At 50.4% G+C, this 57,671-nt stretch carries 48 protein-coding genes (2 of these 48 cut by a window edge); 34 read left to right on the top strand and 14 right to left on the bottom strand.

Annotated features, from left to right (window positions below; all coding sequences use genetic code 11):
- From KOO62_02735 to KOO62_02645, 19 genes are all read left to right on the top strand, one after another.
- Positions 1–633, top strand: the 3' portion of a protein-coding gene (locus tag KOO62_02735) for a DUF116 domain-containing protein (GenBank protein ID MBU8932902.1). 48 nt of this gene lie to the left of the window's left edge; the window shows 633 of its 681 coding nt (coding positions 49–681); its start codon lies off the left edge, out of view; the stop codon is at positions 631–633.
- Positions 614–1,048: a GNAT family N-acetyltransferase gene (locus KOO62_02730; protein ID MBU8932901.1), complete on the top strand. Its 435-nt coding sequence runs from the start codon at positions 614–616 to the stop codon at positions 1,046–1,048. Before KOO62_02735 ends, KOO62_02730 begins: the two co-directional genes overlap by 20 nt.
- Before the next feature lie 128 nt (positions 1,049–1,176).
- A complete protein-coding gene (locus KOO62_02725; GenBank protein MBU8932900.1) occupies positions 1,177–3,114 on the top strand; it encodes an ankyrin repeat domain-containing protein in 1,938 nt (645 codons plus the stop codon).
- A 241-nt stretch (positions 3,115–3,355) separates the two neighbouring features.
- Positions 3,356–4,696, top strand: a complete 1,341-nt coding sequence (locus tag KOO62_02720) for a fibronectin type III domain-containing protein (protein MBU8932899.1) — start codon at positions 3,356–3,358, stop codon at positions 4,694–4,696.
- A 2-nt stretch (positions 4,697–4,698) separates the two neighbouring features.
- Positions 4,699–5,349, top strand: a complete 651-nt coding sequence (locus KOO62_02715) for a hypothetical protein (protein MBU8932898.1) — start codon at positions 4,699–4,701, stop codon at positions 5,347–5,349.
- Between the two features lie 3 nt (positions 5,350–5,352).
- Positions 5,353–6,357, top strand: a complete 1,005-nt coding sequence (locus KOO62_02710; GenBank protein ID MBU8932897.1) for a hypothetical protein — start codon at positions 5,353–5,355, stop codon at positions 6,355–6,357.
- Positions 6,358–6,383: 26 nt separating this feature from the next.
- A complete protein-coding gene (locus KOO62_02705; GenBank protein ID MBU8932896.1) occupies positions 6,384–7,055 on the top strand; it encodes a hypothetical protein in 672 nt (223 codons plus the stop codon).
- Positions 7,055–8,314 (top strand): hypothetical protein, encoded by a 1,260-nt coding sequence (locus KOO62_02700; GenBank protein MBU8932895.1) that lies wholly within the window; start codon positions 7,055–7,057, stop codon positions 8,312–8,314. Before KOO62_02705 ends, KOO62_02700 begins: the two co-directional genes overlap by 1 nt.
- Positions 8,315–8,320: 6 nt before the next feature.
- Complete coding sequence (locus KOO62_02695) at positions 8,321–8,995, top strand: hypothetical protein (protein ID MBU8932894.1); 675 nt, start codon at positions 8,321–8,323, stop codon at positions 8,993–8,995.
- Positions 8,995–9,948, top strand: coding sequence for a hypothetical protein (locus tag KOO62_02690; GenBank protein MBU8932893.1), 954 nt, complete (start codon positions 8,995–8,997; stop codon positions 9,946–9,948). The genes KOO62_02695 and KOO62_02690 overlap by 1 nt, the downstream gene beginning before the upstream one ends.
- On the top strand, positions 9,945–10,757 hold the full coding sequence (locus KOO62_02685) for a hypothetical protein (protein MBU8932892.1): 813 nt from the start codon (positions 9,945–9,947) through the stop codon (positions 10,755–10,757). The genes KOO62_02690 and KOO62_02685 overlap by 4 nt, the downstream gene beginning before the upstream one ends.
- A 28-nt stretch (positions 10,758–10,785) precedes the next feature.
- Positions 10,786–12,189, top strand: coding sequence for a hypothetical protein (locus tag KOO62_02680; GenBank protein ID MBU8932891.1), 1,404 nt, complete (start codon positions 10,786–10,788; stop codon positions 12,187–12,189).
- 12 nt (positions 12,190–12,201) lie between these two features.
- Complete coding sequence (locus tag KOO62_02675) at positions 12,202–13,023, top strand: hypothetical protein (protein ID MBU8932890.1); 822 nt, start codon at positions 12,202–12,204, stop codon at positions 13,021–13,023.
- 12 nt (positions 13,024–13,035) lie between these two features.
- The gene (locus KOO62_02670; protein MBU8932889.1) at positions 13,036–13,914 is read left to right on the top strand and encodes a hypothetical protein; all 879 of its coding nucleotides are present in this window, start codon (positions 13,036–13,038) and stop codon (positions 13,912–13,914) included.
- Positions 13,914–14,753, top strand: a complete 840-nt coding sequence (locus KOO62_02665) for a hypothetical protein (protein ID MBU8932888.1) — start codon at positions 13,914–13,916, stop codon at positions 14,751–14,753. Before KOO62_02670 ends, KOO62_02665 begins: the two co-directional genes overlap by 1 nt.
- A 512-nt stretch (positions 14,754–15,265) precedes the next feature.
- Positions 15,266–15,613: a hypothetical protein gene (locus KOO62_02660; GenBank protein ID MBU8932887.1), complete on the top strand. Its 348-nt coding sequence runs from the start codon at positions 15,266–15,268 to the stop codon at positions 15,611–15,613.
- A gap of 248 nt (positions 15,614–15,861) precedes the next feature.
- Positions 15,862–18,645: a pyruvate, phosphate dikinase gene (ppdK, locus tag KOO62_02655; protein ID MBU8932886.1), complete on the top strand. Its 2,784-nt coding sequence runs from the start codon at positions 15,862–15,864 to the stop codon at positions 18,643–18,645.
- Positions 18,646–18,828: 183 nt separating this feature from the next.
- Positions 18,829–20,937: an acetate--CoA ligase family protein gene (locus tag KOO62_02650; protein ID MBU8932885.1), complete on the top strand. Its 2,109-nt coding sequence runs from the start codon at positions 18,829–18,831 to the stop codon at positions 20,935–20,937.
- Between the two features lie 190 nt (positions 20,938–21,127).
- On the top strand, positions 21,128–21,829 hold the full coding sequence (locus KOO62_02645; protein ID MBU8932884.1) for a serine protease: 702 nt from the start codon (positions 21,128–21,130) through the stop codon (positions 21,827–21,829).
- Between the two features lie 350 nt (positions 21,830–22,179).
- Here the strand turns inward: KOO62_02645 and pyrE are convergent, their stop codons facing one another.
- The 8 genes from pyrE to KOO62_02605 all read right to left on the bottom strand — a co-directional run bounded on the left by pyrE (position 22,180) and on the right by KOO62_02605 (position 30,796).
- Complete coding sequence (gene pyrE / locus KOO62_02640) at positions 22,180–22,752, bottom strand: orotate phosphoribosyltransferase (protein ID MBU8932883.1); 573 nt, start codon at positions 22,750–22,752, stop codon at positions 22,180–22,182.
- On the bottom strand, positions 22,749–23,123 hold the full coding sequence (gene acpS / locus KOO62_02635; GenBank protein MBU8932882.1) for a holo-ACP synthase: 375 nt from the start codon (positions 23,121–23,123) through the stop codon (positions 22,749–22,751). Before acpS ends, pyrE begins: the two co-directional genes overlap by 4 nt.
- Positions 23,124–23,499: 376 nt before the next feature.
- The gene (locus KOO62_02630; GenBank protein ID MBU8932881.1) at positions 23,500–24,234 is read right to left on the bottom strand and encodes a hypothetical protein; all 735 of its coding nucleotides are present in this window, start codon (positions 24,232–24,234) and stop codon (positions 23,500–23,502) included.
- Positions 24,235–24,451: 217 nt separating this feature from the next.
- Entirely contained in the window at positions 24,452–26,692 is a 2,241-nt protein-coding gene (locus KOO62_02625; GenBank protein ID MBU8932880.1) for a vitamin B12-dependent ribonucleotide reductase, read from the bottom strand.
- A 135-nt stretch (positions 26,693–26,827) separates the two neighbouring features.
- Positions 26,828–27,571, bottom strand: coding sequence for a prepilin-type N-terminal cleavage/methylation domain-containing protein (locus KOO62_02620; protein MBU8932879.1), 744 nt, complete (start codon positions 27,569–27,571; stop codon positions 26,828–26,830).
- The gene (locus tag KOO62_02615; GenBank protein MBU8932878.1) at positions 27,562–28,716 is read right to left on the bottom strand and encodes a type II secretion system protein GspG; all 1,155 of its coding nucleotides are present in this window, start codon (positions 28,714–28,716) and stop codon (positions 27,562–27,564) included. Before KOO62_02615 ends, KOO62_02620 begins: the two co-directional genes overlap by 10 nt.
- 24 nt (positions 28,717–28,740) lie before the next feature.
- Positions 28,741–30,000 carry a prepilin-type N-terminal cleavage/methylation domain-containing protein gene (locus KOO62_02610; protein MBU8932877.1) on the bottom strand — a complete coding sequence of 420 codons (1,260 nt, stop codon included), beginning with the start codon at positions 29,998–30,000 and terminating at the stop codon, positions 28,741–28,743.
- On the bottom strand, positions 29,981–30,796 hold the full coding sequence (locus KOO62_02605; GenBank protein MBU8932876.1) for a prepilin-type N-terminal cleavage/methylation domain-containing protein: 816 nt from the start codon (positions 30,794–30,796) through the stop codon (positions 29,981–29,983). Before KOO62_02605 ends, KOO62_02610 begins: the two co-directional genes overlap by 20 nt.
- A gap of 200 nt (positions 30,797–30,996) precedes the next feature.
- On the opposite strand from KOO62_02605, the gene KOO62_02600 reads away from it, so the two are divergent.
- The 8 genes from KOO62_02600 (at position 30,997) to KOO62_02565 (ending at position 38,158) form a co-directional block, all read left to right on the top strand.
- The gene (locus KOO62_02600) at positions 30,997–31,407 is read left to right on the top strand and encodes an Rrf2 family transcriptional regulator (protein ID MBU8932875.1); all 411 of its coding nucleotides are present in this window, start codon (positions 30,997–30,999) and stop codon (positions 31,405–31,407) included.
- A gap of 224 nt (positions 31,408–31,631) precedes the next feature.
- Entirely contained in the window at positions 31,632–32,516 is an 885-nt protein-coding gene (pdxS, locus tag KOO62_02595; GenBank protein MBU8932874.1) for a pyridoxal 5'-phosphate synthase lyase subunit PdxS, read from the top strand.
- A 253-nt stretch (positions 32,517–32,769) separates the two neighbouring features.
- Positions 32,770–33,519, top strand: a complete 750-nt coding sequence (locus tag KOO62_02590) for a phage Gp37/Gp68 family protein (protein ID MBU8932873.1) — start codon at positions 32,770–32,772, stop codon at positions 33,517–33,519.
- A gap of 117 nt (positions 33,520–33,636) precedes the next feature.
- Positions 33,637–34,221 (top strand): pyridoxal 5'-phosphate synthase glutaminase subunit PdxT, encoded by a 585-nt coding sequence (gene pdxT / locus KOO62_02585; protein ID MBU8932872.1) that lies wholly within the window; start codon positions 33,637–33,639, stop codon positions 34,219–34,221.
- 42 nt (positions 34,222–34,263) lie between these two features.
- Positions 34,264–35,160: a 4-hydroxy-3-methylbut-2-enyl diphosphate reductase gene (gene ispH, locus KOO62_02580; GenBank protein MBU8932871.1), complete on the top strand. Its 897-nt coding sequence runs from the start codon at positions 34,264–34,266 to the stop codon at positions 35,158–35,160.
- A gap of 529 nt (positions 35,161–35,689) precedes the next feature.
- Positions 35,690–36,145, top strand: coding sequence for a hypothetical protein (locus tag KOO62_02575; GenBank protein ID MBU8932870.1), 456 nt, complete (start codon positions 35,690–35,692; stop codon positions 36,143–36,145).
- Between the two features lie 63 nt (positions 36,146–36,208).
- The gene (locus tag KOO62_02570) at positions 36,209–37,885 is read left to right on the top strand and encodes an electron transfer flavoprotein-ubiquinone oxidoreductase (GenBank protein ID MBU8932869.1); all 1,677 of its coding nucleotides are present in this window, start codon (positions 36,209–36,211) and stop codon (positions 37,883–37,885) included.
- Positions 37,886–37,924: 39 nt separating this feature from the next.
- Positions 37,925–38,158, top strand: a complete 234-nt coding sequence (locus tag KOO62_02565) for a hypothetical protein (GenBank protein MBU8932868.1) — start codon at positions 37,925–37,927, stop codon at positions 38,156–38,158.
- Between the two features lie 53 nt (positions 38,159–38,211).
- On the opposite strand, the gene KOO62_02560 is transcribed toward KOO62_02565, so the two are convergent.
- Complete coding sequence (locus KOO62_02560) at positions 38,212–40,065, bottom strand: peptidylprolyl isomerase (protein ID MBU8932867.1); 1,854 nt, start codon at positions 40,063–40,065, stop codon at positions 38,212–38,214.
- A 209-nt stretch (positions 40,066–40,274) separates the two neighbouring features.
- Here KOO62_02560 and KOO62_02555 point away from each other — a divergent pair, with 209 nt between their 5' ends.
- Genes KOO62_02555 through KOO62_02545 form a run of 3 tightly spaced genes read left to right on the top strand, consistent with a single transcriptional unit; the run spans position 40,275 to position 44,764 of the window.
- Positions 40,275–42,569: a M23 family metallopeptidase gene (locus tag KOO62_02555; GenBank protein ID MBU8932866.1), complete on the top strand. Its 2,295-nt coding sequence runs from the start codon at positions 40,275–40,277 to the stop codon at positions 42,567–42,569.
- Between the two features lie 9 nt (positions 42,570–42,578).
- Positions 42,579–43,298 carry a rhomboid family intramembrane serine protease gene (locus tag KOO62_02550; protein ID MBU8932865.1) on the top strand — a complete coding sequence of 240 codons (720 nt, stop codon included), beginning with the start codon at positions 42,579–42,581 and terminating at the stop codon, positions 43,296–43,298.
- A 47-nt stretch (positions 43,299–43,345) separates the two neighbouring features.
- Positions 43,346–44,764 (top strand): sodium:solute symporter family protein, encoded by a 1,419-nt coding sequence (locus KOO62_02545; protein MBU8932864.1) that lies wholly within the window; start codon positions 43,346–43,348, stop codon positions 44,762–44,764.
- A 14-nt stretch (positions 44,765–44,778) separates the two neighbouring features.
- On the opposite strand, the gene KOO62_02540 is transcribed toward KOO62_02545, so the two are convergent.
- Positions 44,779–46,620, bottom strand: coding sequence for a TonB-dependent receptor (locus tag KOO62_02540; GenBank protein MBU8932863.1), 1,842 nt, complete (start codon positions 46,618–46,620; stop codon positions 44,779–44,781).
- A 250-nt stretch (positions 46,621–46,870) separates the two neighbouring features.
- Here KOO62_02540 and pta point away from each other — a divergent pair, with 250 nt between their 5' ends.
- Both pta and KOO62_02530 read left to right on the top strand, forming a co-directional pair.
- Positions 46,871–49,114: a phosphate acetyltransferase gene (gene pta, locus KOO62_02535; protein MBU8932862.1), complete on the top strand. Its 2,244-nt coding sequence runs from the start codon at positions 46,871–46,873 to the stop codon at positions 49,112–49,114.
- A 253-nt stretch (positions 49,115–49,367) separates the two neighbouring features.
- The gene (locus tag KOO62_02530; GenBank protein MBU8932861.1) at positions 49,368–49,913 is read left to right on the top strand and encodes an HNH endonuclease; all 546 of its coding nucleotides are present in this window, start codon (positions 49,368–49,370) and stop codon (positions 49,911–49,913) included.
- A 115-nt stretch (positions 49,914–50,028) separates the two neighbouring features.
- On the opposite strand, the gene KOO62_02525 is transcribed toward KOO62_02530, so the two are convergent.
- Positions 50,029–53,526 (bottom strand): S8 family serine peptidase, encoded by a 3,498-nt coding sequence (locus KOO62_02525; GenBank protein MBU8932860.1) that lies wholly within the window; start codon positions 53,524–53,526, stop codon positions 50,029–50,031.
- Between the two features lie 297 nt (positions 53,527–53,823).
- Here KOO62_02525 and KOO62_02520 point away from each other — a divergent pair, with 297 nt between their 5' ends.
- Positions 53,824–54,129 (top strand): metalloregulator ArsR/SmtB family transcription factor, encoded by a 306-nt coding sequence (locus KOO62_02520; protein ID MBU8932859.1) that lies wholly within the window; start codon positions 53,824–53,826, stop codon positions 54,127–54,129.
- 79 nt (positions 54,130–54,208) lie between these two features.
- Positions 54,209–54,379: a hypothetical protein gene (locus tag KOO62_02515; protein ID MBU8932858.1), complete on the top strand. Its 171-nt coding sequence runs from the start codon at positions 54,209–54,211 to the stop codon at positions 54,377–54,379.
- A 236-nt stretch (positions 54,380–54,615) separates the two neighbouring features.
- Here KOO62_02515 and KOO62_02510 read toward each other — a convergent pair whose 3' ends face one another.
- The 3 genes in view from KOO62_02510 to KOO62_02500 are tightly spaced (at most 41 nt apart) and all read right to left on the bottom strand, a layout consistent with a single transcriptional unit that may run on beyond the window.
- On the bottom strand, positions 54,616–55,404 hold the full coding sequence (locus KOO62_02510; GenBank protein ID MBU8932857.1) for a response regulator: 789 nt from the start codon (positions 55,402–55,404) through the stop codon (positions 54,616–54,618).
- A gap of 39 nt (positions 55,405–55,443) precedes the next feature.
- Positions 55,444–57,261 carry a PAS domain-containing protein gene (locus tag KOO62_02505; protein MBU8932856.1) on the bottom strand — a complete coding sequence of 606 codons (1,818 nt, stop codon included), beginning with the start codon at positions 57,259–57,261 and terminating at the stop codon, positions 55,444–55,446.
- Between the two features lie 41 nt (positions 57,262–57,302).
- Positions 57,303–57,671, bottom strand: the end of a protein-coding gene (locus tag KOO62_02500) for a hypothetical protein (GenBank protein ID MBU8932855.1). 600 nt of this gene lie beyond the right edge of the window; 369 of the gene's 969 nt are visible here — the last part of the coding sequence; its start codon lies beyond the right edge, outside the window; its stop codon occupies positions 57,303–57,305.

The following is a 57,671-nucleotide window of genomic DNA, read 5'->3' as shown; positions in this document are numbered from 1 at the left end:
AAACTCAAGAATTTCACAGAGTCATTTGTTAAGAAGGGATTCAGTGAGTTCATCGACGAATTTGCAAATGTCGACGAGTTCATTGAGCGGGCTGCCCGAGATGATCATTCTTCCGGCGAGAAAAACCTGCGCTGCACACCCAAAGAGAAATATCTGCTGGAGGCAGTGGCGTTCAAGATTTATGACGAACTGAACCGGGAAGCATTCAACCGCACTAAGGAAACATTGATCGTTTTGCCGGATTGTCTGTCGGGGCATGACCCGGATTGTGAAAAAGAAGACCTACCTTACGGCGACGAATGTCGCTTGTGCTCCGAGAGTTGTCAGGTGAATCACATTATGAAGCTCTGCGAATCGTTCGGAGCGAAAGTTGTATTCTCGAAACGTAAATTAGCCGAACAGATTGAGCATTACTCGGAGACGATGGGTGACGTTGGGGTTATCGGTATCGCTTGTTTACTCATGCTGGCCTCGGGAATGAGGGCGGCTGATGATGCCGGGGTGCCGACCCGTGGAGTGCTCCTGAGTTTTACCGGTTGTGATCATTGGAACGACGAGTCCTTTGCATCCCGTTTCCCTACGAGCCGGTTACGAGCAATACTTGAGGAAAAGTATGGTTCATCTCATTCGTGAGCTTACGATTGATGATTATGATGACCTCATCCGTGTCTGGGGGGATGCCGGGTTGCCGTTCCGTCCGTTTGGGCGTGATTCCCGCGAACGGATTGAGATCGAAATGGCGCGGAAGGACACGACGTTTATCGGGTTATTCGAGGATGATAGATTGATAGCGCTCGGATTGGCAACCTTTGATGGCCGCAAGGGATGGATTAATCGGGTTGCGGTTGATCCCGATCATCGGCATCGGGGTCTGGCGTCAAAGATCATCACTGAATGCGAAGATTTTCTGGAGGGGCTTGGGGTGGAGATCATGGCCTGCCTGATCGAGGAATACAACACTCCTTCAATGGCACTCTTCCGGAAACATGGCTACCTCTATGGCGAGGATATTCACTATTTCTCGAAACGGAAATCCGAAGATACATAGACTGATCTCTGATCTACTAGCCCTGTGTCAATATCCCAGGTCATAACCAAACAATTTGTCTAAATCTACGTCCTAATTACGAGAAGGCTTGCGTTAGATCTGAGGAAACAATGTAGAAAGGACAAATCATGAACAAAGCGATGAGACCAATGGTAATTCTACTCATAACGGGTGTGTTGCTTTCACTCCCCCTTATCTCTGGCGCCGACCCGCTGCACGAAGCCATTCAGAACAACGACACAACTATGGTCCAGAGTCTTATCTTGGAAGCTCCGGATCAGCTTGAGAGCAGGGACAGTAACAATAACACACCTTTGCATGTAGCTGTTCTTGAAAACAACACTGCGATTGCCAAGATGCTTCTTACTGCTGGAGCCGAGGTTGATGCCGGCGACAACGAGGGCAGTCCCGCTCTCATTACGGCTGCTATGCGGGGTTATTTGGATATGGCTCGTTTGCTGATTAGCAAAGGCGCCGATGTCGGGTATCAAGATAATTTCGGAAATACCGCAATTACCTTTGCGGCCATAGGTGGTAGCACGGAAATGATCGAGCTACTAATCGAGGAAGGTGCCGATATTCATGTTATAAATGGCGAGGGGGCTACACCGTTGACTTTCGCGGCAGGTCGAGGGCGTACCGACGCTGTCCGTCTCTTGCTAGCCAAAGGAGCAGATGCCACCATCCGCAATAATCAGGGACAAACGATTGCTTTTGGTGTTGCCGCGCGTGGTCATACTGATATGCTCCGCCTGCTCGTGGACAACGGAGCAGATCTTCTCGTTAGCGATAGTTCTGGAGGAACGATTCTTCATGAAGCTGCCATTAGCGGTAGTGTCGTGACAGTCGACTATCTTCTTGACGCCGGTGCTGATCCTGACCTGACCAACGATTTTGGAGCCACGCCACTGATCTTCTCATCGTGGAGAAGTCATGTCGATGTCGCCCGCACACTACTTGAGAAGGGTGCTAATCCGGACATAATAAACACCAACGGAATGACGGCTCTGCACAACTCTGTCAAAGAAGGCTCGGTAGAGATGTGTCAGGTGCTGCTGACCAATGGGGCAAACGCAAGTCTTCCCAATCTGAAAACAGGTGGCACACCACTGCATTATGCCTGCACCAAGGGATACTTAAATATCGTTGAACTGCTAGTGTCCTCAGGAGCTGACCTGACCGTCAAAGACAACAAAGGTCTCACTCCATTGCACTATGCCGGCAAATATGGTCATCGTACTGTAGCTGACCTTCTGTTGGCCAAAGGCGTAACCGCACCTGATATGGAGAAGAACTTTGGACGTTGCCCATTGTTGGAAAAATCGTTAAGCGACGGCGAGGGAATCGTCTGGTACATTGGTCATTCAGGTTGGGCGATCAAGACGCAGAATAACCTGTTAGTCTTTGACTACTGGGAGCGGAACCAGCCGCCTACTGAAGCCCTCATCTCCAATGGTCACATTTCTGCGGAGGAAGTCAAGAACCTCAATGTCACCGTTTTCGTCAGTCATGAACACGGCGACCATTTTGATACGAATATCTTCAAATGGCGTGAGACAATCCCCAACATCACCTATATAATGGGTTTTGAGAATGACGGTGTCAGTGGCTATCGGTTTATCGGGCCGAGACAGACTGAAACTGTGGGTAACATGGAAGTATCAACGATCACCTCCAACGATAGCGGCGTTGGATTCCTCATCAAAGTGGACGGTCTGACAATCTTTCAGGCGGCCGATCATGCCAACCGACTACGTGATTTTTCCGGTCCGTACACAGCGGAAATTGACTATCTGGCCGACATGAACCTCGATATTGATATTGCCTTTATGCCGATTTCCGGTTGTGGTTTTGGTGACCTTGAGGCAGTCAAACTGGGCGTTTACTATGCTCTGGATAAACTGAAGCCAAAGGTTTTCTTCCCAGAGCACGCTCTGGACAACGAATATCGGTATCAGGAATTTGCAGATAGAGCTGTGGCCGATGGGCACACTGACTGTGAGTATATGTGCGCCTTCAATAAGGGTGACCGCTTCTTCTATCGAAACGGCAAGATCGTATTCTAAAACATTGCATGGGCCGGGGAAATATCCCCGGCCCATGAAATTGAGGGACTGATATTCGTTGGTCAGCAGGCGCTGCCTACAGTGGTGGGGGAATAACAGAAGGGCGGAGCCCTTCATAGCCGTTCCTCCGCCCTCCCATCCTTTTTTCTCTTGACTTGAAATCAGCACCGGTCTACATTGTCGCTTGTTCCGGGAGTTGATGCTCACGTTGTATCAGGCTGTCGGAACTAAGTCGATTTAAGTGGACAAGTTAGCTGGTCGGTTCGTCTATTATGATTACGATAGCGAACGTTCTGTAACTGACTCCTGCACGAGGAAGATTAGTTTGAAGTTGCACCCGGTCTTTCGAAGTCGTCGCACTTTTGGTAGCTTCGCGCATACTTGTCTGCTGTTTTTTCTTTTGATTTTCTGTGCCTCTCTGATTTTTGCTCAGGATGAATCGGTGTCGACTCCCGTTGTCGATTCTAACCCGCTCAAGCCCCCCACTGACATCTCAGTGAAAGATACGCCCAACGATGCTGGCGGTTCTATTACTATCCGTTGGACCGAGCCCACTCCGCCCGAAGGGATTGCTATCAAGCTATATCGTGTCTTACGAGCTGAAGCGATCAATGGCGAGCCGGGACAATATGAACCGGTCGGCGGAAACACTGCGGGTAGCACCGAGTTCCTGGATGGTCACGTTGCTGATTCCCTGGATTATTTCTACCGAGTTGCCGTGATCTATAGCGCGATCGGCGTAGATGGTATCGAAATAGAGTCGCTTACCGAATCAGGCTCCAGCGGTCCGGTGGGTTCGTCGGCGCAGTGGTTTGACTGGCGACGGATCAACGTCTTTGTAGGCGTGATCGTGCTCTGTGGCTTTATCCTCTTCTATATTTCGCAGGCCAAGAAGGGTAAGAAGCTGTTTATTCGCAAGATAGCCGGTCTCGAAGCGGTTGATGAAGCGGTTGGCCGCGCAACCGAGATGGGTAAAAAGATATATTTCATCCCCGGCACACAGGACATGGATAATGTCCAGACAATTGCCGGGGTTACGATTTTGGGTCGAGTGGCCGAAGTGGCTGCTACCTATGATACTTATCTGGAAGTCCCGGTGTCGCGTTCACTGGTGCTGGTGACGGCTAAGGAGATCGTCAAAGAGGCATACTCCAAGGTTGGCAGGCCTGATGCTTATAATGAAGACCAGGTTCACTACCTGACCGATGACCAGTTTGGCTATGCGGCCGGTATTGATGGCATGGTGGTGCGCGAGAAACCGGCTACGATTTTCTTCATGGGAGCCTTCTACGCCGAGTCATTGATTCTGGCCGAAACTGGTAACTCAATTGGTGCCATTCAAATAGCTGGCACGGCGATGCCTTCACAATTGCCGTTTTTTATTGCCTCGTGTGATTTCACACTGATTGGTGAAGAGCTGTTTGCGGCGTCGGCCTACCTTGCTAAAGAACCCAAGTTGCTTGGCAGTCTCAAGGGTCAGGATGTCGGCAAAGCGATCATTTTGGTCGCAATTGTGCTTGGTGTTTTACTCGAGACGTTCAACATTTGGTCGGTCTCAACCTTGTTCGGAGTGATTGATTAGGTATGCGTAGAGAAATACCTCTGATGATTACCGGTATTGTGGGCGTGGCTTTCGTCCTGCAGTACTTTATCCCGCACTGGCCGTTCAGCCAGATGAACAGCTGGTTCTCCGACTGGTTTTCCATCGTTCAAGCTTTTGCGATTTGGCTCGGTGCTCTTAATCTTCTGAAAATATCCGGTCAGAAGGTGATCGGCAAAAAATCCGACTGGGGTTTTGCGGTTGTGATCATCTTGTCATTTCTACTCATGGTAGGTATCGGCTTTTTTGAAGGAGAAGGGTTCCGCGAGCCAGGCACCGGATTCTCGTGGTTGTACGACTACGTCTATTCGCCGTTGTCGGCTACGATGTTTGCCATCCTGGCTTTCTTTGTCGCCTCGGCCTCATATCGCGCCTTCCGCGCTCGAAATCTCGAAGCAACCTTACTCCTCGCGGCTGGATTTCTGGTTATGATTGGCCGCGTACCGGTGGGTGATAACCTCACTTTTTTCCTGCCTGAGAACTATCAGCTTTCCCAGGTAGCCAGTTGGATTATGACCTGGGCGAACACCGCCGGTCAACGCGCAATCATGATTGGCATTGCCCTTGGCCTTGTTTCGACCTCACTGCGCATTATTCTCGGTATCGAGCGAGCGCATCTGGGAGGGGGAGACTAAGATATGTCTACTCGCACCAAGGAACTTCTGACTATCGGGATCGTGCTGCTGTTCAGCGTTGTCGTTTATCTGGGCAAAGTATTCGGATGGATTGATGCCGTGCGGTTTTCACCGACTGTGTCTATGATCGTGGTTGGTATTATAGTTCTGTTCCTGGGCTACGTCCTGGTACGGACGGTGAAAGGTCACCTGATTGACCGGCGGACGGTCTTTCTGTTTGTGGGTATAGCGGTGGTGGCGCCGTTCTTTATGACGATGTCACAGAAAATTCGCATCTCCGATGAAGTTCAGCAGCTCTATAATGCTGTTTCCGAGCTTCCAGCCGGATCGAAGGTGCTCATATCATTTGATTATGATCCACCCTCTGCACCCGAATTGCAGCCGATGGCTCATACCTTCCTTAGATATTGTCTCCTAAATGACCTCAAGGTTATCATCATCGGCCTCTGGCCACAGGGTCCCCAGCAGGCTAATCTGGCGCTCGAGGAACTTCTGGTTTCAGAGGAAATCGCAGCGAAAAACCTGCAGTATGGCATCGATTACGTTAACCTTGGCTATCAGGCCGGGAATGAATTTGTTGTACAGCGCATGGGCTCTGATTTTAGTTCGATGTTCCGGACCGACTATTCGGGTAGGCCATACGAGGAACTTGAGCTTGTAAAGAATGTCAAGAATTTTTCAAATATCGATTATTCATTAAATCTTTCGGCCGGTTACCCCGGCACCCAGGAATGGGTACAGGTTGCCGTTGATCGTTATGGCCTGAGGATGGGAGCTGGCAACACCGCGGTGCAGGCGCCAATGATGTACACCTATCTAAATGCTGGTCAATTGATTGGATTGCTGGGTGGAATGAACGGCGCGGCCGAGTTTGAAAAACTGACTGAGTACACCGGCAATGCGACCAAGTTCATGTTGTCGCAGTCGTTTGCTCATATGATAGTGATCGCCTTTATCATCATCGGTAATGTCGCCTTCTTTGTAGGTGGCCGGAAAAAGAAACTCTAACGGATACGAACGAGAAGCGTTAGAAAATGGAACATATAGCAGTCTGGGTAGCCGCTTTTCTTACTCTGGGCATAATCTCCTTTCTATATAAGGACAATGCCTGGTACAAGCTGTGCGAAGCGATCTTTGTCGGTATCTCGGCGGGCTACTGGTTTGTGGTTCTGTTCTGGGATAACATCTACGGCAAATTCTGGATTGGCGTGTTTCCACGTGAGGAACTCAATGAAGCCGGAGAGGTTATCGGAGGCGCCAAGCCGGACTACTGGCTAATCGTTGGAGCGGTTCTGGGTATCTTGATGCTGATGCGGCTTGTTCCGAAAATCGGCTGGATTTCGCGCTGGCCGCTGGCATTTATCGTCGGTTGCACATCGGGTCTGTATCTCATTAACTATTTTTCGTCCAACTTGATGCGCCAGGTGCAGGGAACCATCATGCCACTCTTTGGCGCAAACTACGATCTGTCGGCCTACTATATAATTGGCAATCTGGTTATCGTCGTTGGTACCTTCACTGGTCTGGTTTATTTCTTCTTCTCTAAAGAGCACAAAGGTGTTTTTGGTGGGGCGGCCAAGATCGGTATTTGGACTATTATGGTCACCTTCGGCGCTTCGTTCGGCTACACCGTTATGAGCCGTATGTCACTCTTGATCGGCCGCGTTGATTTCTTGTTTGGCGACTGGCTGGGGTTGATTAACTAGTGCGAATTTATGTGCCGCCATCTCTGCGTTTATTGCTTCCGGTCCTGATCTGTGTTTTCCTTTTGATATCACTGGCAACTGCTCAGGAGAGTGACTCTACGCTTGTTTCTGAGGATTCGATAGCCATCGTGCCGGACTCCGAACTGGTAGTAGTGGCCCCGATTACCTCTTTACTCGTCGAAGATTACAAATACGACAATGGTCATAAGCTCCTGCTTTCCTGGGTGCCGTCCATTGACGATCAACTTGTTGACAGCAAGGTACTGGGCTATCGACTCTATCGCATCGTAAACGATAATACTCCTGAACTGGCCGCCAAGCTTCTACCGCAAGCGAACTCATATGCGGACGAAAATCTTGAGCGCGAGCAATCGTACTGCTATTTCGTAGAGGCGTTTTCTGAGAACTATATAGCTAAGTCTATCTCAAGTGCGCCTGTGTCGCCGGAACAAGAGTGGATAGATTTCGACCGTGGGTACCTTTTCCTGATGGCGCTCATCATTGCCGGAGCGGTCTTCTTCTTTATTGAGTCGGCCCGTCGCGGCAAAAAACTGTTTGTGCGTAAAATCGCCGGACTGGAGGCGGTTGACGAAGCCATTGGTCGGGCGACCGAGATGGGACGGCCGATCCTGTTTATTCCGGGCATTCTCGATATGGATGATGTCCAGACTCTGGCGGCAATTACAATCCTGGGGCGGGTTTCCCAGCAGATTGCCGACTATGATACGAAAATACGGATGCCGGTATCGCGGTCGCTGGTTATGACCGCCGCCCGCGAAACAATCAAGACCGCCTATCAGGCGGCTGGCCGACCGGATAAATACAATGACGACATGGTTAACTATGTTACCGATGAGCAGTTTGGCTATGTGGCCGCTGTTGACGGTATTATGGTGCGTGAGAAACCGGCGACAGTGTTCCTCCTTGGTGCATTCTTTGCCGAGTCTTTGATTCTAGCCGAGACCGGCAATTCGGTGGGGGCGATTCAGATTGCAGGCACAGCCCGTCCGGCCCAGCTGCCGTTCTTTATCGCTGCCTGTGATTTTACTTTGATTGGCGAAGAGCTTTTTGCGGCTTCCGCTTATTTGTCCGGTGAACCAAAACAGTTGGGATCACTCAAAGGGCAGGATGTGGGCAAGGCGATTGCCATGACCGCTATTATTGTCGGAGTGGTGGCCGTGACTATTGGCACCGCCTGGGATGTGAAAATTTGTAACGACGTCGTGCGCTGGCTGACAGTGCTGTTTACGGCGCAGTAAGAGTTTATGAAGAGAGAAATACCACTCCTTATCACGTTTGGAATCGGCACCCTGCTGATTCTGTCGGTGTTTATTCCACCGATGGAAACGTTGGGTGAGGATTTCACGGTCTTCTTTGACATCATTGCCGTGTTCGCTTTTTTCCTCGGTGGCGGTAATCTCCTGAGAGTCCACGTCAACAAGCTTCAGAACCGCAAGACCGATTGGCCATTCTCCATTGTCACATTGGTGGGGTTCGTGGTTGTGCTGGCTATAGGGATGTTCAAGCTTGGTAATCCCGGCGGTATCGCCGCTCAGCCTACCGCAGCGGGATCGCTTTTCCAGGAAATTTTTGATTATGTTCTTGTACCGCTGGGGGCGACGATGTATTCGTTGCTGGCCTTCTTTGTGGCCTCTGCTTCGTATCGTGCTTTCCGGGCCAAGAATCGCGAGGCTACGATCCTCCTGATTTCCGCGTTTATAATCCTGCTGGGGCGCACGCCGTTTGGAATGATGGCCACCGGGTGGATACCGGAGTCTTTTGACATTTTACAGGTTCCCAATATGGCAGTCTGGATCATGAACTCACCCAATCTTGCCGGACAACGTGCGATCCTGATCGGTATCGGACTGGGCGTGGTTTCGATGTCGCTGCGTATTATTCTCGGCATCGAACGCACGTATCTCGGGGGGGACGATTGATGCCTGATCTGTGGTTGTCGATTCCGCTCGTTGCTTTGGTTGATGTCGGCCGAACGATCTCGCTGATATTCATCGGCGGTGGCCTGGTGTGGTTGCTTATCAGTGCGCTCAAGGGCAGAGAGGTCGATCGTCGGATCATCTTCCTGTTCATTGCCCTGTCTGTCGCAGCGCCGATCCTGTTCCCAATGACATTCTCCGAGAAAGCCACTGCGGTGGTTAAGGCGGTCTACGACAAAGTTGAATCACTGCCCGAAGGCTCTAGCGTATTGATCTCGTTTGATTTTGATCCGGCTATGGCGCCGGAAGTACAGCCGATGGCCAATGCCATCACCCGTCATGCGTTGTCTCGTGGCCACAAAGTTGTTTTCATGTCTCTCTTTGCCACCGGCCAGGCATTGTTGACGCAGAGTCTTCAGGAAGTGGTTGTTGAAGGCTTCCCGGAGCTTGTAGAGGGCCAGGACTATGTTAACCTGGGCTACAAGGCCGGCAATGAAGGCGTGCTCAACGTCATTATTACTAATTTCAAAAAGATGTTCCCGACCGATGTCAACAACATCCCCTACGACAGCATTGAAGCTCTCCGTGGCATTAGGTCCTGCAAAGACCTCGACTTGGTCGTGTCTATCGGTGGCGGTAAGCCCGGAGTTAAGGAATGGGTGTTGTTTGTAGGCGACCCGGGTCAGGTGCCGATTGCCGCCGGTGTGGCCGCCGTAGTTGCCCCGCAGATGTATCCCTATTACCCCAAACAGATATTGGGGATTCTCGGCGGGATCAAAGGGGCGGCCGAGTATGAATCCGAACTGATCAAGCACTATCCTCGCTTCGCTGATATGGATACTCCCGGTCTCCGTATGATGGGACCGCAGACTCTGGCTCATATGGTTATCATGATCTTCATCGTGATTGGTAATCTATCCTTCTTTGTGGCCAAACGCAGAAGGAGGCGTGAATGAGACGCGGTCCGATCATTGTTGCGACGGTCGTAGGCGCACTTTTTGTGCTGAGTTGGATTTTGAAATCCGGTTCTCTGGCGGATGATGGTGGACACTATATCATCGACGGTTTCAAGTATACCTTTGCCGCCTTTCTGACTCTGGCCATTTTCTCGTTCATGTACAAGGACAACCCGTTCTATAAGTTCGCCGAGCATCTTTTCGTCGGCGTATCGGCTGCTTTCTGGATGTGCATGGGTTTCTGGACGACTATTGTGGGCAATCTCGTACCACGAATCTCTGAATCACTCTCAGGTTTCTTCGAGGTTCCGTATGAGGCGGACAACCAGAACCTGTTCTACTTTATCCCGGTTGTCCTTGGCATTCTGTTGTTGATGCGTCTGTCGAGCAAGTACGGATGGATTTCTCGCTGGCCGCTGGCGTTCATTGTCGGAACCACGGCCGGGTTCAATTTTGTGCGCTACCTGCGCTCCGATTTCATCAATCAGGTGTCGTCTACGTTTGTGCCACTGTTGGTTGAATGGCAGGGTATAGGCCATTTCTTCTCGAATCTCTCGCTGAACGCATCAGGGCAGTTGGTAACAATGTTGGCCAACTGGGTTATTTTCCTTGGGGTTTTCTGTGGTCTGATTTATTTCTACTTTTCCAAAGAACACAAAGGCGCTTTCGGTGGAGCCTCGAAAATGGGCATCTGGATTCTAATGATCACTTTTGGCGCTTCGTTCGGATACACGGTCATGGGGCGTATCTCGCTCCTGGTCGGCCGTCTCACATTCCTTTTTAGGGATTGGCTAGAGCTAATAAGTTAACGGTTCTCTGACAAAATGGGAGAACAGTATGAAGCATAAAGTACTACTGATTCTGTGTCTGTTAATCACGTTGGCAGGGGTTACCGCTCTGGCTCAGGAGGTCGAACCGCCTGATACTGCTGCGGTGACTGATTCGCTGGCTATGCCGCCACCGGCGCCGCCGTCGATGGTTGAGGGCTGTGATGTACCGAACGATCATGGTCATGCGATTGATCTCACTTGGGAAATTTCGGCCGATGATGGCGACGGGCAGAACTCAGTATTGAGTTATGAAATTTTCAGGTGGATTCCATCGTTGGTTGACACGTTGAGGATGATGAGGCAGCAGATTGACAGTCTGATTGAAGCTGCTGAAATCGTAGATGATCCAAATGTCGATTATAAGGAGCTCATCAAAGAATTAAGATCTGGATATGCTGGTATTGCTGACCGTCTTCCGGAGGCCCATACCCAATATCCCAATGGTGGTGATTGGGTTTCAATTAAAGATGTCCCAATGGGTACTTCATCTTACACAAATGCCGGCACCAAGGATAAGATGTCACAGGATTATATCCCTGATTATTCTGATTTATATTATCGGATAGATGCTGTAACCATTTATCCGGAAATCAGGTCAAGTTCAGAAGTCATTGGGCCGGTTCAATGTTATGGACAATGGTTTAACACTGGCCGGATTCCTGTTTTTGTGGCCGTGCTTTTCTTCTGTTCTTTGACAATCTTCTTCGTCCAAAGAGCAAGAAAAGGAGCCGATCTGTATGTTCGTCCCATTAGTGGAATCGAGGCAGTAGATGATGCTATTGGCCGCGCCACAGAAATGGGTCGTCCGATTCTTTATGTACTCGGATTGGGAACGGCAGCCGATGTAGCTACAATTGCATCGTTTACAATTCTCAGCCGCGTTGCCAAAAGAGTGGCTGAATACCAGACCGAACTGATCGTCCCGACTTATGATCCTATTGTTATGTCGGTGGCACAGGAAGTTGTCAAGTCAGCTTATCTGGATGCCGGAAGAGCTGACAACTACAATGAAGATATTGTATTCTTTGTGACGCAGTCACAGTTTGCGTATGTGGCGGCCGTCAATGGGATCATGCTTCGCCAGTATCCAGCTACTAATGTATATATGGGGATGTTCCACGCTGAATCCTTATTGTTAGCTGAGACCGGAACTGAAGCCGGGTCGATTCAGATTGCGGGAACCGACCAGATTGCGCAATTGCCGTTCTTCATTGTTGCCTGTGACTATACGTTGATTGGTGAAGAGCTTTATGCGGCATCGGCCTATCTGGGGAAAGAACCTGTCCTGCTAGGTTCCCTCAAGGCTCAGGATTATGCTAAGGCAGCGGTTCTAGTAATTGCCTGTCTCGGTTTGCTTGCCGGCAATTTTGGCTTTGATGCTTTCATTGAACTTTTTCATGTGACGGATTAGGAGGAGTTGAATATGAAAAGACAAATTCCATTTGCTTTGGTTTTCATGTTTGGACTCTTTATGGTTCTGCAGTATTTTGTTCCGCATGAAAAATCAGAGTGGATATACGAGTTTCTTCTGGACTGGATCTATATTATCGGGATATTCGCCCTGGCGCTTGGTATATGGTCATTGTTCAGAGTCTCAGTAAACAAGATTAGTTCCAGAAAAGAAGGCTGGCAGTACTCTTATGTTACACTGGCCGGTCTCTTTTTGATGGTTGCTTTCGGTTTTACGCAAAGGACAGGTGACTCCTGGGGGATGTACTTTGTCTGGCTGCTTCTTTCTTTGATGTGTCTCGGCTCAATCATGCAGGCAAGAGTCGCGGCATCTTCTGGTCAGAAGAAACTGTTTTCTATAGCGGCACTTGTCACCTTGGTTATAGCAATATTGGTGGCGGTGTTTGATAATGCCTGGAACTTCTATTTCTATACAGCCGAAGGGCTTGAGAACAGCATGTTCAGGACGTTTTTTGATCATGTCCTGATGCCTATTCTGGCCAGTATGTTCTCTCTGTTGGCGTTCTTTATTGCCTCAGCGGCTTATAGAGCTTTCCGTGCTCGCAATGTTCTGGCATCACTTCTTCTGATAGCTGCTTTGATTGTTATGCTTCGCTTCAATCCCTGGATTCTGGGAGACTACTCCTACCGGATGGCCGAACTCTCTAACTGGTTGATGAACGTACCCAACCTGGCCGCTCAAAGAGCCATTGTAATTGGTGTCGGCCTAGGAATGGTAGCCACAGCTTTGAAGGTGGTCCTGGGTATCGAGCGCAGCTATATGGGGAAAGGATAAGGAGGGCATACTATGGACGTATTTGAAAAACTAATGAAGTTGGATCGTCGATGGGTCTTCCTGTTTCTGATCGTAGTATGTGTTGCATCATACTATATCGATTACAAAGTGCCCATACTGCCGGAGGACGAGTCACGTAAGGTCTATGATTTTATCGATAGTCTTCCTCCTGGAGAGATTGTCTTTATTGCAATTGACTATGATCCGAACTCCATGGCAGAGCTACACCCTATGACATATGCCATTGTCGAACACTGCTGGCGTAAGGATCTGAAGATCATATTTACGGCTCTCTCACAACAGGGTCCTGGAATGGCTGATCAGGTGATTCGTGATCTTAGCGATTCGATGGTCCTTGACAGATCCTACCACAGTGTGGAATACAAGGGAAGAGAGATCGTAAATGGTGTTGATTATGCCTTCCTTGGCTATAAACCATACTATGCTCTTGTAATACTGGGGATGGGGCAGGATTTCCGCCTGCCGTTTCCGGCTGACTATTACGGTACTGCGATTGATTCTCTACCGATGATGCAGGGCGTGATTAATTATGATCAGGTAGCCTGTGTGCTCTCTCTTTCCAGTGGAACTATTTCTGACGCCTGGATATCATATGGGCAGGGTAGATTCGGTTTTCCACTCTTCTTCGGTCTTACGGGAGTTATGACCGCTCAGTATTATCCTTTCTATGGTTCAGGTCAGGTTAGGGGTATGATGGGTGGAATGCTTGGTGCTGCCCAATACGAATCCTATGCTGATAATCCCGGACGAGCTATGGAGGCTATGAAGGTACAGTTGCCGGCTCATTTGGTTATTATCCTGTTTATTATAATGGGTAATATTGGTTTCTTTGCCAGTAGGTCAAAGAGGAAACGCGGGGAGGTGAGCTGATGGATTTCGCAACCTTCTTATGGACAACATTCGGTGTCTTTGTGACGCTGTCTATCTTTTCGTTCCTCTACAAAGACAATCCGTTCTACAAGTTCGCCGAGCATCTTGTGGTTGGTGTTTCAGCCGGTTACTTTGTCATTATCCTATGGCACAATGGCCTGAAACCAAACCTGTTTGCTCGACTGGCCGATGGTGACTGGTTTTTCCTCTGGTTGAATTCTACTCAGCCCTGGTATCTGATTCCAGCTATACTTGGTGCCCTGATGTGGACACGGTTTTCGAAGGACTATTCCTGGGTCTCGCGTTATCCGATGGCCATGTATATCGGTATTGCCACCGGTATTGCTATCCCCCTCGAGATGGCCAACAGGATAAACAAACAACTATATGCGACTATGCAGTTGATTCAAGTCGATACGACTGATCTCTATGGCTACATATTTGGATATGGAGGTTTCAACCTTATAGACATCTCCACTGGAATTTCAAAAGCAATCATCTTTGTTGGTGTTATGACTGGCCTGGTATACTTCTTCTTCTCCAAAGCTCACACGGGCTGGTTCGGGAGGATGGCCAAAGTAGGCATTTGGACGTTGATGATCGGCTTCGGAGCATCCTTTGGATTTACAGTGATGGCTCGTATATCCCTGTTTATTCAGCGTATTCAGGATGTTGACCACTGGGGTAATTTGGCTTGGAATGTTAATAATGATATTTCTGATTACCATATCGGATATCTGCTTGTATTCTGGCTAATGATGGCTCTCGTTTTTGGATATATTCTTAAGGAGATTGTCCAGCACGTCAAATCCAAGAAGGCCAAAATACAGACACCATAGTCGAAACAGACTTAGACAAAAATCAGCCGCCCGGTCAACTGCCGGGCGGCTGATTTTTTATGTTGATTCCAAGCCTTCTAATCACTATAGTATTATGGGTGATGTCACCGATAGTGTTGGCTATACACCAATGAATATGAGATACAAATGACTACTTATGATCACATTTTTCATGACCAATCCCGGATTTCGGAACCGGTGTATGTGGACGAAAATCGGAAATCTCTGTTTCCTGTTGGCAGTCCCAGAGTTACATGGTTACGGAGATGTGCGCGTAAGGGACTGCAATACAGGAGGATAGCCGCTGGCAAAAATGGCGCACGAGTAAGTCATTATCAATATACCAATTAGGCGAAGTTTTTTTACCCAATTGGAAGATAAGGCTTGACATACGGCAAGGATTTCCCGTTATTTTCTCTGGAGGAACCGAGGCGACAGTTATTAATAGTTGTCGTCTGCTTTGGTAGGCAAGGGTAGCCACCGTGTAAGCACAGGGAAAGTGAGGTAGGACAATGGCTCGGGCAAGGAAGACCGACCAATCCAAAACCAACACTGAATCTCCATCCAAGGCCGACAATCCGGAGAAGAAGCAAGGTAGTCTCTCTACTGCAGAGGCGCGTCGGGAGTATCAGCGCCGGTACTATCAGATGCACAAGGAAAAGGCGAAGGAATATCAACGGCAGTATAATCTGGCGCACAAGAAGAAAGCTCGCGGAGGACGTGGCAGATCCAGTTTTGATTGTCCTCGTGAGGTTGTTCGGTCCACCTTCAATAGCACAGACATTATGCATGCTCCCGTTGAAAAAACCCTCCAAATGCTGGAGAAGATCATCAAGGGTGAGCGCTTCTTCACGATGTAGTTCCAGCGACCGGTCGTATGTGGGTAGTCGAGACATAGATTATGTGTCCGGCTGCTCTTGGTGTTGCCTGCGGGTGTCGATATATATATACTAGGGACATAAGTAATCTTAACCATATGACTTGAGGGAATGGTATGTCTGCCAGGAAAGCAGGTCCGCAGAAAAAAAGCGCGGTCAAGAAGGTCGCAAAAAAGACCGCAAAATCGACACCCAAGAAGACCACAAAGAAAGTAACAAAAGCAACAACGATGAAAATTGCTACGAAGAAAGCAGCTACGAAGCCAGTTGCCAAATCGAAGGCGACGGCTGCACCCAAGAAAGGAAACATAGGATCTATGAAGGTCTCATCCAAGGGCAAGTACTATTATTACTTTGGCGATAAGAAAGCTGACGGCAACGGTACCATGAAGGACCTGCTGGGCGGCAAAGGGGCTGGTCTGGCGGAAATGAGTCGGGCTGGAATTCCGGTACCTCCCGGATTCACGATCACCACCGATGTCTGCCATCTTTATTATGAAAACGGAATGGAGATCCCCAAGGCCATCGACAAGGACCTTGAGAAACAGATAGCGAAAATCGAGAAGTCGGTGGGTAAGAAGTTCGGTGATCCGACCGATCCGTTGTTGGTATCGGTTCGTTCCGGAGCGAAGTTCTCAATGCCGGGTATGATGGACACTGTGCTTAACCTGGGATTGAATCAGGAGTCTATGGAAGGTCTGGCTGCCAAGAGTGGTAATATGCGTTTTGCCCTTGATAACTATCGACGCTTCGTCTCTATGTTCGGCAGCGTTGTGCTTGGCATCGACAAGGAGCTTTTCGAGAAGGTTATCACTAAGAAAAAAGCCGACAAACGTATCAAACAAGACAGCTCGCTTCAGGAAATTGACCTCAAGGATATCATTAAAAAATTCAAGGGAATTTGTAAGAGAAAGTCCGGCGAGGCATTTCCTGACGATCCATTCGTACAATTACGCATGTCTCGGGATGCTGTTTTCCGCAGTTGGAATAACCCCCGTGCTATTTCATATCGGCGCATGAATGATATTCCGTCCAACCTGGGTACGGCGGTCAATGTTCAGGCTATGGTATACGGCAATATGGGTAACACCAGTGCCACCGGGGTTGGATTTACACGAAATCCTGCTACCGGGGAAAATGAATTCTATGGCGAGTATCTCGTCAATGCCCAGGGTGAAGATGTGGTCGCCGGCATTCGCACGCCGCAGCCAATCATCAAGCTCAAGAAAGAGATGCCGCAGGTTTTCAAACAGCTCAAGTCAATTACGACTCAACTTGAGAAGCACTACCAGGATGTACAGGATTTCGAGTTTACAGTTCAGGAGAACCAGCTGTTCATGCTTCAGACTCGGGCTGGCAAGCGGACCGTACAGGCGGCCATTAAGATCGCTGTGGATATGGTCCGCGAGAAGCTGATCGATAAGGAAGAAGCACTACTGCGAGTCGAGCCTGAGGAATTGGATCGGCTGCTCCATCCCAGTATTGATGCCAAAACCAAGTATGACGTCCTGGCTAAGGGTCTGCCTGCTTCGCCGGGAGCGGCCTCAGGTAAGGTTTACTTCACCGCCGAGGAAGCTGTCAAACGTTCCGCCAAACAGTCTGTTATTCTTGTTCGCGAGGAGACGAATCCTGATGACATCGAGGGTATGAATGCAGCGGCAGGAATCCTCACCGCTCGCGGTGGAATGACTTCCCATGCTGCGGTTGTAGCCCGAGGTATGGGTAAGTGCTGTGTTTCCGGTGCCGAGTCTATCCGTGTCACACCCACCAAGAAACGACTTCAGGTGGGCAAGCTGATTATCAAGGAAGGCGAGGTAATTACTCTCAACGGTTCTACCGGAGAAGTTATTCTGGGCAAAGTCCCTACGGTCGAACCGGAATTGTCAGGCGAATTCTCCGAATTCATGAGCTGGGCCGACGAGGTGCGCAGGCTCAAGATTCGCACCAATGCCGACACTCCCCGTGACTGCCAACAGGCGCTCAAGTTCGGTGCGGAGGGGATCGGACTCTGTCGTACCGAGCATATGTTCTTTGCCGAGGATCGCATTCCCATCGTCCAGGATATGATTCTGGCTGACTCGGCTGAGGAAAGACAGGTTGCTCTCGACAAGTTGCTCAAGTTCCAGAAAAAGGACTTCAAGGCCATCTTCAATGCAATGGAAGGAAAGCCGGTCACGATTCGAACCCTGGATCCACCGTTGCACGAATTCCTGCCCCGAAAGGAAGAGGTCGAGGCAAAGATTGAGGCTCTGGACAAGGCCGATGACGACTACGAGGCGAATCTGGCTAAGCTTCAGAAAGTAACCCAGCGTCTGGATGAACTCCACGAACTCAATCCAATGCTGGGACATCGTGGCTGTCGTCTGGGAATCGTATACCCGGAGATTACCGAGATGCAAGTCCGAGCCATTATTCAGGCGGCCTGTGATCTGACCAAGGACAAGAAGGTCATCAAACCTGAGATTATGATTCCGCTGGTGGGTCATGTCAACGAGTACATAAACCAAAAAGAAGTCGTCCAGCGGGTGGCCAACGAGGTGATTGCCAAGCACAAATCCAAGAAACTGGATTACATGATCGGCACCATGATTGAGATACCGAGAGCAGCCCTTACGGCTGATGAGATTGGAGAAGAAGCTGAGTTCTTCAGTTTTGGAACCAATGATCTGACTCAGATGACAATGGGTTTCTCTCGCGACGATGTGGGCAAGTTCCTGCCGCGTTATGTCGAACAAGGCATCCTTCCTAAGGATCCGTTCGTGTCAATCGATCAGACTGGCGTGGGTCAATTGGTGAAAATGGGCACGGAAAAAGGACGCTCAGTCAAGCCTGACCTTAAGATCGGCATCTGTGGTGAGCATGGTGGCGATCCGGAGTCCATTTCCTTCTGTGATAAAACCGGATTGGACTATGTGTCCTGTTCGCCATACCGGGTGCCGATTGCTCGTTTGGCTGCTGCTCAGGCGACATTACGAAAAAAGGGCGGAGGTAAGGGCCGCACTGGCACCAAATAGAGCCGGCTCCATAGATGAACTGGTGAAAAAAAGGCTCGGCAGATTTCTGCCGGGCCTTTCCTTGCGGACTCTCATTTCCATTGACAAGAGGAACATCGAACGCCTTAATGAGACCGCGAATTTGAGATGATAGAATCGGTTGGATCAAGGTTGACCCGACCATCTCTTGGAGATCGAATCAGTATGAAGCACTCGTTGGACGGCATATTCAGACCTAAATCGGTGGCGGTTATTGGCGCCTCGACCCGCAAAGGCAGTATCGGACGGGAAACCCTGCACAATATTCTGTTGGCTGAGTATAACGGCAAGGTCTTCCCGGTGAATCCATCAGCCTCCGTCATCCACTCCATCAAATCGTATTCAACTATCCTGGATGTTCCCGATGCTGTCGATTTAGCTATCGTCATAGTACCCAAGCAGGGTGTCGCGGAGGTTGTCCGGCAGTGCGGCGAGAAGGGTGTTAAGGGTCTGGTTGTTATCTCGGCTGGTTTCTCCGAAGTAGGTTCCGAGGGGATAAAACGTGAGGCTGAAGTTCTTCAGGTGGTGAGAGAATATGGGATGCGGATGATCGGTCCCAATTGCTTTGGCGTAGTCAACACCGATCCCAGCGTCAGCCTGAATGCCACTTTCGGGAAGATCTTCCCGCATGAAGGGCATGTTGGTTTCATCACTCAGTCAGGGGCGATGGGTGAGGCCATCATGAATACCGCTCGTTTGTTGGGTATCGGGTTCTCGGTCGTTGCCTCGATTGGCAACAAAGCTGATATCTCGTCCAATGACATCCTCGAGTACATGAAAAACGACCCCCGTACCGAGATAATCCTGCTCTATCTGGAGAACTTTGGTAATCCCCGTAACTTCACGGAGATTGCCCGTGAAGTGTCGAGGATCAAACCAATTGTGGCAGTGAAGTCAGGACGGACATCTCTGGGCGCCAAAGCGGCCTCATCACACACGGGAGCACTGGCCGGGCTTGATGTGGGTGTGGATGCCCTGTTTGATCAAGCGGGTGTTATGCGCGTTGATACTGTCGAGGAACTCTTTGACGTGGCAAGAGCGCTGTCAATGCAGCCAGTTCCCAAAGGCAAGGGAGTCGTTGTGGTTACGAATGCCGGTGGCCCCGGAATCCTGGCTACCGATGCTCTGATCAACAATGGTCTGGAAATGCCCCCGTTGTCGGCACCGACCGTCAAAAAGCTCAAGACATTCATCTCGGCCGATGCTTCTTTCTCCAACCCGATGGACATGGTGGCTGGAGCTGGCCCGAAAGAATTCAAACTGACCCTGGATGCTGTCAAGAAGGACAAACGCTACGACACTATCGTTCCGATTTTTGTACCGCCGATCACTATTGACGAACTCGATGTGGCCAGGAATATCTACGATTCCGTCAAAGACACCAGCAAAACAGTTCTGGCCTGTTTCATGGGAGCCGGGTTCAATTCGCCCGGAATCGAGTATCTGAAAAGCAACAGCATTCCGGTCTATATCTTTCCCGAGGCGGTGGCTAAGACTTTGCAGACAATCGAGCACTATCGCCAGCGGATAAATGCCCCACGGGGTAAGCTCAAAACCTTCAAGGTTGATTCCGATCGGGTGGAGAAGATTGTCAGCGAAGCAAAAGCGGCTGGCAAGAGCGCGATTGTTGGTGATGAAGCGATTGACATCCTCGCCGCATATGGCATCCAGGCCGCTGGCTACCGTTATGCCTCCAGCCGCAAGGAAGCGGTGGAAATTGCTCAGGATATGGGCTACCCGGTGGTGATGAAAATCAATACGCCGGCTATTCTTCACAAGACCGAGAAGCATGCCGTCATGGTCGACCTTCGCACTGACAAAGAAGTCAAATCGTCCTTTGCTGATCTAAAGGAACGTGTCGAGGAAGAACTGAAATCGGGCGAGAAATTCTCAGTTGCCATGCAAAAAATGATCTCCGGTGGAATCGAAACTGTCATGGGGATGGTTGATGATCCGTCGTTTGGTCCGCTCATCATGTTCGGTCTTGGTGGTATCTACGTCGAGATTATGAAAGACGTGGCGTTCCGTATTAATCCCTTGAGAACGGCTCATGCTTCGGAGATGATAAAATCTCTGCGCTCGTATCCACTTCTTGAGGGCTATCGGGGTGCTCCTCCGGTGCATATCGCTACGGTGGAGGAGACGTTGTTGCGGTTGTCGCAATTGGTGAAAGATTTCGATTGTTTCAGTGAGGTTGATATCAATCCCTTCATGGCTTCACCGGACAAGGAGAACTGCAAAGCGGTCGATGCCCGTTTCCTGATCCGCGAGTAAGACCCATCGGGCCGAGTCATTAGTAGGGCAGGAGCCGCCTCGCGCTCCTGCCATCAGCTACAGCACATTTCCAACTTGATCCCATAGACTGCTAACTCTATCTTGAGGCTAGTCATGAAGAAGTTGTTAATGTGGGTCGAATCTGCTGTGTCGCCAAGTTGCAGGCCGCCCAATGCAATGGAGAGAGACGATGATCCGAATCTGCCTGATAGGGCTCATAGCAGCCCTAGTATCCTGCCCTCAATTCGTATCAGGGGATGAAACGTCACTCCGCGATATTGCACGTGCAGTCTCCAAACACAAGTCGGTGCTTGGAGAGATTCTCAAACTTGATGGGACGAACTTAGGCACTGGCTTCGCTGTTGCCGGGGGTAAGGTAATCACTGCTGGCCACGTGGCCGTAGGTGACACGTTACTATTCGATCCCTTTGGCAAGGATAACGAACCGGTCAGAATAGCTCTAGGGTACAAAGTGCGGGGTCTTGACCTTGCGATTCTTTCTCCGATAGATCAAACACTGCAATACTGTCTTAAACTAGGCGACTTTGATAGAATAGGTCCAGGTGATTCGATTCTCTACTTTGGTTTCATAAGGGATACTCTCAAAGTCCGTTATAGCACCGTGTATTCTCAAGGACAGATGCTGAACGACGGTGCCGTTGGCCAGTTCATCGAATTTCAGAGCGATGCAGAGCCGGGTTTCTCGGGCGGACCGGTGTTCAATAGACGCGCAGAGGTTGTGGCAATCATAGTACATGCTTATGACATGACTGATGCCAAGGGGAAACGCCCGATCAGATTTGCGCGAGCAGTTTCCACGAATTTCCTACGCATTAGAGAAACACTAGTTGATACGACCACCGCGGTCAGTACTCCTCGCCTTACTAAGTGAGCAGAACATCAACTTAGGTACTCCCCACAGAGCTGAAGGCGTCGGGTGGGTTGGCAACATTTTCCCAACAACACTACCCTTGATTCTCCTCCCCTGACCCTTCTGTATGAGACAGGAACAAAACGGACTAACCCCAACTCATATCCAGAAGGAACGGAATAAATGCGCCAAAATCACTACGATTTCAGTGGTTGAAATTATAATCGAATTCGCCTTACGCTCTAAATGCCAGAGGATTACGCAAAAAACGCAAAACGCGTATTACCAAACAAAGCCATTTTCGAATCGAATCCGGCCCAAACAAGTTTGAGCCGGGCACCCGAGGGAGGGTGACATGGGCCACCCAACACTTACATCTTCCGGCTGCCGCGTTGGGTGATCGAATCGCCCTTGGCGCACAGAGGGCACTCGTCGGGCTCCCATGATTTGGCCGAGACCGAAGCCAGCGCGTGAGTCGGATAATCGAATTTAACCGTTCCGCCCGAACGATCCAGCATCAGCACGATTCCTACAATCTCCGCTTCGTAAGAATTGACCAGATCAATGACCTCGCGGATCGAGCGACCGGTAGTAAGGACATCATCCACGATAGCCACTTTCTGACCCTTGTCCAGCGAGAAACCACGTTTGAAGACCCGACCTGTCTCGCCCGGCTCGGCATAGATCGATTCCAGGCCAAGATACCGAGCTGTGTCATAAGCCAGAATTATCCCACCCGTAGTTGGTCCTACGACCGTTTGCGCTCCGCTGTCTTTGAGAAGCGTTGCCATCTGCTCACATAACTTGGTGCATGTTTGTGGCTGTTTCAGGAGCGTGAACTTCTCGTAGTAAACATCCGAGTGTCGCCCTGAGGTGAGTTTAAAGTGTCCCGTTAGTAGTGCGTTTGAATCCTTGAATAGTTGGATGACTTCTTCCTGGTTCATCTATCCTCCGTAATGATGGCGACTGCCGCCGCGTAGTTATTTTCATGGGAAATGGAGATCAACACTTTGGCCGATCCGAGTTGCTGTTGGATATTCTCGGGAAGCTGCAGCACCGGCTGCCCGGTGTCGTCATTGACGATCTCAAGATCGGTGTATGGCGGACGGTTTTTGAGACGATACCCCAGAGCTTTGATGACCGCCTCTTTGCAGGCAAAGCGCCCCGCCAGAAACTGCTCGCGGTTGGCTCGCGCGGCAAAGACTTTCTGCTCTGTCTCGCCCAGGATTCTTTTCATGAAACTATCGCCGTATCGTTTTATGTCCTCTCTAATGCGCTCGATTTCGACGATGTCCATCCCGACGCCGTGTATCACTGATCAACCTCCCATGAGTTATCGTTGCCGACAAGAATACTCAAATCGGAAGGCGGAGGCAACCGGCTCACCGAGATTTATCTTGCCAGATTTGCAATGGGTGGTATAATTATAGTGTAAGGAGAAAGATATGTCTTTTTGAAAACTCTAACACTTAGCTCATGAAGGTCGTCTCTTGAACGCTGAGTAGACGCCGTGACCCACCTCACTGGCGGTAGCGAATACAAAACGCGATGAGTGGCTGTAAAAACCCTTTACCGTATATAACGGTGCTGAGCTTTTCAAAAATTGCAAATCTTTCTCCTACTAAATATGAAACCCGCTCCGAAAGGGGCGGGTTTTATTGTGGCAGTCAGAATTTTCTGTGGCGGTAGTATTATCTCTTATCAAGAGCTCCGGATGGCAGGGAAGCTTCTTTAATGATTTGCTCGTAGTTTGTTTGGCTACCAACAGGGTTGATCGAGATAACCAGGCAACTGTCACCAGTAGAGATCAGGAACAGTCGATCTCGCTCGATTTCGTAGACTCCGGATTCTCTGCGAGTGGGATCACTTTCGTAAGTGGGGAAGACCTCCAGCAAGTCCAGTCGCGATTTGAATGCCTTGCGAAAGCGCTTGCGAAATTGGCTCTCAGTGGCGCTGCTCTTGAATTGGCCGTCATTGTCCATTTGGAAACAATGTTCAAATCCGGGTATTTGGGCAAATCGTTCGTGGAGTGATAGCTGTGGGTCTATCGAGAGCGAATCGGATACCGACGAGTCAATTGACAGCTCTCCGTCAATTGGAGGAGTCGGAACAGAATGAGTGGAAGGCTCTTCAGATGGCTCTCCGGGAGTCTCAATGGTTAGGGGTTTGGATTCTGGTGTGGAGCGAATCGTTGATAAAATATCGATGTGCTGTCGCTTGATGATCTCTTCAATTTGATTCTGTTCCTGAAGACTCTCGATTATACTCTCGAGTTTTCGTTCGAACTTATGCAGTACGCGCCCATCGTGCAGAACAGTGGTTGTAATCCGTGGGGATGGACGGCAGGCATATTCGGTTTGTATTTGAAGTGAAGAATCACCTCGTCGTATCGATGACGTCTTTCCGGCAGGAATAAATGATGACATCTCTACCGTCCCGTTGTTCCTTTAGAACTTAGAATTCCGCGACCGCATGGCTTTTTGCCACACTACCAGAACAAGTATAGAATACATAACTCATGCCGGTCAAGGCCAATACTCAAAATCGCTTGCCGAGATGACTGATCGGAGTTGACGCCCTTTCCAGTACCTTACAATTGTGGCTACCGGCACACTTCTCTTATCTACATAAGTATCGGTAGATTCAGCAGTTAGAATAACCGCAGGAGGGGCACGAAAAACAACCAGAGGAAAATATCATCGCGCAACTACACTCCGGGCAAACATCTTCTCCGATCTTGCTTGCTGGAGAAGATCCATCGGATCCAAAATGTCTGTGCAGAATCTGCGCAATTGCATCAGGGATTGAGAAAACTTTGGACCCTCCCGAAAAAGTTGGATTGGAGCCACCAATCCCCCGAAGCTGCCGAATTACTTTCTCCACAGGTACCCGTGATCGCAGGGCCAGCGAGATAAGGCGACATATAGCTTCTGTGTCGGCCATGGTTGTATAGCCCGATTTGCCGATATGGGCGAACACTTCAAAGGGGATTCCGTCGCGGAGATTGATGGTCACATACAAATTGCCGAAACCAGTGCGAATCTTCTCGGTGATGCCCTGCAGGATGTCAGGTCGTTTTTCCACACTAACAGTTCCTGTCTGTTCTTTGCCGGATTCAGAACGGGTGGAAAGAACCTGGTAGGGGCGGGAGTTGTCACGGTAGACGGTAACGCCCTTGCATCCCTGTTCATAGGCCAGGGTGAAGGTCTGGGCGACGTCATCACGGGTGGCGCTTTCAGGGAAGTTAATAGTTTTAGATACTGACGAATCGCAGTGTTTTTGGAATCTCGCCTGCATCAGAATATGGTCGCCAGGGGAGACATCGGTAGCGGTAAGAAAGACAGCTTTTACACCCTCCGGGATGCCGTCAACATTGGAAAGAGAACGGTGGGAGGATACCTCTGCCACAAGCTGATCACTGTAAAACCCATTCTTCCTTGCGATAGTCTCAAACAGTGAATTCAACTCTGTTAGATGCGTTCCGTCCAGTACATTTCGGTCGAAGGCGATAGCGTAGTAGGGTTCAATGCCGGAGGAACAACCCGCAATGATTGAGATCGTACCGGTGGGAGCGATGGTCGTAACGGTGGCGTTGCGCATGGCTACATTGTCCCGGGCGAATACCGACTGGTCCCAATTGGGGAACTTGCCACGTGTCTTGGCCAGTTCCGAGGAATGATTGCGCCCCTCCGTACTGATAAACGCCATCAGTTTGCCACCTAACTCCTGAGCCTGTTGGCTATCGTAGGGAAGGCCAAGCCTGACCAACAGATCCGCCCAGCCCATGATCCCCAGGCCGATGCGACGGTTCTTGAATGTCTGGACCTTGATCTGTTCCAGTGGATATTTGTTCTGATCAATCACGTTGTCAAGAAAATGAACTCCGACGCGCACCACCGATGCCAATCGTTCCCAGTTAACGCCCTGGGATGGATCATCAATTGTGTAATCATCCGGCAAGGGATCAACAGCGAATCGGGATAAGTTAATCGAACCGAGGTTGCAGGAATCATATGGCGGTAATGGCTGTTCACCGCATGGGTTGGTTGCTTCAATAGTCTCGTGTGGATAAGTTGGATTGGTTTGGTTCATCCTGTCAAGGAAGACAATCCCCGGTTCGCCGGTTTGCCAGGCGTGCTCGACAATAGAGTTAAAAACATCACGAGCCGAAAGGCGAACCTCTTTATGGTCTACGAGATGCGTGGTGCCAGTGTGGGGATTGAACAGAAGGAAATCACTGTCGGCGGTCAGGGCTTTCATGAAGACATCAGTAATGCCAACCGAGATGTTAAAATTGGTGATTCGGCTGGTGTCATCCTTACAGGCGATAAACTCCATGATGTCGGGATGATCTACCCGAAGGACTCCCATATTGGCTCCACGACGCGTGCCTCCTTGTCGAACGGTCTCGGTTGTGGCGTCGAAGGCAGCCATGAAAGATACCGGACCGGATGCGACGCCGGAAGTCGATGCTACAACCGAATTGCGTGGTCGCAAACGCGAGAAGGAGAAGCCCGTTCCGCCACCAGACTTGTGAATCAGGGCGGCATTTTTGATACTGTCGAATATCTCCTCCATAGAGTCGCCTACGGGTAATACGAAACAGGCTGATAGTTGCCCCAGCGGTCGGCCGGCATTCATCAAGGTGGGAGAGTTGGGCAGGAAATCCATATCAGCCATGATGTCAAAGAATTTCTGCGTTGAGTTTGCGATCTGTTCATCAGTAGCGTCATAGTTGCGATCAGCTTCAGCCACAAACCGTGCCACCCGGACAAACAACTGGGTCGGCGTTTCGATCACGCGACCGTGTTTGTCCTTCATCAGGTAGCGTTTCTCAAGCACGGTCAGACCGTTGGCCGATATGTTTACATCACGGATTTTCATTGGTCATCATTCCAATATCACCAGTCAAGTCTTCATGGCAGAAGCGCAGGGCTCCTGCCCTACTGTATTATAACTCCGGTTTGAGAAAAAGGTGCATCACATATTTTAATGTGTGGCGGTCTCCTCCGCTTATACCTACCATAGATCGGCCGGGAAAACGATGTCCAACCGGGCCGTCCGTCCCGGTAGCACGCCAATAGCGTAAGTCGCAGTGTCAGAGTTGGGGATATAAATGACCTGCAAGGTCCGGTTGCCGACAGGAATACTCGAGATAGAAAACCACCCGTCGGAACTCGGATTAACTATTGCTGTTGTTGAACCTCCAGAGCCATTAGGGTAGGTGAGACGCACTTGAAGTGAGTCGCGATAGACACTGCCGGGGATATCGCGACCGGCGTCAACGATAGTTCCGGAGATCGTGTTGGATAGCAAATCCGATGATGAGTTGGCCAGGAGTTTATCGATATTGGACCCCGACCCCGTTGATCTTAGAAGCGTATCAGTGTAGGTATAGGCAGTTCCCCAGGCGTCGCTCAGATGTTCTGTCCCGGAGGTCCCGGAATCTGCATACGGGCCATCCCAGGTGGCATAGCTACCAGGATTGGTAACAAGCGCGTTCAAATCAGAGGGCAAACCTCCGACATCACCCACGTAACCAAAATCTGACCGCGCCCCTCCGACGTAGATATCAGGGTTACCAACAATGGCAAACGCCAGTTGGTCTAGTTCCTTTTTGGTATTTTCCCAATGCGCGTCTTCAATAGTCCCCGACATCTCGCGGGTAGCGATAGTCGCCAGGATACCGATGACAACAATCATTATCACCAGTTCGACGAGAGTGAAACCGCGATATTCTCTTCTTACCAGGCTTAGTTGCATAGGTCCGCCGTAAAAGTGAAAGATGATCCATCGGATAGCTCGATCGTGAACGAAGCGCCGGTCATGTCCACAGGTGGTCCGCTTCCTCCGGAGTTCGGTTTGAAATTCTCCACCGTGATCTTGATCTGTTGGGAATCATTGATAGTCTGACTGGCCGAAAAGGTGGACAATTCCCCGGAAGCGGCACTCGGATTCGAGTCGCGCACTGTAGTGCCATTCCAGGTTACTGTCTTGTAGTAGGCTGTCGGGCTCGACCATGTGAGTCGGATAGAGCTTACGGCAATAGATGCGCCAGTGTTATTGACGATCCAGAACTTCAACATAGCGCAGTTGCCGGTCCACAGTGTATCGGAATCAGTCACAAACTCGATTTCTGAGGAACCACCCCCGCCAGCCGCATACCAGACGTTGGACGCAAGACGGTACTCGCTATACATCGATGAATTGGGCACCACGCTCACGAACCGCCTTAGAGTGTCATCATCAGGCAGGTAAATTACGTCCAGATTGTGGTTACCGATAGGGATAGAATCAAACGAGAAATATCCTCCAAAATCCGGGGTGGCGCTTTTGATCGTTGTGCCGCCTGTGCCGTTCGGAATAGTCAGTCTGATAGTTACTGAGTCGTCGTAGGTAGTGCCCGGCGGGGTTCCGTCGAGATCGAAGACGTTGCCAGCAACCGCATTGCGCAGGAGATGGTCGGCCGATCCGGCTAGTTGACATTCAATGTCGCCATCCGAGCCAGTCGAAGTGATTGTGACGCCGCTATAGGAATAGGTCATGCCCCACGCGTCTGTTTTGTAGTCATTGGTAATCTGAGTGAATCGATTTTCGATATAGGGACCGTTCCAGGTGGTATAGCTACCAGGATTGGTTACGAGCGCGTTCAAATCAGGGGGCAAGCCCCCGACGTCACCGATATATCCAAAATCGGTTCGAGTGCCGTTGTTCTCAAGGTCGGGATTACCGACTGCAGCTTGATGAAGAGCACTCATCTCCTGTTTGGTTTCCTCGATACGCGCAGACTCGCCAATGTACCCGATTGAGCGCATAGCCACCGAGGCCAGAATGCCCATGATTACTACCACCAGGATTACTTCAACGAGCGTGAAACCGTTACTTGGTTTTGGAGTCTGATCTTTCATAAGAAACCACATAAGATGTGTGTGCTAATAGGTATAGTAGACCTCAACCCATACCTGAGTACAAATTGTTACTTTTTTCAGATCAACACCAATTTCGAGATTGTCAATATCGGTCCAGGTCCATGCTGCAGATGTTGACGGGTTTGTTTGATAAGTTGTAGAATAATCCACATAACTACCGGTTGTGTTATTCTGGGAACCGGTGTAAGTGCTCCCCCCAATGCGTATTGCGGTTCTGGCTTTTTTGCCCCCGCCGTTACCTTTAGCTTTGACATAAACAACGATAGAATCTACAGTGCCGGTGCCAACCGAATGATTGGCGGTTTCATAGGTGTCCACATTCCAACCACTGCCTTCTCCCTTCACATAGGTGCCGTCCCCATCCGATGTTACTTCATCCACACACTGCCAATTATTGGAGCAGCTCTCATCAAGTAGATTAGTTAAGCTTCCATTTCCTGTTGGGCGAAGAGTTTCCACACCCGAGCCACCACCCCCACCTCCGCCGCCACCAAAATGGGCCGAGGCGAATACATATGATTTCTGTCCTTGATGCCGTGGTAACACGGTCAGATACCGATGGAGAGTGTCTACGCTTGGCACATAGATGATCTCAAGCGAATGAGTTCCGGCCGGCAGAGAATCAAGCGTAAATGCGCCTGCTGAGTCGGGGTGATATGTTTTAAGAGTTGCTCCGCCCGCACCGTTGGGGATGGTTATCTCAATATTTACAGAATCTGCGTAGATCGTTCCTGGTACGGAGTCATTGGCATCTTTGATAGTCCCGTTGACCGTGTTTAGTAGATAGTCATCAGTAGCGTCAGCGATCTTCTTGGATATTGTGGTTCCACTCCCGGTCGAGGTTATGGTTATTCCCCCGGAATACGTATAAGCAGTACCCCATTCGTCTAACTTGAATCCGGTTGAATCTTCAGTCATTCCGGGCGGCAGGTAAGGTCCGTCCCAGGTTCCCAGTCCGGGGTCCTGATAGAGTGCCTGAAGGTTGGCAGGAAACGCCCCGACATCGCCGACATAACCAAAATCGGTCCGTCCGGCACCACTAGCCATGCCGGGATCACCTACGATAGCGTGAGCCAGCATTTCCATCTCTCGCTCATTTTTCGTGTAGCGAGCGTCCTTGACCAATCCCTCCATCGATTGCATCGCCATACTCAACAGAATCCCCAGCACGACAATGACTATAACCAGCTCGATCAGGCTGAAGCCGTTTTCGGCGACGAGATGTCTTCCCGAAGCTTGATATTTACCAGAGATCAGTGGCAAAATAGAGCTCCTTGTAATACAAACTGCCGGGATTGACGCGTACGAAGTTGACGGATGTATCGTTGTCGGGAATGTAGATCATTCTGAGTTGGTGGTTGCCTATCGGTATGGAATCGAACTGGACCAAGCCATCCGAACCGGGCGACTTGGCAGTCGAAGTCGTCGAACCGATCCCATCCGGGAATGTCAACACGAACCTGACCGAGTCGCTAAAGTCCTCTCCGGGTGGCGTATGATTGAGATCAGCGATAGTCACAACAACGCTGTTGTAGAGCAGGTTGGCTACTGAGTTGGCCAACTCTCGCGTGATTGTCGAGCCACCTCCGGCGGACGAAATTGTAATTCCACCAGAGTAAGTATAGGTTTGACCCCAGGCGTCAATTCTGTACTCGGTGTTGCCGGTACCGTCGGTAAACTTATCCTGGATATATGGTCCGTTCCATGTTGAATAGCCGCCCGGATTGACAATGAGTGCACCCAATGAGTCTGGGAGCGCGCCTACATCGCCAATATATCCATAGCTTATTTGAGTTCCGCCGGAGATCATCGCCGGATTGCCGGTAATTGCCCACGCCAGCCGGTCAAGCTCCTGTCGGGTTTCCTCGGTTCGGGCAACATCGGTAGCTCCGCGCATGGAGCGCATCGTGACCGAAGCCAGCACGGCTACAATGATGATTACAACTATCATCTCGACCAGAGAGTAGCCGGTGTTGCTTCCGGTCAAAGGAGCCTTTTGGCCCGAATCTGCTATTTTGGCCTGGATACACATGTTCTCTCTGATTATCGGCGTAATCATAGCCACTGTTTATAGCTGGTCTGCGGTGCTTTAGATCATGTTGGTGAGACGAAGGAATAATGGACTGCTTAGATGACTTTGTTGTGGACTAAGTATATCTTCTTTTGTATAATTCAATCTGGAAGAGCCGGGAAACATGTAGTGCTGTTTGCGGTACTCTGGAAAATGTAACTACACTATCGCTGTGAGGATGTAATTCTATGAAACTGTCAAGGAAATCTGATTATGCGCTCCGGGCAGTTTGGCACCTGGCCAAGCTCCCGACTGGTAGTTTAGCTTCGATCAATGCCATTGCGGAAGGCGAGGTGGTCCCGCGTGAGTTCCTGGCAAAGATTCTCAAAGACCTTACAAGGGCCGAGATACTGGTTTCCTTTCAGGGTGTACGGGGTGGCTATCGTCTGGCGAGGACTCCCCGAGAAATCACCTTCCTTGATGTTATCGAAGCTATTGATGGCCCCATCCATCTGAATCTTTGTACTGAGGAAAATTGTAGTTGCGAGCGTTACAATATCTGTGAATTCCGCAGCTTCTGGGAGGCTCAGGAAGTTACTTTCAAAAAAGCTCTTGGCAAACAGCATTTCGCTAAGTATCGCAATCGCAGCAAAAAGTAGATTTGTTTGAACGCCCCCGTGCCGGCGGGGGATGCGGCTGGACGATTATCATTTGCAGGGATCCCTACCATTGGGCTTGTCTTAGGGTCTATCTATCCACTATATTACTAATCTGGTAAGGTAGGTGCGGCAATATCTGTTTGTTGTCGCGGCGGCGTGTTATGTGACGGATTTACGGAGTTTAACCGGTCTGTCGCCATGAGTTGTGTCAAGGAGAGGTAGTTATGGAGAGATTCGAGGATAAACAGCATAAAGTTAAAATCGGGCTGGCTGAGATGCTCAAGGGTGGTGTCATCATGGATGTTACGACCGCCGAGCAGGCCAAGATCGCCGAAAACTCCGGCGCGGTAGCTGTCATGGCTCTCGAACGAGTCCCCTCTGATATCAGGGCTGATGGAGGAGTGGCCCGGATGGCTGATCTGGATGTGATCGACGCCATCAAGCACGTGGTTACTATTCCCGTGATGGCCAAATGTCGGATTGGACATTTTACCGAAGCTCGCGTTTTGGAATCATTGGAAGTTGATTTCATCGACGAATCCGAAGTCCTCACCCCGGCTGACTACAAACACCACGTCAACAAATGGCCGTTTAAGGTGCCGTTTGTTTGTGGCTGCCGCAATCTGGGCGAGGCGCTACGGCGTATCTCCGAAGGAGCGGCCATGATCCGCACTAAGGGAGAAGCTGGCACAGGTGACGTTTCACATGCCGTCAAGCATCTCAGGGAAATCTACTCGATTATGAAGTCATTGACGGTCATGTCGGAAGAAGAGCTTTATGCCGTGGCCAAAGAATATCAGGTCTCGATTGATCTGGTACATCTGGTAGCCAAAACCGGCAAGTTGCCAGTACCGAATTTCGCAGCTGGTGGAATTGCTACTCCAGCCGATGCGGCGCTCTGTATGCAGCTGGGAGCCGAGGCGGTGTTTGTCGGTTCGGGTATTTTCAAATCCGACAATCCCGAGAAACGCGGCAAGGCTATCGTGTCGGCCACGACTCATTACCAGGATGCATCGAAGATAGCTGATGCCTCACGCGGACTCGGCGACGCCATGAAGGGCATCCAGGCGGAAGACATTCCCGAGGAGGAGTTGCTCCAGACACGGTAGGGCCACATTGTGGCCTTTCTTATGATTCGAATCCCGACAGGTCGTCAAGTGGCGGCCTGTTTTTTTGTGAGTAGAGACGAAGGGTTGTGATTTGGATTCCTTGTGTTATACAGTTATCATTAGGTATGTGAGATAGGCTGGATAATAGGAAGAGGTAGCCGAGTAGGTTGAAACTGTTCTCAGTTTCGACAGGCATCGCCTGTTCTCTGGTAGGAACAGCTAGCTCTTGCACTACTGAAGCGATATTATTGCTATGACAGTGAAGACAAAAATTGCATATGCGCACTCTACCTGGAATCCCGTCACCGGGTGTAGCGCCGTCTCGGAAGGGTGTCGCCACTGCTATGCCGAGCGGATGGCTAAGCGCCTGCACGGCATGGGCGTAGCCAAGTATCGCAATAGTTTCGAAGTCACGTTGCACCCCGACCAGATCAAGGAACCGCTCAGATGGCGCAAGCCGCATCTGGTGTTCACGGCCTCAATGTCCGACCTGTTTCACGAGAAGGTGCCGTTGAAATTCATTAGGTCCATCTTTGAGACGATGCAACAAGCTGATCAGCATATTTTCCAGTTGCTCACCAAACGATCCAAACGACTCGCCAAATTTGCACCCAAGCTCCCCTGGCCATCGAATGTGTGGGCTGGTGTAACGGTTGAGAATGCTCGTTTTCGGGATCGCATTGATGACTTGAGACAAGTTGATGCGGCAGTCAGGTGGCTGTCGATGGAGCCGCTTCTCGGTCCGGTGGAGACCTTGGACCTCGATGGGATTGACTGGGTTGTAGTCGGTGGCGAGTCCGGTCCGGGGGCGCGACCTATGGAAGAAAAATGGGTGCTCGATATCCAGAAGCAATGCCGGGCGCAGGGCAGTGCCTTTTTCTTCAAGCAATGGGGCGGATTCAACCGACGGAAAACCGGTCGACTCCTTCGGGGACGTCTCTACAGCGAGATGCCTGAGCTTCCGGACCCTGACCGCCAATTGTCTCTGGCGAGTCTTCTCTAAGCAAAGTCTTTTTGGGAAACATCTATCCTTCCTTGAAACCATGCCGGTTTCGTTGTTTATTGTCCTGCGGATGATGGACAGTGCAACTGAGATAATGATATGACCGATTACATAAAATTGAATATCGGAGTGCTGGCGCTTCAGGGAGACTTTGAGCGACACATTCACCAGCTATCGCTTCTCGGGGCGGGTATGACAGAAGTACGAACCGCCACCCAACTGAACGAGATTGATGGTTTGATTATTCCCGGTGGTGAATCGACAACGATGAACATCCTGTTTGATCGTTTCGATCTGCGCCAACCTTTGACCGATTATGGCCACTCGAGGCCGGTCTGGGGAACCTGTGCTGGGATGATTATGTTAGCCATGAAAATAGAGGACAATCAGGCCAATGTGAGAACGCTTGGTCTGATGGATGTTGATGTTGTGCGAACAGGGTATGGGCGGCAGGTTAATTCGTTTGATGTGCCGCTGACAGCCAGACTGAATGATGATGAGGTAACGCTTCGGGCTACCTTTATCCGAGCCCCCAGAATTTGTCGGACGGGGAAAAACGTGAAGACTTTAGCCTCATACGATGGCGATCCGGTGCTGGTTATCGAGGGACATTTGATGGCGAGTTCGTTTCACACTGAATTGGATGATGACTGCACGTTGCTGGAGTTTTTCCTGCGTCGCTTTGTTCTGGCTCGTCTATGAAAAGAACAGGACCATTTCGATAATACTGAGGAAACACAGATTGTGTTGAGAAGGATTCACATCGCCAAGCACAGCGGTTTCTGTATGGGGGTCAAGAGGGCCATTCAGATCGCTGAAGAAACGGCAGCCAAAGCTGACGGACCGGTGACTATCCTAAACGAAATAGTACACAACGAAGCGGTGGTGGAGAAGTTTCGGAAGGAGGGCGTAGGGCAAGTCGGTTCGGTCCATGATGTGACGACCGGTACGCTGATTATTTCGGCTCATGGTGTAGCGCCGGATATCAAGCGCCAGGCAGAAGAAGCAGGACTGACTGTTGTTGATGCTACTTGTCCCCTAGTGGAGCGTATTTACAAGATTATCGAAAAGGTTATAGCTGACGGTTATCATGTGATCCACATCGGTGATCCCAATCATGACGAAACCCACGGGATTGTTGGCCATGCGCCCGATCAGATAACCGTTGTGGCGCACACGAAAGAACTGGCCGATCTACCGGAGTGGAAAGATCGTAAGCTCGGTTTGACTGTGCAGACTACAGCTCATACCGGTGAGCTCGCCGAAATCGAAAAGCTGGCCAGACAGAAGTGGCCACAGATCGAAATCTTCAATACAATTTGCAATGCTACTACCCAGCGTCAGACGGCGGTAATGGATCTGGCGCCCGACGTTGATTTGATCCTGATCGTTGGCTCATCGACTTCTGCTAATTCCAACCGACTGGCGCGAATCGCCAATGTTTCCTGCGGTCGTGGCTACCTGATTGGCTCTGCGACCGATATTCGGGGCGAGTGGTTTGAGGGTAGTGATGGGGCAAAGGTGGTAGGGGTTTCAGCAGGAGCCTCAACCCCTGAGTTTCTGGTAGAGGAAGTGATTACGCGCCTGATAGACATATCCGGAGGGAAGGCTACGGTTATCCGTCCGAAACCCGACTTATGAACTGGTTGTGACGGAAAATAACCCCTTCAACAAGGCGATAGAGTGCTCACACACGCAACGATTGCACTACATTATTGGAACATAAGAGTCGTTGTTTCGTTTAATATAGTAGTAGTGATCGTGAAGGCCGAGCGGTCTTCTGACGATACAGAGATAGTATCTGGTTCGATCATTCTGAACGTGATATTGAACAATTCACCAAATCTCTTTCAATTCGATTCGTACAGAGTGCCAGATGGAATCAAATTGAGCATGAGGATTATTGGTAGTTGCTAAATTGACGAGACAGCCTGTATAAATAAGGTAGAGGATAGGCTCTTTTATCAAGATAGTTGTTGACAAAGGTCTGATTTATTAGGATTAATCTATTCTCTTAGCCGGTGCTCTTGCATCATCATATGTAAGCACTGTTTTAATCGGGGATAGCGGGAAGCTTTTTCGCTCACGCACAACGGCAGATTAGACAACATTGGCCGCTGTCATCCGAAGAACAAGGGTGCCGAAACAACGAACTCCAGGAGGAGGAAATATGGTCCCCAGAAGGGCAAAAATGTTTGTGTATGGTAATGACGATGTTCGTTGCCAGGAGGTTCAGAAATTCATTGAAGGGGCAGGGATTCTGCTTGAGGTGCGCGACACCAAAGAGGACCCCTTTCACCATCAGGAATTAATGAACTTGATTGGCTTCTTAAATATCAGTCATTTCTTAAACAAGATGTCTGAATCTTATACCAAGCACAAACTGGATGAGGCAAAACTGTCGCGTGAAGAGATGATCCAGTTAATTCTGGATGATCACTCCCTGTTGCGCTATCCAATTCTGCAATCAACGCGGTTGATTACGGTCGGTTGCGACCAGGACAAGATCGCCAACATGCTTCAGATTGATGCCAATGGTCAGGCTGAAGAACTGCCTAAGGACATTGGTAATCGGCAAACGGCGCGCCGTCACAGTAGTAGAAAGAGGTCGGCAGTCTCCAACTAAACCTTTCTATCTTTTCCTGATCTGTCTATACTTTATGCGACTGAAACATGAAAGGACAGATGTATGGAGATAGAACGTGAAATCCTCGAAACAGATATAGCGGTAGTTGGGGCTGGTCCGGCCGGACTGGCCTTCGCCTACAAACTCGCCAAGCTGGTTGCGGCCGACGACTCGGTTGAGTTGCCGGAAATACTCCTGATGGACAAGGGCTCACATGTAGGGGCGCATTGTTTATCAGGGGCGGTAATGAATCCGCGTGGTCTGGCTGAGCTGATCCCTGATTACAAAGAGCTGGGAGCTCCTTTGGAGGCTGAGGTTACAGCTGATGCCATGTATTGGCTACGTGACGGAGCTGCCACCAAGTTTCCTTACCTGCCTAAATCGATGGGTAATCACGGTAACTATATTGTATCTCTCAATCGCCTTTCTGCCTGGCTCGGTGAGCAGGTTGAGGGATTGGGAATCGATGTCTTCGCGGGTTTGGCAGGCTACGACCTAGTGCTTGATGAAGGCGTTGTTACCGGTGTTCGGACAGTTGATATGGGTCTTGACAAGGAAAGCAACCCCAGATCCAATTTCGAGCCGGGATCGATTGTTAAGGCTAAGGTCACAATTCTGTGTGAAGGTGTGCGAGGTTCTCTCACGCGCCAAGCCCTTGAAAGTTTACCCGAACTGACCAGTGAATGTCTGCCGCAAATGTATTTGACCGGAATCAAGGAAGTCTGGGAAGTCCCTGCGGGGAGAATCAAAGCTGGTCAGGTGATTCATACGATTGGCTGGCCTCAGCCTTCTGATGAGTACGGTGGCGGTTGGGTCTATGCCATGAGCGACACAATGGTTTCGGTCGGGTTTGCTGTGGGACTCAACTCGCCCGATCCTACCAATGACCCCCATATGAAATTCCAACGTTACAAGACACATCCCCTGATAAAAGGAATCCTTGACGGTGGAACGATGCTGCATTATGGCGGCAAGACTATGCCCGATGGTGGTTTCTTTTGTATGCCCCGTCTGTATAGTGACGGTCTTCTGCTGTGCGGCGACAGTGGCGGATTCCTCGATCCGGCCCATCTGAAGGGGATCCATCTGGCAATCAAGTCAGGCATCATGGCGGCTGAAACGGTTTTCGAGTGTCTCAAGACGGATGATTTTTCGGCCACCGCTTTGGGCAATTATCAACAGCGCTTTGAAAGCAGTTGGGCGTGCGAAGAGCTGTATCGCTCACGAAATTTCCACGCCTCGTTTAAGAATGGTTTGCTCTCAGGGTTGTTTCACGCCGGGGTACAGACATTTACTGGGGGCAAGGGACTCTTTGAACGACGCCCCAACCGGGAAGATTATACGTACGTGTTGACCAGAGCCGATTATCGCGATCGCACCGGAGATTTTCCGGAGAAAAAGGAAGTCAAGCTCGACAACAATTTTACTTTTGATAAGCTGACCGATGTATACAAGTCCGGGACCATGCATGATGAGGAACAACCGCCGCACCTTGTAATCTCCGATTATGACATCTGTAACAATCGCTGTACGGAGGAGTACGGGAATCCCTGCACACACTTCTGTCCGGCCCAGGTGTACGAGATGGTCGAGGACCCGGATCGGGAGGGGAATCTCAAGCTTCAGTTGACACCGTCCAATTGTGTCCACTGCAAAACGTGTGATATTGCTGATCCTTATCAGGTGATTCGGTGGGTTACTCCTCAAGGCGGTGAGGGACCGAATTTCGAAAATCTATAGACACGGTCGATACCGGAACGGGGATCAATGTCTTCGCTTGTGATAGGCTCGTTAGGCGTCGGGTTACTCCTGATTGCGTTTGTGTTGAACCTGCTACAATGGGTTAAAGAAACCAGCCCAGTTTATCTGGCAATGAATGTTCTTGGCGCTGGTCTGGCGGGCGTTTACGCCTGGCAGACGGGGTCGATTCCTTTTGTTATCCTGGAACTGATATGGGCTGGCGTTGCTCTGGTCAAATTGGTAACCGGACAAAGAAAGGGTCTCCCCGAATAGGGAAGACCCATTTTCCAATTTATCGTTATTCCTGGTCTAATCGACCGAATCGATTACAGTGTTGATTGCCTCTGAGCCAATGCCTCCTGGACAAAGTTCTCAATTTCCGATGTTTTTACCAGGTGATCGAACCAACGCGTATACAGTTCCTGGCGCTTACTCTGGAGAATGACATTGGCTACCGAGTCTCGCTTAGCCGTAAGTTCTGAGAGGTCCGGCGAAGTGCGTTCGATGAGCTTGAAGATCACTACCCCCTGATCAAACTCGACCGGTGCAGACATCTGTCCCGGGCTGGTCAACGAGAACGCGGTTCCTATGGCAGTGGGGTCACGACGCAGCCCTTTGACATAACCGTCACGATCGAATGCATCGGGTGTTTCGTATTCCTCGCCAAACATAGTGGCTGCTTTCTTGAAATCAGTACCATTCTGGATTTCAGCCCAGATTGCTGCGGAAGTGTCCTGGCAAAACTGAAGAACCTTGTGCAGCTGCAAATCCATCTGGATCTTATCCGTCGCTTCCTCAAAGGTTGCCAGTCCCTCTGGTCGTTGCTCAGATGCCTGCACTACATAGTAAGCAGAGTTGTTCTCCATTACTTCCGAGATAGCATCAACTTCCTGATCGAAGGCGAATTGACCAGCCTGGCCATCTTTACCCAAGTATTGGATATTGCCGCCATGAAAGAAAAGTCCTGTTTGGCGAACTATGAGTTTCAAATCTTCAGCAGCCTTGAAAAATCCGGATCGGGTAGCGGCATTCTGGAATTGTTCCAGGCGGCGGTAATTGTCGTCGAGAGTTTCCTGAGATGCTGGAGCAGTAATGAGGATGTGCGAAGCGTGTACTTGTTCCTGAAGTTCTTCTTCGGACTTGCCGCGCGGTTTAGCCATTTCCTCTCTGAGTCCGTGTAATTTGATAATGTGCCAACCGAATTGGGTGCGAATCGGATCCGACACTTCGTCTTTATTCATCTGGAACACATGACGGTCAAACTCATCAACCATCTGGCCACGCGGGAACCAGCCCAGATCACCGTCGTTATCTTTGGCACTTGGGTCTTCCGAATACCGGGAGGCCATCAGAGCGAAATCCTCTCCCGCCAGGATGGAATCACGGATAGCGGTAGCTTTGCCAAAAGCGGTTTCCCAATCGGACGGAGCAGGAGTCTTTTCCAGTATTACGATATTTAGAGAGGCCCTTTTCTTGATCGGGTAGTCCTCACGGTTTGACTCGAAATAGACCTGTTTCTCTTCCTCGGTGCTTTGAGGAGGAGGACGGGAGAAGCGGTCAAAGCCTATGTTAATCATGCCGACTTTGACTTTCTCAGTGGAGGCAAGAAACCACTCCTTGATCTCACCTTCAGTGACATGAGCGGTCTGTAGAATCAGTTCCTGTAGCTTAACCCGAGTAACGTCACGACGAGCTGAAACCTCCACCTGGGCCCAGAAGGGAGTAGCCTGTGGATCGGCCATCGCGTTGATATATTTCTGATAATCGAATTTCCCGTCGGTCTGGAAATACGGTAATCCCTGGAGTTCGGGGGGGGGTGAAAGCCGCAAGTAGGCATATAGCTCTTCGTTGGTGACAACCAGATTGTTCTTGGCGACTTCCTGCATTACGAGTGTCTCATGCAGTATTTGTCTCCAGGCTTCCTGGTGCAACTCGTTGACTTTGGATTCGGGGAGTTCGTCTTCGGCGTCCTTGGCTTCAGCCTGGTATAAGTTGTTATAGATGGCATTGTAGGATCGCCAGTCAATTTTCTCACCGTTGATGATGGCTGCCAGGTCTTGTTCAACTGTAGCCTGGCGACTGGACAGCCCCAGTCCCCACTCGAGAACGATCATACCTACGAAGAAAAACAGGACGACGATAATTATCGGCAAGATCATCTTGCGAAGAGCTTCAAACATTCGATTCTACTCCTTGTCGGTTCCCAAAAGTGTAAATTGTGCGCCGGCATCTACACCGAAGCACTCTCATCAAGCCTAAGAATATAAGCCATACAGGCCGATATGCAACCTTCACAGGCAATATTTGTACAAAAATACTGTCATTAGTGTTCGCTGAACAATAGATTGCCTTTGACCGCCAAACACTACTGAGGAAGGATTGCACTGTTATGCTGAGTATATCGACTAAACTACTGAGTTTGTTAGCTTTACTACTTTTCCTGACTGGGGGCGCTAAGGCCGTGCAAGAATGGCCTTTGAAGGGCGATATTGATCTTTCCAGCGGCTTCGGCGATTATCGAGACGGGCACTTTCATTTTGGGTTGGATTTGCGCACCGGCGGCAAGATCGGCAAGCAGGTTTTTGCCCCGGAGAGTGGCTATGTATGGCGTGTCAGAACCTCATACGAGGGCTATGGGAAGGCGCTGTACATACGTTGTGACGACGGTTACACGTATGTTTTCGGACACCTGTCGCAGTTCTCCGCTCCGGTGGACAGGGAGTTGAAAGCAGCTCAAATTGAGTCGGAGAAGTATTACCAGGATCTGTATTTCCCTGAGGATTCGTTACCCGTGAAAAAGGGAGAGCTAATCGCGTTTACGGGGAAAACTGGTAGCGGGGCGCCACATCTTCACTTTGAGAAACGGCAGGATGATACGCCTCTCAATCCTCTGAAATCAGGTTTCAAAGTTCATGACAAGATCGGTCCGACGTTCACACGATTGGGTGTTGCCCTTGTGGATGACCGGTCTCTTCTACCGAATGGCGAGCGCAAACTGCAGGTTGACGTAGTGCGGACAGGGAAAGAGGATCACTATTTTGTTGATATGCCTTTCTATCTGAACCGACCGTTTGGCTTGTTTGTGGAGTGTTTTGACCGCGGACGACCGGGTGGAATGAAACACTCCGTTTATAAGCTGTCATTATATATTGACGATGATCTGCACTATCAGGTGAAGTTCGATTCGGTGGATTTTAAAACCAATCACACTGTCAGCCTTGAGTACGATTATCTGGCGGCAGTCGATAAGCGCAAACATGTTCGAAGCCTCTACAAGAAGACAGGTAATGTCTTTGCTGGAGGGCGGGGAAAGGGTACTTCCGAGGGGCGGTTTGGATTGGAAGGCAGCGAACGCTATGGGTTACACGAGGGGCGAATAGTAGCCGAAGATGCCTCAGGAAATCAATCCGAACTAAAGTTCCGGTTCTTATGGGGGCCACACGAACATATCTATGACCTCGACTCGACGGTTAGCGTAGCCAAAGACACAACTCTGTTCTACTTGTCTCCGATAGCCGGATTCGAGGCGTTTTCGATAGATTCTGCGATCGCTCTGCTTAATCGTGGTAAGGCGTGGGGACAGTCGCCGGATGTCGAGATGATAGAGATCGGTGACGGCAAACTGATCTGTAAAGTACGCGGCTTCAAATTCGCGAGGGCAGTGCTGCGGATGTTTCTTTACACTTCTTCTGGAGTGATTATTCAAGACAATCTGTTCAACGGCCTGCGCAAACATGGGAGTAAGAAGCTCAGGATCAAACATGAGATTATCGAGGATGGTTTGCTGGTGACTCTTGGTATTATCAACGCCAAAGGTGCCGATTCGCGCATTGACCTATACTGGCGCGATAGTCTGCTTGGCACCGAGTATCCGAATTACATCGATATGACCAAGCATGCTTGTTTGATTCCACCCATTAAACAATATGCCCGGATTGACCGGATCGAAGCGGCCACCTCTCACGACTCTGCCTATTTTATGATACCATCCGATTCGCTCAATATCGTCGTGCTGGGGCTTGAGCCGGAAGAAGAAGTCGCCATCAATAAGCTCTTCCATCTTAGAGCTGGAGTGGACTATTTCTATAAGCCGACCTTTGTTGAACTGAAGTGGACCCCGGTGCTCAATAAGACCGCCATGCGTGTTAGTTCCGATCACTATCAGATTCTTCCGAAGGCATTCGTCTGTCGCAAGGATTTTGAAATCAGTTACCGTATCCCCCGGAAAGGCAAGACCAATCAACAGAGTGGTCTATGCTGGCTGGACGAACAGGAAGATCGCTGGGTCTGGTTAGATAATGTACTCGAAGGAACTACTCTCAGCGCCGCCTCGAGGGGGGGTGGTTCGTTTGTGTCCGTTATTGACTACGATCCACCGACTATAAAACGATTATCCCTTATGGATGGCGGGAAATACCACGATGTCCGCCCACCGGTCAGTTTTTTCATCGAGGATACTCTCTCCGGCATAGGCGACGATAGTGACATCAGGATCGAAATAGATGGTCAATGGCTGATTCCCGAGTATGATCCCGAATCGGGTCGTTGCTCTGCCCGACCGCTGGAACCACTGGAGCCGGGGCGTCACCATTTTGGACTGATGGTGACTGATCGCGCTGGTAACCTGTTTGAAAAGTACTTCAATTTTTACATCAAGAAATCCGGGCGTTCGCACGGCAAGTAGGAGTGAGGCATGTTTTTCCCGATCCGCGATGACATACCCACGGTGCGAAAGCCCTATCTTACAGTAGCCCTGATCGTGGTCAACAGCGCGATATTTCTGTACTCTCAATTGCTTGGAGCAAAGGGATTCAACCTCTTTGTTTATCAATATGGATACATACCGTATGAACTGGTACATGCGGTCGAGTTGACGCCAGAGCTGTCATCTTCGGCCTACTTCACAGCATTTTCGTCGATGTTCATGCACGGTGGATGGATGCACCTGATTGGTAACATGCTCTTCCTGTGGATCTACGGGAACAACGTCGAAGACTATTTTGGCCGCATCAAGTTCATTCTTTTCTATCTTATTTCAGGCTTGGCCGCGATTGGCCTTTATACTTTGTTTGGTCCGAACTCACAGATTCCTCTGGTGGGAGCTTCGGGAGCAGTAGCCGGTTTGATGGGCGCATATATGGTATTGCATCCACGAGCCAGAATCACCTGCTTGGTAGTGTTCTTCTTCATTCAGTTTATGACCCTGCCGGCCAAAGTCGTTCTGGGGTTCTGGTTTGGCTATCAACTACTGATGTCTCTAGCGGGGTCGAGCACAGGGGGTGGGGTAGCATATCTCGCCCATGTCGGTGGTTTCCTGTTCGGATTGATTCTGCTGTGGCTCCTGACGCGGGGCAAAAGAAGGGTCCGTTCGGTCACAAAAGGACGACGTTCGTACCGGGTGCGTTGGCGGTAGATGGCTTTTCGCATTTCATCTTCTCCAACATATGATTATGTTCCTCTATGTTTGACCTGATAGTAATCTCAGCTTACTTCGTGGTTATGCTGTTTGTCGGTTGGCGTGTTCGCAGGCAGACGCCTGACTCGTATTGGTTAGCTGGACGTAAATACGGAACGAACCGTATTACTACCTCACTCGTGGCTACCATTTTTGGTGCCTCATCAACGATCGGTATTGTTGGTCTGGGTTACACTCAGGGTTTGACCGGTGCCTGGTGGGCCATGATGGGTGGTCTGGCTTTGATACCCCTTGGCCTGTTTCTGGCGGCCCGAGTCCGCACACAAAGGGTCGTCACACTACCCGACATTCTACGCAATGCGTATGGTCCACGAGTTGCCCTCATCGGCGGAGTTGTGATCGCAGTGGCCTGGTGTGGTGTGGTGGCGGCCCAGTTTGTCGCTGGAGGCCGGATCATCGCCGTTCTGTTCGGTGTCGAGTTTCAATGGACTCTGATAGCAGTCGCGGTTGTGTGCATATGTTATACTTTTCTGGGGGGGCAGTTGTCGGTTATCAAAACTGACCGGTGGCAGTTTGGTCTCTTGATCGGCAGTGTTTTCCTGTTGCTCTCGTTTCTGCTGTTCGGGGGTGACCAACAGGCGCTATCGTGGGCTTCCTTGCCCGCAGGTGCGCTGGACTTTCCGGTGTCGGAGAAATTCGGTTGGTACGAGCTATTGGTTTTCTACCCGCTAATCGTAGGACTTCCATATTTGACCGGACCCGACATCTACTCACGGGTTCTGAGCGCCCGCAGCGATAAGGCAGCACGACGAGCAACCCTGTTGGCAGCGGGGGTGGTGGTGCCCCTGGCGCTGTTGCTGGCCTTTCTTGGGGTCCTCATCGCGACCAGATTTCCGTTGCTTCCTGCCGAGGATGCGCTTCCACATGCTCTGCAAACCCTGATGCCATCCGGTTTGCGTGGGCTGGTAGCGGCTGGATTTCTGGCGGCCATAATGTCATCGGCTGATAGTTGTCTGATCTCAGCCGCGACGATATTCTCTCGAAACGTCGTTGATCCGGCTTCGAAGAAGTCAGCAGAGAGACAGTTGTACATCACCCGTGCCGCGGTGATAGGGCTTGGACTGGTGGCTGGAGGGATCGCCCTGATGCAGCGCGGTATCATTCCATCGCTGCTGCTTGGCTACACCATTTTTGTAGGCGGTCTGGCCGTGCCCACTCTGGCAAGTTTCTGGCGGAAGCGTCTCGGAATAACCAGCTCGGCCGGTTTCTGGGCCGTAACTGCAGGGGGAGCATCTGCAATTCTGGGCAAAGTTAATGACGGGATTGCCATTAAAGCACTTCTGACTGAAAGTGGAATGGAGATTCTCGCTACGATTCTGGGGCCGAAAGCGTTGAGTATCCTGCCGCTGTTTCTTTCCGCTTTTGTGTTGATAACAGTCAGTCGGTTATCCCGTCGCCACTGATCGCTCTGTATCGGTCACAGCCCATCCGTGTTCAGGCTTAACCCCACTCGCAGCCAACGGCCGGGCATGGGTACGGTACCAATCTCTGTGTAGTCGGCATCGAACAGATTATCAATCTCGGCCATAAATTCCACATCTTCCATACGCAACCTGAGCCTAGTATCGACCACAATGCTTCCGTCATGTTCAAAGCGGCGCAGATAGCGAACGGTTGACGACAAATGAAAAATGCTGGTCAGGTTCGATTGGGTCCTCAGGATCAGCTGATGCTGAAGATGATCATGGACATACTTGGATTCATAATCCCGGCTGGAATAATCGGCGTCGAGATAGGTATAGCTCAGGTGCAGCTTGGAAAAGACTCGACCACCCCAGAGTTTCGTTGGGTCGGCAACAACGCCAATCTCCATCCCGCGGGTAGTGACCTCGGAAACGTTATGTGCTTGCCAGTCGTCCTCAGAGTTGAGGCGGGACCAATCGATAAGGTTCTGTCCGTTGCGGACAAAAACAGCAGCGTTGAACAGTAACCCCGGATGCGACCACCGTCCCCCGATCTCGTACGTCCATGCTTCCTCCGGCTCCAAATCGGGGTTGCCCATATTGGCCGGGCTCTCATAGTATAGGTCGGTATAGGTGGGGACACGAAAGGATTTCCCAACGGTGAAAAACAAATTGGTGGTTTCAGTGGGACGGTATCCGATGTCAACACCGGGCCACATTCTCCATCCCCAATCCTCATAGTGATAGACGGTAGCTCCGGGAACCACAGAAACATTGGTTATGGGAGTGAAGCGGTGTTCGAGAAACAGGCCGGTGCGGGATCGACGATGGTCACCAAGCGAGGAGCTCTCAATTTCTTCTGCTGATATTTCGACGGCGAGGGATGTTACACCCCATTCTGTCGTCAGATAAGAACGTGCTTCGCCTCCGAAGACATCGGTTGTATGCTGGTTACAATACCATTGGGGACGGTTGCGGTCGAGGATGAACTCGTCGTCATGCCGTCGCCAGAAGGCACGGGTGGATACTACGGCCTTACCATACTCATAATTAACTCCTCCAGAAAGAAGCAGCGATGAAGTTGCTTCCCATTCGTCGGGAAAGCGGTCGCTGTAGAATCGGTAGGCTCCAAACTCTTTGTCAGTATACCGGGCGTCAAAACGAGCCGCTGCATCTCCCACGGGAAAAGATATGCCGTATGAAAAAATCGAGACATCAAACTCCGCACCTTCTACATGACCCTCGCAAGCCCGACGACCCAGCGACAGGCGATGTTGCGTCTTGCCCTTTATCATCGAAACGGCCAGGGAGTGATCAAAAAGACCATGATTTCCAGCGATTGTCTTGAGCCTGACGGCTGTCTCCTGAGGCTGGCGAGTAATGATATTGATAGCTCCGCCCATGGCGCCGGGGCCGAACAGTCGGGAACCGGGTCCTTTAAGGACCTCTATTTGCTTGATGTCATTGAGGTTCAAGGGTAGATCAAGATTGTGGTGCCCGGTCTGTGGATCACTGAGTGGTACGCCGTCGATCATCACCAGCGTTTGTTCGAAAGTTCCTCCCCGGATACTGATATCCGCCTGAACCCCGTTAGCCCCTCGCCGACGGACATCGACCCCGGGAACCTGGGCTAACAACTCTGCCACGGTAATGGCGGGGGACTGGGCTATCTGGTCCGGCCCGATCACTTCAATGCTGCGGGGTAACTCGGAGAACTTCACCGGTGATATGGCACCAGTGACTACAATGATATCCTTCAGTTCATATACGGGATTGATGTCTTGCGACTGAGTTGAGGGAGAAATAGTCGTAATAGTAATGCCTAAAGCCAAGGTGCAGATCCATTTTCGGGCCATTTGGATAAAGAATCTCATAATTCCTCTCAATGCCAAAGGATCAAGGATGGCGGTAAGTCAACTTTGTGGCAGCAATGCTAAGCTGCGACGATCAGTATGTCAAGCACTTGCTGGAGTGGCTTTTATTCCCGTCAATCCCAGTGCGATTTGATCTCAGAAACTACTTGACCGCCTCTTCGCGGCCGATATATTCGGGCAGCTAAAAACCAACGTTGGCCGCAGGCCGACGATATTAAGGAGTGGGACCGCAATGGTTACCAAACAGGAAGCCCTCGATTATCACAGTCATGGTCGACCAGGCAAGATAGAAGTTGTTTCGACCAAGCCGTGTCGAAAGGAACGTGATCTGTCATTGGCCTACACCCCCGGTGTAGCCGATCCGTGTATGGAGATTCACCGAAATCCAGAAGATGTGTACAAGTACACAGCCAAGGGGAACTTAGTCGCAGTTGTTTCCAACGGCTCCGCTGTACTGGGACTGGGCAATATTGGTCCTGCCGCAGGCAAGCCGGTTATGGAGGGCAAAGGGATTCTGTTCAAGAGATTCGCTGATATTGATGTATTCGATATCGAGGTGGATACCCAGGATCCGGACGAGATAATCAAGTGTTGTCAATTGCTGGAGCCTACCTTCGGTGGTATCAATCTCGAAGATATCAAAGGTCCGGAGTGCTTCTACATTGAAGAGACCCTCAAGAAGACTATGAACATCCCGGTTTTCCACGATGACCAGCATGGAACGGCGATTATTTCGGCGGCCGCTTTACTGAATGCGCTCGAGATTGTTGGTAAGGACATCAGTAAAATCAGAGTTGTATACTCTGGAGCCGGCGCGGCCGGTATTGCGTGTGCCAAGTTGTATGTGTCCCTGGGAGTGAAAAAAGAAAACCTGCTGATGGTCGATTCCAAGGGTGTCATGTACGAAGGGCGTGGAGACACATTCAACAAGTACAAACAAGAGTTCGTTCGCAAGACAGATTGCCGTACTCTGGCTGATGCCATGAAGGATTCTGATGTGTTTGTCGGCGTGTCGATCAAGGATCTGGTGACTAAGGATATGGTTCGATCCATGGCCAAGGATCCGATTGTATTTGCAATGGCTAATCCTGATCCGGAGATTACTTATCCCGAAGCCCTTGCGGCTCGTAAAGATGTAATTATGGCTACCGGTCGGAGCGACTATCCCAACCAGGTCAATAATGTGTTGGGGTTCCCGTTCATCTTCCGTGGGGCACTTGATGTTGCTGCCACCGCCATTAACGAAGAGATGAAGATTGCAGCCGTCAAAGCTCTGGCAGGATTGGCCAAGGAAGAGGTCCCTGATGTCGTGGCAGAAGCTTATGGTGGAAGCCATTTTAAATTTGGAAGAGAGTATCTGATTCCTAAACCGTTTGATCCTCGCATTCTTGTGTGGGAAGCTTCGGCTATCGCTCAGGCGGCAATGGATACTGGCGTTGCAAAACATCCAGTTGATATCGATCAGTACAAAGAAGAGCTGGCCCAGCGTATTGGACACGGCCGGACAATCATGCGGGTTGTCAGCGAAAAAGCACGTCGTACTCCACGCAAGGTCGTATATCCTGAAGGTCATTCCAGCCGTATTCTCCGCGCTGCTCACCAAGTTGTCGAGGGGGGACTGGCTCAGCCGGTTGTGCTGGGGAATCCCAAGGCTATCAAGGTTTTGGCGGCGGAGCATGACATCAAATTGAACGGCATTGAGATCATAGATCCCTCCGCATCGTCCAAGCGAGACGAGTACGCTGAAATGTACTACGAGAAGCGTAAACGACGTGGTGTCACCCGGAGCAAGGCTGAGAATGCCATGAATAGCCCGACCAAGTTCGGCGTTATGATGCTTGAAAACGGTGACTGCGATGCTGTCCTTGCGGGTGTAATCACCGACTACCCCACGACTATCCGAGCGGCACTGGAAATAATCGATCTCAAACCAGGCGTCACCCGTGTATCGGGTCTGTTTGTCATGCTTGATAAGGATCAGGTGTACCTGTTTGCCGATACGACGGTTAATATCAACCCGACGGCAGAGCAACTGGTAGAGATCGCCGAAGGCGCCGTTCGTGTATGTAAGGGCCTCAATATTAAGCCGCGAATTGCAATGCTCTCGTTCTCCAATTTTGGTTCGGCCCCCTATCCCGAATCGAAGAAGGTGGCCAGGGCGACTGCAATGCTCAAAGAAAAGTACCCGGACCTGATTGTTGAGGGTGAGATGCAGGCTGATACGGCCTTGATGCCCGAGTTCATGGAGAAACATTTTCCTTTCTCACTGTTGAAAGAAAAGGCTAATGTGTTTGTGTTTCCCGATCTCAACTCCGGAAATATCGCCTACAAACTGGCGCAGCGTATGGGCGGTCTGGAAGCCATTGGGCCGATCCTCAACGGCTTGTCCAAGCCGGTGCACGTGTTGCACCGTACCTTGAGTGTGAGTGAGATCGTCGATATGACGGCCATTGCCGTTGTCGATGCCAATAGCTGATCCGACTCACAATAGTCTTTTAGCAGGCCGGATTAACCCCCGGCCTGTTTTTTGTCAGGTAATTTTATTGTTGTGGAATGTCATTGACAGGCCGTATCGATTAAGACGTTCTCGAAAAATCAATTGACACAGCCGTCGAAGCAGCTATTTTCCACTCTAATGGTACCACTCGTCGCTTGCAGTTCCCACCTGCTGACGAGGACCACAAGGCATGTGGATTCCGATCGACGAGTGTCATTGTTGAGGTTATGGCATGTATACGACACCGCTGGTCAATCGACGGGTTCTGCTTTTGAATCAGAACTACGAGCCGCTGACGGTCTGCTCCGCTCGGCGTGCCTTTGTACTTATGTTTGCGGGTAAGGCCGAGATGTTGGAAACGGCTGACGGTTTGAAGGTGCGAACGGTCAGCAGGTCATACGCGCTACCCTCGGTTGTACGGTTATGGCAATATCGTAAGGTTCCATATAAGCAAATCATGCTGACGCGTCGCAATATCATCATGCGTGATGATAATCTCTGTCAGTATTGTGGCTCCCGACGAGGACCAATGACTGTTGATCACGTTATTCCGAAAATGAAGAACGGTCTGGCGACATGGACGAATCTGGTTTGTGCGTGCACTCGATGCAACAACAAGAAAGGGGACCGGACTCCGGAACAGGCTGGCATGAAATTACGGCGCAAGCCGTTTCGCCCCAGCTATATTACTTTTATTCACCGCCACTACGGTGTTCAGGATCGATGGAAACCTTATCTCTTCCTTGATCCTTCATGTGGACGTTACGCTACGACATGATGCGATAGCGCACTACGGTTCCAAGGTTCATACTACATCACCAGGAGCGTCATGACGGCTATGTTTCTGACGATTTACACTATCCCGTCTGAGCAGGATCATCTACCAATTTCCACTACTTGATCAACAGCATCTTCTTCGCCTCAACGTGACCGCCGGCCTTCAATCGATAGAAGTAGAGACCGGTTGCCACTTTTTTGCCTGCGAAATCAGTTCCGTCCCATTGTATCTCATACGTGCTCGCAGATTGTACTTTGTCCACCAGAGTGGTAACGCGTTGGCCGAGGATATTATAGACGTCAATCGTCACTTGACAGCGCTTATATAGACTGTACCGGATAGAAGTCGATGGGTTAAATGGGTTGGGGTAGTTCTGGTCAAGAGCCCACGCCGGCGCATTTATGGTGAGAATGATGGGAATACTAAGAGGGCTGTTCGCTATTTCGGTGGATGTAATTGTAATAGTATCGTGATAAACTGTTAGTGGAAGATCAGTATCCGTGATGCTCACACTTATTTCCTGAGGTGTACCACCAGACGTGGGCGAGATGCTCAGCCAACTTGAGTCCTTACTGGCCGACCATGATACGGAAGAATTGTCGGATGTTGTCAGGTTGAGAATCTTCGCCGACGGACCGTCTTTACCTCTATCTGCGCTAAATTCCAGAGAACCTGGGGAACAGATCAGATTCGGGCCATCAGCCAAGACCGTAAAGGACGCTACATCCTCGTCATACAGGTTAACCGGATCGGTAGCCCTGAACGTAATCATTTCGGTCCCGTTCCAGTCAGCCGGAGCCGTGATAGTCGCGACGCGGGCAGTTATATCGACCAATAACTCAACGTTACCGCTGTAACTCCAAGTCATCTCGGCGTCGGTATTGTTTATGTCAAATACATAGTCATCAAGAGAAATAGTAGCGAAGCTGCCGCCTTCGGTGATGGTCTGATCAGGAATGTTAGATATTACGGGAGCATCAGGTGTTGGGTTGTTAATTAGTGAATCGTAGCACCAGGTCGCGTCGGCTGCCGCTACAACAAGATCGCTTTGGGAGGCTCCGGCCACAATGGCAAAAGCCACTGTGTCAACGGAACCGGCTGTGAATAGTTTTGGTCCCACTGCAATCAACTGCAATAGATCAATGGATGAATCGACATATGTTGATGCGGATGCGAACCCGTCCGACAAGGCGACGTATTTTTCGTCTTCAGTGAATCCGTCACCAAAATTATCCCAAGTAATCAGAGACCCTGACGCTGTGAGACCGGTTGTCACCTGACCATCGATTACGGTCATACCCCGGTAGTTGTTAATCGTAGACCCATTATTGTAAGCAGTCCAGAGAATGCTGTTGTCGCTGTCCCAGCCCCCAGCGTTGTTAGTAAAGACGAGGACATCCCAGTCAGAATACAGGCCAAGTCGAATACCGCTAAGCGGATAGGAGTTCTCGTTACTAATGATGTAACGCATGATTATGAAAACGTCGTTAGGAGGAGTATCATAAGCATAAGACTGCTGGATCACTTTTAGACCCAGCGGGGCTTCCGCGCGGGAATCATCGAAAATCGAGTATGTCTCCTGGGAAGCATCATTGCCCGGCTGAAGTAGCTGTATGTTCCCCCCTGGGAGAACTTTGAAATCGCCGTCCGGTTCACCAGCAGGATTTCGAACACCATCCGAGATGTTGGCGGCACTGCTTCCAATGATCAGGCCACTCTCCCATAGGTCATTTCCGGTGTTGTCCAGTTGAAATCCAAGCCCGCCTCCGGGGAAGAAGGAATGATCCCCGAGTCCATAGGTGCCAAAGTTGGTAACGCTATATGTAATGCGGCCAATATCGTGAGTGGCGATTGAACGTTGGAGCTTCGATTCGACCAAAAAAAACAGCTTGGCTGGTTGCGAGTAGCCATCACCAGTAATCAAGAAGTCGAGGGACAGGACGCTGCCGGGAGTAACTGTGTCGGAAACGACTACACGGATTGTATCGTTCGAGCGTAGTGTGTCGCCTTCATTTATACTGCCAAAATAGGCACTGCCGTTGATTGGTGTCAGCGACGGGTAGGAGCCGGTTATTGTCGCCGAGACATTGGACACGGAAGCTCCCAGGTTTTGCATCACCACCGTTCCCTCGACCGTATCTCCCGGTTCAATGGGGTCATGATCGAAAGTATAGATTCGAACATTGGGAGCCGCGTTGACCGCCGACAGAGCATTCAGCGCTGCCATGCAGTCGATCAACCCCCAGCCATAGTTATTGTCGGGGAGGTTGTGCCCGTGATCAGCGGCGGTAGTCAGGATTGCCTTTTTGATCTCATCCACCGTAGCATTGGGGTTCTTCTGTCGAAGCAGTGCCACCAGTCCAGACACATGGGGGGTGGACATTGAAGTCCCGGTCATGGGAGAGTAGTTACCGTATGGTATTGATGACCGTATGGTGTAACCGGGGGCCACAACGTTGGGTTTGATGGCACCGTTGCAGTCTGAGGGACCACGCGATGAACTGGGATCGATAGTCAGCGGCAATTCGGGCCGTACGTTTCCGACCGCGAAACAATCAAGCGAATCAAGGGCGCGGTTGGCCGGGTTACGAATAGATGAAACGGCACTTTCGTTACCGGCTCCAAATATGTTAACAATTCCCAAAGCTTCAAGATTGTCGATCATGTCAAAGAAGATACTCTGACAGTCAATATCCTTAACTCCCCAACTATGATTTATGACGTCGGGGAGGTCGTCTATCGAGTTTGGGTCGCCGTCGGGATCAGCCGCCCATTCAAAGGCGTCGATGATAGAGGCTCCTGAGATATTGATAACTGCGGCCGAAATCCATTCGGCGTCCGGAGCAACTCCAATAGTATCACCGGTTGCATCATCATGACCAACAAGGATGCCCATAACGTGTGTGCCGTGACTTGGATACTTTCCCGTGAGAATATGAGGAAACGGCTGTTGGTCTTGAGGGTCGAACCAGGCCGCCGCTGAGTCACCGTCGTGGCCTTTCCAGTTGTTCACGAGGGCTGGATGGTGGCCGTCGACGCCCGTGTCAAACGAGCAGATTACACGCCCCGCACCGGTGTAGCCAGCCGCCCAGGCAGCGTCGGCATTAATAAACGATAGATTGGTTTCAACTCCTGCTGTCGACATAGACTGAGCCGGGTCTGTTTTCTCGGGCGGTATCAGGTTCACCGAAGGTACAGCGTAGATCATTTCAATATCGCCTCGGGCGGCAAGGACCTCCAAATCGCCCACGGCCAGTTTGACCTCGATGATGTTCGTTATCCAGTGCGATTTGATATTTGTGGCCCTGCCCTGCGATTTGAGTTGTTCAAGGTGGGCGAGAAGGCTGGCCTGTCGCGTTACGTGTTCTTCCTTCAGGAGGTTCATGGCTGCTTGATAACGACCACGGTGAGAACTAGCCAGTTCCAGAACTTCAGTTTTCAAGCCAGCGATTCGCTTGGTCCGAGGAAGGCCTATCCACACCGGAATCAATTCGATATTGGCCTTGGCAGCGATCTGTTGTCGCAGTTGGGGCGATAGTTCTCCCGGCCAAGCCGACATAGTTAGGAGCAGCATGGAAGCAATAACAAGAACGGTCGAACGGGTCAGATTCATTTCATCTCTCCAGCATTGATAGCGTATCTCTTGTCAGCGACAGTTGTCGTCTTTCTTAGAGGAACGAACTACGGTCAGCAATTGTTTGTTTGGCAGTACCTGAATTGAGGACGCCCGACACCAAGTGCATGACCCGCAGTATCCTTTCTCATGATAATGCCGAAGTTGGTTTTGAACAAGTGATTCGTAATGAAGGGGCTGTTGGGGTAGGGAGTGCTTGCCCGGATCAATGAAGTTGCTTATATATATTGTATACCAGCGATGTTGGCTAGTTGCGCAAAGTTGGAAGATAAAACGATGGATGAGAAGCAGTTCAGTAGGTATTTCAAGGCTTTTGGTGATCCCTCGCGTCTGCGTATACTGCAGGCGTTGACCTCTCGCGAGATGACCGTAGGGGAAATTACCATCCAGATCGGCCTAGCCCAGCCTACGATCAGCCGGCACCTGGCTCTGATGAGAGACTCCGGGATAGTAGTCGATCGACGCGAGGGGCAGAAGGTCTTCTACAGCCTAAACAAGGATGCAATACGGTCTTGTTGCTCTGGTTTCTGCAATTGTCTTGAGATTGTGGTCCCGAAAGCAAAGAAAAGCAAAAAAAAATAGCCTTCGATGTGTTTTTTTGGAAACATATATGTAGATATGTACATATAAGGATATAACAACTTTAACCTGGAGGTGATTTATGGAAAAAGAACTCGGACGTATCAAAGTGACAGAGACCGACGACGGTTACCGGATTGACGTGAATGGTAAGGATCTCAAGGGACTCTGCCTTTGTGGATGCTCCCCTCAGGAGTCTAAAGACCAGTCCTCGGCCACCTCGTGCTGTGAACCTACCAAGGAGAAGAAGTAAGTGACCAGTTTCCTTTATGCTAATCGCTGGTTGAGCTAGTAACTCTAATCAAGGAGGATGATGTGACACGTTTTTCGATTCCCCGCGTGGCCCACTGTGGCTCCGGCTGTAAAGGCCTGTCCTGGACACGACCCTAAACTGCCCATTTGGACATGATGCGAAATGAATGGCATCCGAGGAGCAAACCTCGGGTGCCGACCATATGTCGCGTTATCGAGGATTCTGGCCTACCTCTACTACAGTCCCAATTCCTTAATCTCAAGATCGAATCGTGAGGGTTGTAGACGAATCAGCCAGCCCTCACCAAAAGGGTCCTGTAGAGCTGATTGGGGATCATCAATTACTTTCTGGTTGACCTCCACGACGGTTCCCGACAACGGTGAGACCAGTGAATGTGAACGCATGTCCGTCGACATGATCTGCAAATAAGTGCCACCCTGGCGTAACTTGTCTCCGATCGATGGGAGATAGATATTCTGGACAGTTCCGATAGTCTGGAGGAAAGAGTGCTCGACACCAAACACGACTATGCCGTCATCTCGTAGCATCAGCCAGGCATTGTCGCCCACGGATTTGAATTCCTGAATTCGCTCGTGGGAATCGGTATCTGACCTTTCGCCTGTGATTTGTCCACGCTGGGCTGAGTCGGGGGGGCTGGCCATTTCGGCAGCCCGTCGGACAACGCCCTGAAGTTCCTTACGGGTAAATGGTTTGGCCACATAGTCAAAAGCTCCCAGTTGCGTTGCCTGGAGGGCAGTGTTGATAGTGGCGTAGCCGGTGATCATGATCACCGGCAGGTGCGGGAAGTCGACTTTGACCAGGCGCATGAACTCCAGACCGTCGATCTCCGGCATCATGAGGTCAGTCAGAACAATGTCGATCTCGCCCTGTCTGACCAACTCCAGTGCCTTGTCTGCGGCCAGCGCCGTGTGAATGACATAATCCTCCTTGCCGAGGTGTTTGCGAACGCTGTCCAGCACGATTTGCTCATCATCCACGACCAGAACATTCAGTTTTCTATCCATCACTCAACTCCCGGCGGTTCTACCGCCATCGTAGAGACATCATTCCAAGTCTGATGCTGCCGGTAGAACGATTCTAAAAATCGCTCCACCGCTGTCAGCCATATCCACTTCAATCACTCCGTGGTGGCGTTCCACAATTCCCCAACTAACGGCCAATCCCAGACCGGAGGTTCCCTTGGTAGAAAAGAAAGGTTCGAATAGTTTGTCAATCAGGTTTTCCGGAATCCCGGGTCCGTCGTCCTCAACGGAAATCAAGCACTTGTCGCGCAGTCGATCATAGGTTGTGGACAGTTTGATGTTTCCTTTACCCTTCATGGCATCCTGAGCGTTGAGCATCAGGTTCAGCACCACTTGCTGAAGTTGGTAGAGATCACAGTTTACCCTCGGTACAGAAGGATCCAGTTGGCGGTCGATCGCGATGTCCCGAAATTGCGGAAGCCGTTCCACCAATGTCAGGGACTGGTCCACAATCCGGTTCAGTTCGATCAATTCCAGTTTAGGCGTTTCCTGGCGGGCAAAGTCAAGCAGGTTCCTCACGATGTCACGACAGCGCAGAGTTTCTCTGACAATGACTTTCAGGGACTCCTGATGGGGACTGGACTTGTCCAGTTCGTCCACCAGATCTTCCGCAAAGGCCAGCACACCGGTCAGGGGATTGTTGATTTCGTGGGCGACTCCGGCGGCCAGTTGACCCACTGCGGCCAGTTTTGCCGATTGAGCCAATTGGGTCTGCAAGTCTTTCTCCGAAGACACATCCCGCGAAATAGTACAAACGCCAATTGTAGTTCCTTTGTAGTCCTGAAGAGGAAACCGCAGGGTCTGGAAATAGTGTTCCTTGCCATCGACCTGGAAAACTTCATCATAGGTCTGGTGTTTGTTGGTGCGAAGTACTCTGGCGTCACGACGGCGGATATCGTCAGCCAGTTCCGGCGTCAATAGGTCTTCGGGGGTCTTACCGACAAATTCTTCAGGCGAGTGATTTAGCGCTTTGGCGCACACCGGGTTGACGATTACGTAACGACCCTGATGGTCCTTGATCGAAATCCAGTCATGGGCGGAGTCGATGAAGCCCCTGAAGCGCTGTTCGGCTGTTTCGATTTCATGCTGAAGTTTCACCCGTTCGGTAATGCGATGCCAGGTTCCCAGGACGGCTTCGATATTGCCACTGCGATTGAGGATAGGAACCCGCGATACTTCCCAGTAGGACATATTTGGTTCCTGGGTTTTCCATATCATTGTGTGCGGGCGGCCGGTGTGGTAGGCATCATCAAGTAGGTTGTTTGTCTCCCTACATTTTTCGGCTAGGCCGGTATTGACTAAGAGTTCCTCGCAGGTCAATCCCACTGCGTCCATCGGCGATATGCCGACAAAACGACAGAAACTGGCGTTGACTTTGATGGCTTTACGGTCTCGGTTGAACACGACCAATAGGTCGGGGATATTATCAACCAGGTTCTGAAGGAACAACCGTTCCGATTCGATGCGTTCTTCCAGGGCGGTGATTTCCTCCAAGCGGCTGATCGTCTCCTCCCGGGCATTGGCTACATCCCAGAACAGCCGTGCGGAAGTATGATCCATGAAAGTAACACCGATGGGGATCTTCTTGTGAATGTCATTTACCACCTGATCCTGTCCGGTTAGCTCGATTATCATTTCCAACCCGGGAAACGCTATACCGTCATCCATGCGTCCGGAAGTTTTAATCTCCTTCTCGCGGGCATATACCATTCCCGGCGCTGATGGGTCGGGATCGATGACACATACAATATCGAGAGCCAGTTCTTTGAGGTAGTCGCTGGTAGCCAGTCTGATAATTGCGCGTGCTCCCCGACCGCCGCCGATAATTACGGTCCTCATAACGTCACTTCTCCTGACTCATATGCATCGGCTTCACCCGCTTAGCTCCCGGTGAATTCTGTTTCAAGCATGTCCACATAGTCTTCTATCAGCTTTTCCATGCTGGAGTAGGTCTCAGTTGGATGAGCCACAAAGTGATTTAGTACTCTGTCCAGCTTGGGTGGAATATATGGGAAGAGTTTCTTAAGGTTCATAATGCGGTACTCGTAGAAAGCCGAAGCGTCGTCGCCGGTCAGGCTGCTTTTGACTTCGTCAGAGAACTTTTTATTTCGAAGCACATTGGCGAAGGAATTGATTCCTTTCCCAACGGCGTAGCTGATAATATTGCCGATTGACCAGACATCGAAATCAGCCACGTTCTGGTTCAGGTCGAAGTCAATCCATCGATATTGACCGGTGCTGGAATCAAT

The sequence above is a fragment of the Candidatus Zixiibacteriota bacterium genome, from assembly GCA_019038695.1.
Classification (GTDB): Bacteria; Zixibacteria; MSB-5A5; order GN15; family FEB-12; genus B120-G9.
Note: the sequence above shows the minus strand (reverse complement) of the source record. Positions and strands in the feature narration are given on the sequence as shown.

What these genes read in the sequence shown, in the direction of transcription:
- KOO62_02730 (MBU8932901.1), top strand. Translation starts at nt 614, where the DNA reads ATGGTTCATCTCATTCGTGAGCTTACGATTGATGATTATGATGACCTC.
- KOO62_02725 (MBU8932900.1), top strand. Translation starts at nt 1,177, where the DNA reads ATGAACAAAGCGATGAGACCAATGGTAATTCTACTCATAACGGGTGTG.
- KOO62_02715 (MBU8932898.1), top strand. Translation starts at nt 4,699, where the DNA reads ATGCGTAGAGAAATACCTCTGATGATTACCGGTATTGTGGGCGTGGCT.
- KOO62_02710 (MBU8932897.1), top strand. Translation starts at nt 5,353, where the DNA reads ATGTCTACTCGCACCAAGGAACTTCTGACTATCGGGATCGTGCTGCTG.
- KOO62_02705 (MBU8932896.1), top strand. Translation starts at nt 6,384, where the DNA reads ATGGAACATATAGCAGTCTGGGTAGCCGCTTTTCTTACTCTGGGCATA.
- KOO62_02695 (MBU8932894.1), top strand. Translation starts at nt 8,321, where the DNA reads ATGAAGAGAGAAATACCACTCCTTATCACGTTTGGAATCGGCACCCTG.
- KOO62_02690 (MBU8932893.1), top strand. Translation starts at nt 8,995, where the DNA reads ATGCCTGATCTGTGGTTGTCGATTCCGCTCGTTGCTTTGGTTGATGTC.
- KOO62_02685 (MBU8932892.1), top strand. Translation starts at nt 9,945, where the DNA reads ATGAGACGCGGTCCGATCATTGTTGCGACGGTCGTAGGCGCACTTTTT.
- KOO62_02680 (MBU8932891.1), top strand. Translation starts at nt 10,786, where the DNA reads ATGAAGCATAAAGTACTACTGATTCTGTGTCTGTTAATCACGTTGGCA.
- KOO62_02675 (MBU8932890.1), top strand. Translation starts at nt 12,202, where the DNA reads ATGAAAAGACAAATTCCATTTGCTTTGGTTTTCATGTTTGGACTCTTT.
- KOO62_02670 (MBU8932889.1), top strand. Translation starts at nt 13,036, where the DNA reads ATGGACGTATTTGAAAAACTAATGAAGTTGGATCGTCGATGGGTCTTC.
- KOO62_02665 (MBU8932888.1), top strand. Translation starts at nt 13,914, where the DNA reads ATGGATTTCGCAACCTTCTTATGGACAACATTCGGTGTCTTTGTGACG.
- KOO62_02660 (MBU8932887.1), top strand. Translation starts at nt 15,266, where the DNA reads ATGGCTCGGGCAAGGAAGACCGACCAATCCAAAACCAACACTGAATCT.
- ppdK (MBU8932886.1), top strand. Translation starts at nt 15,862, where the DNA reads ATGAAAATTGCTACGAAGAAAGCAGCTACGAAGCCAGTTGCCAAATCG.
- KOO62_02650 (MBU8932885.1), top strand. Translation starts at nt 18,829, where the DNA reads ATGAAGCACTCGTTGGACGGCATATTCAGACCTAAATCGGTGGCGGTT.
- KOO62_02645 (MBU8932884.1), top strand. Translation starts at nt 21,128, where the DNA reads ATGATCCGAATCTGCCTGATAGGGCTCATAGCAGCCCTAGTATCCTGC.
- pyrE (MBU8932883.1), bottom strand. Translation starts at nt 22,752, where the DNA reads ATGAACCAGGAAGAAGTCATCCAACTATTCAAGGATTCAAACGCACTA.
- KOO62_02630 (MBU8932881.1), bottom strand. Translation starts at nt 24,234, where the DNA reads ATGTCATCATTTATTCCTGCCGGAAAGACGTCATCGATACGACGAGGT.
- KOO62_02625 (MBU8932880.1), bottom strand. Translation starts at nt 26,692, where the DNA reads ATGAAAATCCGTGATGTAAACATATCGGCCAACGGTCTGACCGTGCTT.
- KOO62_02620 (MBU8932879.1), bottom strand. Translation starts at nt 27,571, where the DNA reads ATGCAACTAAGCCTGGTAAGAAGAGAATATCGCGGTTTCACTCTCGTC.
- KOO62_02615 (MBU8932878.1), bottom strand. Translation starts at nt 28,716, where the DNA reads ATGAAAGATCAGACTCCAAAACCAAGTAACGGTTTCACGCTCGTTGAA.
- KOO62_02605 (MBU8932876.1), bottom strand. Translation starts at nt 30,796, where the DNA reads ATGATTACGCCGATAATCAGAGAGAACATGTGTATCCAGGCCAAAATA.
- KOO62_02600 (MBU8932875.1), top strand. Translation starts at nt 30,997, where the DNA reads ATGAAACTGTCAAGGAAATCTGATTATGCGCTCCGGGCAGTTTGGCAC.
- pdxS (MBU8932874.1), top strand. Translation starts at nt 31,632, where the DNA reads ATGGAGAGATTCGAGGATAAACAGCATAAAGTTAAAATCGGGCTGGCT.
- KOO62_02590 (MBU8932873.1), top strand. Translation starts at nt 32,770, where the DNA reads ATGACAGTGAAGACAAAAATTGCATATGCGCACTCTACCTGGAATCCC.
- KOO62_02575 (MBU8932870.1), top strand. Translation starts at nt 35,690, where the DNA reads ATGGTCCCCAGAAGGGCAAAAATGTTTGTGTATGGTAATGACGATGTT.
- KOO62_02570 (MBU8932869.1), top strand. Translation starts at nt 36,209, where the DNA reads ATGGAGATAGAACGTGAAATCCTCGAAACAGATATAGCGGTAGTTGGG.
- KOO62_02560 (MBU8932867.1), bottom strand. Translation starts at nt 40,065, where the DNA reads ATGTTTGAAGCTCTTCGCAAGATGATCTTGCCGATAATTATCGTCGTC.
- KOO62_02555 (MBU8932866.1), top strand. Translation starts at nt 40,275, where the DNA reads ATGCTGAGTATATCGACTAAACTACTGAGTTTGTTAGCTTTACTACTT.
- KOO62_02550 (MBU8932865.1), top strand. Translation starts at nt 42,579, where the DNA reads ATGTTTTTCCCGATCCGCGATGACATACCCACGGTGCGAAAGCCCTAT.
- KOO62_02545 (MBU8932864.1), top strand. Translation starts at nt 43,346, where the DNA reads ATGTTTGACCTGATAGTAATCTCAGCTTACTTCGTGGTTATGCTGTTT.
- KOO62_02540 (MBU8932863.1), bottom strand. Translation starts at nt 46,620, where the DNA reads ATGGCCCGAAAATGGATCTGCACCTTGGCTTTAGGCATTACTATTACG.
- pta (MBU8932862.1), top strand. Translation starts at nt 46,871, where the DNA reads ATGGTTACCAAACAGGAAGCCCTCGATTATCACAGTCATGGTCGACCA.
- KOO62_02530 (MBU8932861.1), top strand. Translation starts at nt 49,368, where the DNA reads ATGTATACGACACCGCTGGTCAATCGACGGGTTCTGCTTTTGAATCAG.
- KOO62_02525 (MBU8932860.1), bottom strand. Translation starts at nt 53,526, where the DNA reads ATGAATCTGACCCGTTCGACCGTTCTTGTTATTGCTTCCATGCTGCTC.
- KOO62_02520 (MBU8932859.1), top strand. Translation starts at nt 53,824, where the DNA reads ATGGATGAGAAGCAGTTCAGTAGGTATTTCAAGGCTTTTGGTGATCCC.
- KOO62_02515 (MBU8932858.1), top strand. Translation starts at nt 54,209, where the DNA reads ATGGAAAAAGAACTCGGACGTATCAAAGTGACAGAGACCGACGACGGT.
- KOO62_02510 (MBU8932857.1), bottom strand. Translation starts at nt 55,404, where the DNA reads ATGGATAGAAAACTGAATGTTCTGGTCGTGGATGATGAGCAAATCGTG.
- KOO62_02505 (MBU8932856.1), bottom strand. Translation starts at nt 57,261, where the DNA reads ATGAGGACCGTAATTATCGGCGGCGGTCGGGGAGCACGCGCAATTATC.